The 56746-nt window shown below is 42.7% G+C and carries 67 protein-coding genes and 1 riboswitch (1 of these 68 cut by a window edge); of the genes, 58 read left to right on the top strand and 9 right to left on the bottom strand.

Annotated features, from left to right (window positions below; genetic code table 11):
- Positions 1-291: 291 nt before the first annotated feature.
- The 34 genes from rpsJ to ACQRBN_RS10025 all read left to right on the top strand — a co-directional run bounded on the left by rpsJ (position 292) and on the right by ACQRBN_RS10025 (position 20986).
- Positions 292-609, top strand: a complete 318-nt coding sequence (gene rpsJ, locus ACQRBN_RS09860) for a 30S ribosomal protein S10 (protein WP_117603130.1) — start codon at positions 292-294, stop codon at positions 607-609.
- A 74-nt stretch (positions 610-683) separates the two neighbouring features.
- The gene (rplC, locus tag ACQRBN_RS09865; protein ID WP_427738798.1) at positions 684-1364 is read left to right on the top strand and encodes a 50S ribosomal protein L3; all 681 of its coding nucleotides are present in this window, start codon (positions 684-686) and stop codon (positions 1362-1364) included.
- A 31-nt stretch (positions 1365-1395) separates the two neighbouring features.
- Positions 1396-2016 carry a 50S ribosomal protein L4 gene (gene rplD, locus ACQRBN_RS09870; protein ID WP_427738799.1) on the top strand — a complete coding sequence of 207 codons (621 nt, stop codon included), beginning with the start codon at positions 1396-1398 and terminating at the stop codon, positions 2014-2016.
- Positions 2016-2321 (top strand): 50S ribosomal protein L23, encoded by a 306-nt coding sequence (rplW, locus tag ACQRBN_RS09875; RefSeq protein ID WP_427738800.1) that lies wholly within the window; start codon positions 2016-2018, stop codon positions 2319-2321. The genes rplD and rplW overlap by 1 nt, the downstream gene beginning before the upstream one ends.
- 197 nt (positions 2322-2518) lie before the next feature.
- The gene (gene rplB, locus ACQRBN_RS09880) at positions 2519-3361 is read left to right on the top strand and encodes a 50S ribosomal protein L2 (RefSeq protein ID WP_427738801.1); all 843 of its coding nucleotides are present in this window, start codon (positions 2519-2521) and stop codon (positions 3359-3361) included.
- 23 nt (positions 3362-3384) lie between these two features.
- Positions 3385-3666 (top strand): 30S ribosomal protein S19, encoded by a 282-nt coding sequence (rpsS, locus tag ACQRBN_RS09885; protein ID WP_427738802.1) that lies wholly within the window; start codon positions 3385-3387, stop codon positions 3664-3666.
- A gap of 26 nt (positions 3667-3692) precedes the next feature.
- A complete protein-coding gene (gene rplV, locus ACQRBN_RS09890) occupies positions 3693-4079 on the top strand; it encodes a 50S ribosomal protein L22 (protein ID WP_172497403.1) in 387 nt (128 codons plus the stop codon).
- A gap of 11 nt (positions 4080-4090) precedes the next feature.
- A complete protein-coding gene (gene rpsC, locus ACQRBN_RS09895; RefSeq protein ID WP_427738803.1) occupies positions 4091-4744 on the top strand; it encodes a 30S ribosomal protein S3 in 654 nt (217 codons plus the stop codon).
- A gap of 2 nt (positions 4745-4746) precedes the next feature.
- Positions 4747-5184, top strand: coding sequence for a 50S ribosomal protein L16 (rplP, locus tag ACQRBN_RS09900; RefSeq protein WP_427738804.1), 438 nt, complete (start codon positions 4747-4749; stop codon positions 5182-5184).
- Positions 5174-5377 carry a 50S ribosomal protein L29 gene (gene rpmC, locus ACQRBN_RS09905; protein WP_235395393.1) on the top strand — a complete coding sequence of 68 codons (204 nt, stop codon included), beginning with the start codon at positions 5174-5176 and terminating at the stop codon, positions 5375-5377. Before rplP ends, rpmC begins: the two co-directional genes overlap by 11 nt.
- Positions 5378-5489: 112 nt before the next feature.
- Positions 5490-5744 (top strand): 30S ribosomal protein S17, encoded by a 255-nt coding sequence (gene rpsQ, locus ACQRBN_RS09910; RefSeq protein WP_328282620.1) that lies wholly within the window; start codon positions 5490-5492, stop codon positions 5742-5744.
- A gap of 19 nt (positions 5745-5763) precedes the next feature.
- Entirely contained in the window at positions 5764-6132 is a 369-nt protein-coding gene (gene rplN, locus ACQRBN_RS09915; RefSeq protein WP_235233701.1) for a 50S ribosomal protein L14, read from the top strand.
- A 15-nt stretch (positions 6133-6147) separates the two neighbouring features.
- Positions 6148-6459 carry a 50S ribosomal protein L24 gene (gene rplX, locus ACQRBN_RS09920; protein WP_427738806.1) on the top strand — a complete coding sequence of 104 codons (312 nt, stop codon included), beginning with the start codon at positions 6148-6150 and terminating at the stop codon, positions 6457-6459.
- A 24-nt stretch (positions 6460-6483) separates the two neighbouring features.
- A complete protein-coding gene (rplE, locus tag ACQRBN_RS09925; RefSeq protein ID WP_427738807.1) occupies positions 6484-7023 on the top strand; it encodes a 50S ribosomal protein L5 in 540 nt (179 codons plus the stop codon).
- An 11-nt stretch (positions 7024-7034) separates the two neighbouring features.
- Positions 7035-7220, top strand: coding sequence for a type Z 30S ribosomal protein S14 (locus tag ACQRBN_RS09930; protein ID WP_006427396.1), 186 nt, complete (start codon positions 7035-7037; stop codon positions 7218-7220).
- Positions 7221-7235: 15 nt separating this feature from the next.
- Positions 7236-7637 (top strand): 30S ribosomal protein S8, encoded by a 402-nt coding sequence (gene rpsH, locus ACQRBN_RS09935; RefSeq protein WP_427738809.1) that lies wholly within the window; start codon positions 7236-7238, stop codon positions 7635-7637.
- A gap of 178 nt (positions 7638-7815) precedes the next feature.
- Positions 7816-8358, top strand: coding sequence for a 50S ribosomal protein L6 (rplF, locus tag ACQRBN_RS09940; protein ID WP_427738810.1), 543 nt, complete (start codon positions 7816-7818; stop codon positions 8356-8358).
- Between the two features lie 17 nt (positions 8359-8375).
- Positions 8376-8744: a 50S ribosomal protein L18 gene (gene rplR / locus ACQRBN_RS09945; RefSeq protein ID WP_427738811.1), complete on the top strand. Its 369-nt coding sequence runs from the start codon at positions 8376-8378 to the stop codon at positions 8742-8744.
- Positions 8745-8758: 14 nt separating this feature from the next.
- Positions 8759-9268, top strand: coding sequence for a 30S ribosomal protein S5 (gene rpsE, locus ACQRBN_RS09950; RefSeq protein ID WP_427738812.1), 510 nt, complete (start codon positions 8759-8761; stop codon positions 9266-9268).
- A gap of 14 nt (positions 9269-9282) precedes the next feature.
- On the top strand, positions 9283-9462 hold the full coding sequence (gene rpmD / locus ACQRBN_RS09955; RefSeq protein ID WP_427738813.1) for a 50S ribosomal protein L30: 180 nt from the start codon (positions 9283-9285) through the stop codon (positions 9460-9462).
- A gap of 29 nt (positions 9463-9491) precedes the next feature.
- The gene (gene rplO / locus ACQRBN_RS09960) at positions 9492-9932 is read left to right on the top strand and encodes a 50S ribosomal protein L15 (RefSeq protein WP_427738814.1); all 441 of its coding nucleotides are present in this window, start codon (positions 9492-9494) and stop codon (positions 9930-9932) included.
- A complete protein-coding gene (gene secY, locus ACQRBN_RS09965; RefSeq protein WP_427738815.1) occupies positions 9932-11248 on the top strand; it encodes a preprotein translocase subunit SecY in 1317 nt (438 codons plus the stop codon). Before rplO ends, secY begins: the two co-directional genes overlap by 1 nt.
- Before the next feature lie 62 nt (positions 11249-11310).
- Positions 11311-11955, top strand: a complete 645-nt coding sequence (locus ACQRBN_RS09970) for an adenylate kinase (protein WP_427738817.1) — start codon at positions 11311-11313, stop codon at positions 11953-11955.
- Positions 11956-11959: 4 nt separating this feature from the next.
- Positions 11960-12730 (top strand): type I methionyl aminopeptidase, encoded by a 771-nt coding sequence (gene map, locus ACQRBN_RS09975; RefSeq protein WP_427738818.1) that lies wholly within the window; start codon positions 11960-11962, stop codon positions 12728-12730.
- Between the two features lie 13 nt (positions 12731-12743).
- Positions 12744-13004 carry a KOW domain-containing RNA-binding protein gene (locus ACQRBN_RS09980; protein ID WP_427738819.1) on the top strand — a complete coding sequence of 87 codons (261 nt, stop codon included), beginning with the start codon at positions 12744-12746 and terminating at the stop codon, positions 13002-13004.
- A gap of 4 nt (positions 13005-13008) precedes the next feature.
- Complete coding sequence (gene infA, locus ACQRBN_RS09985) at positions 13009-13227, top strand: translation initiation factor IF-1 (protein ID WP_004607275.1); 219 nt, start codon at positions 13009-13011, stop codon at positions 13225-13227.
- 146 nt (positions 13228-13373) lie between these two features.
- On the top strand, positions 13374-13487 hold the full coding sequence (gene rpmJ / locus ACQRBN_RS09990; RefSeq protein ID WP_003022746.1) for a 50S ribosomal protein L36: 114 nt from the start codon (positions 13374-13376) through the stop codon (positions 13485-13487).
- A gap of 399 nt (positions 13488-13886) precedes the next feature.
- Complete coding sequence (rpsM, locus tag ACQRBN_RS09995) at positions 13887-14255, top strand: 30S ribosomal protein S13 (protein ID WP_427738820.1); 369 nt, start codon at positions 13887-13889, stop codon at positions 14253-14255.
- Positions 14256-14286: 31 nt separating this feature from the next.
- The gene (gene rpsK / locus ACQRBN_RS10000; protein WP_024731877.1) at positions 14287-14682 is read left to right on the top strand and encodes a 30S ribosomal protein S11; all 396 of its coding nucleotides are present in this window, start codon (positions 14287-14289) and stop codon (positions 14680-14682) included.
- Between the two features lie 69 nt (positions 14683-14751).
- Positions 14752-15345, top strand: coding sequence for a 30S ribosomal protein S4 (gene rpsD, locus ACQRBN_RS10005; protein WP_427738821.1), 594 nt, complete (start codon positions 14752-14754; stop codon positions 15343-15345).
- Between the two features lie 30 nt (positions 15346-15375).
- Positions 15376-16335: a DNA-directed RNA polymerase subunit alpha gene (locus ACQRBN_RS10010; protein ID WP_427738822.1), complete on the top strand. Its 960-nt coding sequence runs from the start codon at positions 15376-15378 to the stop codon at positions 16333-16335.
- 166 nt (positions 16336-16501) lie between these two features.
- Positions 16502-17038, top strand: a complete 537-nt coding sequence (locus ACQRBN_RS10015) for a bL17 family ribosomal protein (RefSeq protein WP_427738823.1) — start codon at positions 16502-16504, stop codon at positions 17036-17038.
- A 317-nt stretch (positions 17039-17355) separates the two neighbouring features.
- Positions 17356-19971 carry a bifunctional acetaldehyde-CoA/alcohol dehydrogenase gene (gene adhE / locus ACQRBN_RS10020; RefSeq protein ID WP_427738824.1) on the top strand — a complete coding sequence of 872 codons (2616 nt, stop codon included), beginning with the start codon at positions 17356-17358 and terminating at the stop codon, positions 19969-19971.
- 259 nt (positions 19972-20230) lie between these two features.
- The gene (locus ACQRBN_RS10025) at positions 20231-20986 is read left to right on the top strand and encodes a phosphotransferase (protein WP_427738825.1); all 756 of its coding nucleotides are present in this window, start codon (positions 20231-20233) and stop codon (positions 20984-20986) included.
- A gap of 169 nt (positions 20987-21155) precedes the next feature.
- Here ACQRBN_RS10025 and ACQRBN_RS10030 read toward each other — a convergent pair whose 3' ends face one another.
- Complete coding sequence (locus tag ACQRBN_RS10030) at positions 21156-22259, bottom strand: coiled-coil domain-containing protein (RefSeq protein WP_427738826.1); 1104 nt, start codon at positions 22257-22259, stop codon at positions 21156-21158.
- 110 nt (positions 22260-22369) lie between these two features.
- On the opposite strand from ACQRBN_RS10030, the gene ACQRBN_RS10035 reads away from it, so the two are divergent.
- Genes ACQRBN_RS10035 through ACQRBN_RS10060 form a run of 6 tightly spaced genes read left to right on the top strand, consistent with a single transcriptional unit; the run spans position 22370 to position 27207 of the window.
- Complete coding sequence (locus ACQRBN_RS10035; protein WP_427738827.1) at positions 22370-22954, top strand: hypothetical protein; 585 nt, start codon at positions 22370-22372, stop codon at positions 22952-22954.
- Positions 22944-23774, top strand: coding sequence for a Cof-type HAD-IIB family hydrolase (locus tag ACQRBN_RS10040; RefSeq protein ID WP_427738828.1), 831 nt, complete (start codon positions 22944-22946; stop codon positions 23772-23774). Before ACQRBN_RS10035 ends, ACQRBN_RS10040 begins: the two co-directional genes overlap by 11 nt.
- 15 nt (positions 23775-23789) lie before the next feature.
- Positions 23790-24617 carry an undecaprenyl-diphosphate phosphatase gene (locus ACQRBN_RS10045; RefSeq protein ID WP_427738829.1) on the top strand — a complete coding sequence of 276 codons (828 nt, stop codon included), beginning with the start codon at positions 23790-23792 and terminating at the stop codon, positions 24615-24617.
- A 36-nt stretch (positions 24618-24653) separates the two neighbouring features.
- On the top strand, positions 24654-25652 hold the full coding sequence (locus tag ACQRBN_RS10050) for a transporter substrate-binding domain-containing protein (protein ID WP_427738830.1): 999 nt from the start codon (positions 24654-24656) through the stop codon (positions 25650-25652).
- A 33-nt stretch (positions 25653-25685) separates the two neighbouring features.
- Positions 25686-26396 (top strand): amino acid ABC transporter permease, encoded by a 711-nt coding sequence (locus ACQRBN_RS10055; protein WP_427738831.1) that lies wholly within the window; start codon positions 25686-25688, stop codon positions 26394-26396.
- Complete coding sequence (locus ACQRBN_RS10060; RefSeq protein WP_427738832.1) at positions 26380-27207, top strand: amino acid ABC transporter ATP-binding protein; 828 nt, start codon at positions 26380-26382, stop codon at positions 27205-27207. The genes ACQRBN_RS10055 and ACQRBN_RS10060 overlap by 17 nt, the downstream gene beginning before the upstream one ends.
- Before the next feature lie 109 nt (positions 27208-27316).
- On the opposite strand, the gene ACQRBN_RS10065 is transcribed toward ACQRBN_RS10060, so the two are convergent.
- Positions 27317-28018 carry a hypothetical protein gene (locus tag ACQRBN_RS10065; RefSeq protein WP_427738833.1) on the bottom strand — a complete coding sequence of 234 codons (702 nt, stop codon included), beginning with the start codon at positions 28016-28018 and terminating at the stop codon, positions 27317-27319.
- Between the two features lie 576 nt (positions 28019-28594).
- Positions 28595-28770, top strand: a riboswitch (cobalamin riboswitch).
- Here ACQRBN_RS10065 and ACQRBN_RS10070 point away from each other — a divergent pair.
- The 12 genes from ACQRBN_RS10070 to ACQRBN_RS10125 all read left to right on the top strand — a co-directional run bounded on the left by ACQRBN_RS10070 (position 28729) and on the right by ACQRBN_RS10125 (position 40774).
- Entirely contained in the window at positions 28729-29823 is a 1095-nt protein-coding gene (locus tag ACQRBN_RS10070; protein ID WP_427738834.1) for a CobW family GTP-binding protein, read from the top strand. (Overlaps the previous riboswitch by 42 nt.)
- A 34-nt stretch (positions 29824-29857) precedes the next feature.
- The gene (locus tag ACQRBN_RS10075) at positions 29858-30508 is read left to right on the top strand and encodes a corrinoid protein (RefSeq protein WP_427738835.1); all 651 of its coding nucleotides are present in this window, start codon (positions 29858-29860) and stop codon (positions 30506-30508) included.
- Positions 30509-30521: 13 nt separating this feature from the next.
- Entirely contained in the window at positions 30522-31547 is a 1026-nt protein-coding gene (locus ACQRBN_RS10080; protein WP_427738837.1) for a uroporphyrinogen decarboxylase family protein, read from the top strand.
- Positions 31548-31557: 10 nt separating this feature from the next.
- The gene (locus tag ACQRBN_RS10085; protein ID WP_427738838.1) at positions 31558-32427 is read left to right on the top strand and encodes a uroporphyrinogen decarboxylase family protein; all 870 of its coding nucleotides are present in this window, start codon (positions 31558-31560) and stop codon (positions 32425-32427) included.
- A 56-nt stretch (positions 32428-32483) separates the two neighbouring features.
- Positions 32484-33614: a uroporphyrinogen decarboxylase family protein gene (locus ACQRBN_RS10090; protein WP_427738839.1), complete on the top strand. Its 1131-nt coding sequence runs from the start codon at positions 32484-32486 to the stop codon at positions 33612-33614.
- A gap of 53 nt (positions 33615-33667) precedes the next feature.
- Positions 33668-34318, top strand: a complete 651-nt coding sequence (locus ACQRBN_RS10095) for a corrinoid protein (RefSeq protein ID WP_427738840.1) — start codon at positions 33668-33670, stop codon at positions 34316-34318.
- Between the two features lie 9 nt (positions 34319-34327).
- Entirely contained in the window at positions 34328-35344 is a 1017-nt protein-coding gene (locus ACQRBN_RS10100) for a uroporphyrinogen decarboxylase family protein (RefSeq protein WP_427738841.1), read from the top strand.
- Positions 35345-36940 (top strand): ASKHA domain-containing protein, encoded by a 1596-nt coding sequence (locus ACQRBN_RS10105; protein ID WP_427738842.1) that lies wholly within the window; start codon positions 35345-35347, stop codon positions 36938-36940. It abuts the gene before it with no gap.
- A 146-nt stretch (positions 36941-37086) separates the two neighbouring features.
- A complete protein-coding gene (locus tag ACQRBN_RS10110; protein ID WP_427738844.1) occupies positions 37087-37902 on the top strand; it encodes a MetQ/NlpA family ABC transporter substrate-binding protein in 816 nt (271 codons plus the stop codon).
- Positions 37903-37985: 83 nt separating this feature from the next.
- A complete protein-coding gene (locus ACQRBN_RS10115) occupies positions 37986-38969 on the top strand; it encodes a methionine ABC transporter ATP-binding protein (protein ID WP_427738845.1) in 984 nt (327 codons plus the stop codon).
- A complete protein-coding gene (locus ACQRBN_RS10120) occupies positions 38969-39640 on the top strand; it encodes a methionine ABC transporter permease (RefSeq protein WP_427738846.1) in 672 nt (223 codons plus the stop codon). Before ACQRBN_RS10115 ends, ACQRBN_RS10120 begins: the two co-directional genes overlap by 1 nt.
- Positions 39641-39652: 12 nt before the next feature.
- Complete coding sequence (locus ACQRBN_RS10125; RefSeq protein WP_427738847.1) at positions 39653-40774, top strand: uroporphyrinogen decarboxylase family protein; 1122 nt, start codon at positions 39653-39655, stop codon at positions 40772-40774.
- 98 nt (positions 40775-40872) lie between these two features.
- Here the strand turns inward: ACQRBN_RS10125 and ACQRBN_RS10130 are convergent, their stop codons facing one another.
- Positions 40873-41934 (bottom strand): uroporphyrinogen decarboxylase family protein, encoded by a 1062-nt coding sequence (locus ACQRBN_RS10130; protein ID WP_427738848.1) that lies wholly within the window; start codon positions 41932-41934, stop codon positions 40873-40875.
- A 231-nt stretch (positions 41935-42165) separates the two neighbouring features.
- Here ACQRBN_RS10130 and ACQRBN_RS10135 point away from each other — a divergent pair, with 231 nt between their 5' ends.
- Positions 42166-44013, top strand: coding sequence for an AAA family ATPase (locus tag ACQRBN_RS10135; protein WP_427738849.1), 1848 nt, complete (start codon positions 42166-42168; stop codon positions 44011-44013).
- Between the two features lie 2 nt (positions 44014-44015).
- Here ACQRBN_RS10135 and ACQRBN_RS10140 read toward each other — a convergent pair whose 3' ends face one another.
- Entirely contained in the window at positions 44016-44195 is a 180-nt protein-coding gene (locus tag ACQRBN_RS10140) for a hypothetical protein (RefSeq protein WP_427738850.1), read from the bottom strand.
- A gap of 206 nt (positions 44196-44401) precedes the next feature.
- On the opposite strand from ACQRBN_RS10140, the gene ACQRBN_RS10145 reads away from it, so the two are divergent.
- The 4 genes from ACQRBN_RS10145 (at position 44402) to ACQRBN_RS10160 (ending at position 51276) form a co-directional block, all read left to right on the top strand.
- On the top strand, positions 44402-46486 hold the full coding sequence (locus tag ACQRBN_RS10145; protein WP_427738851.1) for a molybdopterin-containing oxidoreductase family protein: 2085 nt from the start codon (positions 44402-44404) through the stop codon (positions 46484-46486).
- Positions 46483-46902 (top strand): 4Fe-4S dicluster domain-containing protein, encoded by a 420-nt coding sequence (locus ACQRBN_RS10150; protein WP_427738852.1) that lies wholly within the window; start codon positions 46483-46485, stop codon positions 46900-46902. Before ACQRBN_RS10145 ends, ACQRBN_RS10150 begins: the two co-directional genes overlap by 4 nt.
- Before the next feature lie 129 nt (positions 46903-47031).
- Entirely contained in the window at positions 47032-48768 is a 1737-nt protein-coding gene (gene mutY, locus ACQRBN_RS10155) for an A/G-specific adenine glycosylase (RefSeq protein WP_427738853.1), read from the top strand.
- A 1356-nt stretch (positions 48769-50124) separates the two neighbouring features.
- Complete coding sequence (locus tag ACQRBN_RS10160; protein ID WP_427738855.1) at positions 50125-51276, top strand: double-cubane-cluster-containing anaerobic reductase; 1152 nt, start codon at positions 50125-50127, stop codon at positions 51274-51276.
- Between the two features lie 171 nt (positions 51277-51447).
- On the opposite strand, the gene ACQRBN_RS10165 is transcribed toward ACQRBN_RS10160, so the two are convergent.
- The 5 genes from ACQRBN_RS10165 to ACQRBN_RS10185 all read right to left on the bottom strand — a co-directional run bounded on the left by ACQRBN_RS10165 (position 51448) and on the right by ACQRBN_RS10185 (position 55298).
- Positions 51448-51870: a bacteriohemerythrin gene (locus ACQRBN_RS10165; protein ID WP_427738856.1), complete on the bottom strand. Its 423-nt coding sequence runs from the start codon at positions 51868-51870 to the stop codon at positions 51448-51450.
- 51 nt (positions 51871-51921) lie between these two features.
- The gene (locus tag ACQRBN_RS10170; RefSeq protein ID WP_427738857.1) at positions 51922-52590 is read right to left on the bottom strand and encodes a phosphatase PAP2 family protein; all 669 of its coding nucleotides are present in this window, start codon (positions 52588-52590) and stop codon (positions 51922-51924) included.
- Between the two features lie 101 nt (positions 52591-52691).
- A complete protein-coding gene (locus ACQRBN_RS10175; RefSeq protein ID WP_427738858.1) occupies positions 52692-53510 on the bottom strand; it encodes a glycerophosphodiester phosphodiesterase in 819 nt (272 codons plus the stop codon).
- A gap of 50 nt (positions 53511-53560) precedes the next feature.
- Entirely contained in the window at positions 53561-54484 is a 924-nt protein-coding gene (locus ACQRBN_RS10180; RefSeq protein WP_427738859.1) for a diacylglycerol/lipid kinase family protein, read from the bottom strand.
- A gap of 211 nt (positions 54485-54695) precedes the next feature.
- Positions 54696-55298, bottom strand: a complete 603-nt coding sequence (locus ACQRBN_RS10185) for a TetR/AcrR family transcriptional regulator (RefSeq protein ID WP_427738860.1) — start codon at positions 55296-55298, stop codon at positions 54696-54698.
- 236 nt (positions 55299-55534) lie between these two features.
- Between ACQRBN_RS10185 and ACQRBN_RS10190 the strand changes: the two genes are divergently transcribed.
- Positions 55535-56746: the 5' portion of a Tex family protein gene (locus ACQRBN_RS10190; protein WP_427738862.1), read on the top strand. Its footprint extends 945 nt past the window's final position; only the first 1212 of its 2157 coding nucleotides appear in the window; the start codon lies at positions 55535-55537; the stop codon falls past the right edge of the window.

Raw genomic sequence — 56746 nt, forward strand, 5'->3', positions numbered from 1 at the left:
AAAAAAATACAATATTTCTAAAAAAGGGCTTGCAAAAAGCCCTTTCTTCATTTATACTAAAAAAGCTGTGACATGATAGCTGTGAAGCGTGAGGTTGCTGCCTAATATATGGTAGGTTTTCCGTGGAGCGAATGTCAAGTTAGGAAACTGGCGACAAGTCACTGTACGAAACTATAACAGCCACTGAGATGTGGTAACAACGTGTGAGGTTCTCACGACACACACGGGAGAGTGTACAGTCACCGCTTGTCGTACTGAAGTTAAAAGTACGAAAAGGAGGCGACTTTTTTTATGGCAAGTCAAGTAATGAGAATCACTTTGAAAGCGTATGATCATCAGTTGGTAGATGCATCCGCTAAGAAAATCATCGAAACTGTTAAGAAGAATGGATCACAGGTGAGCGGACCGGTACCGCTTCCAACGAAGAAGGAAGTAGTAACAATCTTAAGAGCTGTTCACAAGTACAAAGATTCCAGAGAGCAGTTCGAGCAGAGAACTCATAAGAGACTGATCGATATCATTGCACCAACACAGAAGACTGTTGACGCATTATCTAGATTAGAGATGCCGGCTGGTGTATATATTGATATCAAGATGAAAAACAAATAAGAACACAGTAATTCCTAAAATTTAGGATGAACGTCCATGTGGCGTTCCGCTGTAAATCACAGGAGGTAATTATAATGAAGAAAGCTATCTTAGCTACAAAAGTCGGAATGACTCAGATCTTTGGCGAAGACGGAACATTAACACCTGTAACTGTTCTTCAGGCTGGACCTTGTGTAGTAACACAGATCAAGACTGTAGAGAATGATGGTTACGAGGCAGTTCAGGTTGGATTCGTTGATAAGAAAGACAGAATTGTCAACAAAGACAAGAGCGGTAAGAAAGAGATCGTTCATCGTCATGGTGTAACAAAAGCAGAGCAGGGACATTTTGCAAAGGCTGGTGTTTCTGGTAAGAAATTTGTAAGAGAGTTTAAGTTTGACAACGCTGGCGAATATGAATTAGGACAGGAAATCAAAGTTGATGTCTTCGCTGCCGGGGATAAGATTGATGCAACTGCAATCTCCAAAGGAAAAGGATTCCAGGGCGCGATCAAGAGACACAATCAGCATAGAGGACCTATGACACACGGTTCTAAGTTCCATCGTCATGCAGGTTCTAACGGAGCTGCTTCTGATCCGAGCAAAGTATTCAAGGGCAAGAAGATGCCAGGTCACATGGGAAGCAAGAAGATCACAATCCAGAATCTGGAAGTTGTGCGCGTAGATGCTGAGAACAATTTACTGTTAGTAAAAGGTTCTGTACCGGGACCGAAGAAGTCTTTAGTAACTATCAAAGAAGCAGTAAAGTCTATCTAAGGCTTTGACGAAGGAAGGAGGACACTTTAAGATGGCAAACGTATCCGTTTATAATATCGAAGGTAAAGAAGTTGGTACGATTGAATTAAGCGATGCGGTATTCGGTGTTGAAGTGAATGAACATCTTGTACACATGGCAGTCGTTAACCAACTTGCAAATAAACGTCAGGGAACACAGAAGGCTAAGACACGTTCTGAAGTTTCCGGCGGTGGAAGAAAACCATGGAGACAAAAGGGAACAGGTCATGCTAGACAGGGTTCTACAAGAGCTCCACAGTGGACAGGCGGCGGAGTTGTATTCGCACCAGTTCCGAGAGATTATTCGTTCAAGATGAATAGAAAAGAGAAGAGAGCAGCTCTTAAATCTGCGCTCACAGCGAAGGTAGAAGAGAACAAGTTCATTGTTGTTGATGAGATCAAGTTAGATGAGATCAAGACAAAGAACTTCGCTAATATCCTTAAGAACTTAGAAGTATCCAAAGCATTAGTAGTATTAGAGGATGGCAATACAAACGCAGAGATCTCTGCTAAGAACATCGCTGATGTTAAGACAGCAAGAGCTAATACGATCAATGTGTACGATGTCTTAAAATACAACACAGTAATCGCTACGAAGGCTGCTGTTGCTAATATCGAGGAGGTGTACGCATAATGGCTAACGTTCAATATTATGATGTAATCCTTAAACCAATCGTAACAGAGAAGAGTATGGAACTGATGGGCGAGAAGAAATACACATTCTTGGTTCACCCGGAAGCAACCAAATCTCAGGTAAAAGAAGCCGTTGAGAAAATGTTCAATGGAACAAAAGTAAAAAGTGTTAACACAATGAACTATGAAGGTAAGAAGAGAAGAGTTCGTGGAACATACCAGTTTGGTAAGACTGCTAAGACTAAGAAAGCAGTTGTTCAGTTAACAGAGGACAGCGCAGATATCGAGATCTTTGAGGGGTTATAAGACTTGACGAAATCGAGCAAAGCGAGAATTGAGTCTTAGTCGGACCCCGTTCGGTGAACTTGGCGAGGTCTTTTCGAGCCTAGTGAAGCGAACACACACCGCGCGAAGCGCGCAAAAGTAAATCCGTTGAGACTGAATTCAGTAGATCATACGGAAAGAAACCGTGACAATAAACAGTATTGAAAGGAGAAGCAATCATGGGAATTAAAACATATCGCCCATATACGCCTTCCAGAAGACAGATGACTGGTTCTGATTTCTCAGAGATCACAAAGAAGACACCAGAGAAGTCTTTGTTAGCTCTAAAGAGCAGACAGGCAGGACGTAACAACCAAGGTAAAATCACAGTTAGACATCGCGGAGGCGGTGCTAAGAGAAAATACAGAGTTATCGACTTCAAGAGAAGAAAAGACGGTATCCACGCAACCGTAATCGGTATCGAATACGATCCGAACAGAACAGCTAATATCGCTCTGATCTGTTATGAAGATGGTGAGAAAGCATATATCCTTGCACCAGAAGGATTAAAAGATGGAATGAAGATCATGAATGGACCAGAAGCCGAAGTTAAGATCGGTAACTGCCTCCCACTTTCTGAGATCCCTGTAGGTACTCAGATTCACAATATCGAACTTCATCCTGGAAAAGGCGGACAGTTGGTTCGTTCCGCAGGTAACAGCGCTCAGTTGATGGCAAAAGAAGGAAAGTATGCTACATTGAGACTTCCATCAGGAGAGATGCGAATGGTTCCAATCGAATGCCGCGCATCCGTTGGAGTTGTAGGAAATGGCGATCACAACCTGATCAACATTGGTAAAGCAGGACGTAAGCGTCACATGGGTATCAGACCAACAGTTCGTGGTTCTGTTATGAACCCGAATGACCATCCGCACGGTGGTGGTGAAGGTAAGACGGGAATCGGTCGTCCGGGTCCGTGTACACCTTGGGGCAAGCCAGCACTTGGTCTTAAGACAAGAAAGAAAAACAAAGCTTCTAACAAGTTGATTGTAAGAAGAAGAGATGGTAGAGCTATTAAATAATTTTCACGAGGAGGTTAAAACCTATGGCACGTTCAATTAAAAAAGGACCATTCGCAGACGCAAGCCTGCTCAAGAAGATTGATGCTATGAACGCGGCAGGAGACAAGTCTGTGATCAAGACATGGTCTCGCCGTTCTACAATCTTCCCAAGCATGGTTGGACATACAATTGCCGTTCATGACGGAAGAAAACATGTACCTGTATATGTAACAGAAGATATGGTAGGTCACAAACTTGGTGAGTTCGTTGCTACCAGAACATATAGAGGACACGGAAAAGACGAAAAGAAATCAAGAGTTAGATAATTACATTGTGAAAGGAGGGTTCATCCATGGCAAAAGGACATAGATCCCAAATCAAGAGAGAGAGAAATGCTAACAAAGACACGAGACCTTCTGCTAAGTTATCTTATGCAAGAGTTTCTGTTCAGAAAGCATGCTACGTATTAGATGCCATCAGAGGTAAGGATGTAACAACAGCACTTGGTATTTTAACTTACAATCCAAGATATGCTTCTAGTTTAATAAAGAAATTATTAGAGTCAGCGATTGCAAATGCTGAGAACAATAACGGTATGAATGCTGAGAATCTTTATATTGCAGAGGCTTATGCAAACAAAGGACCAACAATGAAGAGAATCAGACCTAGAGCACAGGGCAGAGCTTATAGAATCGAGAAGAGAATGAGCCACATTACACTTGTGCTTGATGAAAGATAAGGAGGGCAATCATGGGACAGAAAGTTAATCCTCATGGCTTAAGAGTCGGTGTTATCAAAGACTGGGACTCCAAGTGGTATGCAGAGAAGGATTTTGCAGATTACTTAGTAGAAGACCATGAAATCAGAACGTATCTTAAGAAGAGATTATACAGTGCCGGTGTTTCTAAGATTGAGATCGAAAGAGCATCCGACCGTGTTAAGATCATTATCTATACAGCAAAACCTGGTGTCGTAATCGGTAAGGGTGGAGCAGAGATCGAAAAAGTAAAAGGTGAATTAGCACAGTTTACAGATAAGAAGTTAGTTGTTGATATCAAAGAAATCAAGAGACCGGATAAAGATGCTCAGTTAGTAGCAGAGAATATCGCTCTGCAGCTTGAGAACCGTATCTCTTTCAGACGTGCAATGAAGTCCTGCATGTCCAGAACTATGAAATCAGGAGCGCTTGGTGTTAAGACTTCTGTATCTGGACGTCTTGGCGGTGCTGATATGGCTCGTACAGAGTTCTACAGCGAGGGAACAATTCCGCTTCAGACACTGAGAGCAGACATCGACTACGGATTCGCTGAGGCTGACACAACTTATGGAAAAGTTGGTGTTAAAGTATGGATTTACAAAGGCGAAGTTCTTCCGGAAAAAGCATCAAAGGAAGGAGATAGATAATCATGTTAATGCCAAAAAGAGTAAAACGTCGTAAACAATTCCGTGGTTCCATGAAGGGTAAAGCACTTCGCGGAAACAAGATTACAAATGGTGAATATGGTATCGTTGCAATGGAACCATGCTGGATCCGTTCCAACCAGATCGAGGCTGCCCGTGTTGCCATGACTCGTTACATCAAGCGTGGTGGTAAAGTTTGGATCAAGATATTCCCGGATAAACCTGTAACTACGAAACCAGCTGAGACACGTATGGGTTCTGGTAAAGGAACCTTAGAGTACTGGGTAGCAGTTGTTAAGCCAGGACGCGTAATGTTCGAACTTGCAGGAGTACCTGAAGAGGTTGCAAGAGAGGCGCTGCGTCTTGCTATGCACAAGTTACCATGTAAATGTAAGATTGTATCTCGTGCAGACTTAGAAGGCGGTGATAACAGTGAAAATTAATGCATTTGTAGAAGATTTAAAGACAAAATCAGCTGCAGAGCTGAACGAAGAATTAGTAGCTGCTAAAAAGGAACTGTTTAACTTAAGATTCCAGAACGCAACGAATCAGTTAGATAATACAAGCAGAATCAAAGAAGTTAGAAGAAACATTGCCAGAATTCAGACAGTAATTACTGAAAAAGCTGGCCGGTAGTGATTGGCGAGGTTCTTTCGAGCTTAGCACGTAGGCCGTTCTTTGAGATTGGCGAGGTATTGTCGAGCCTAGCGAAAAGAACTTCATTATTTAGATGAAAGGAGTAAAGACTGTGGAAAGAAATCTTAGAAAAACCCGTGTGGGCAAGGTTATCAGTAATAAAATGGATAAGACCATAGTTGTTGCAGTTGAAGATCATGTAAAACATCCACTTTATAAGAAAATCGTAAAGAGAACTTATAAGTTGAAAGCACATGATGAGAACAATGAGTGCAACATTGGCGACAAAGTAAAAGTTATGGAAACAAGACCGCTCTCTAAGGACAAGAGATGGAGACTTGTTGAAGTTATGGAAAAAGTGAAATAGTATAAGGAGGGAAACCTGCATGATACAGCAAGAAAGCAGACTGAAAGTAGCAGACAACACAGGTGCGAAAGAATTACTGTGTATCCGTGTTATGGGCGGTTCAACCAGAAGATATGCAAGTATCGGTGATGTAATTATTGCGACTGTTAAAGATGCAACACCAGGCGGCGTTGTTAAAAAAGGTGATGTAGTTAAGGCTGTAGTTGTTCGTACTGTTAATAGTACTCGTCGTAAAGATGGTTCTTATATCCGTTTTGACGAAAATGCTGCTGTAATTATAAAAGATGATAAGACACCAAGAGGAACCCGTATCTTTGGGCCAGTAGCAAGAGAGCTTCGTGACAAACAATTCATGAGAATTGTTTCCTTGGCTCCGGAAGTACTTTAAGGAGGTGCGAGCAAGATGTCAATGTTAAAGATCAAAAAAGGCGACACTGTTAAGGTTATCGCTGGTAAGGATAAAGACAAAGAAGGCAAGGTAATTGCTGTTAATCAGAAAGAAGGCAAAGTTGTTGTTGAAGGCGTTAACATGCTGACAAAACACACAAAGCCAAGTGCTGCTAATCAGAATGGCGGTATCATTCATCAGGAAGGACCTATCGATGCATCCAACGTAATGTATGTTCACAAGGGAAAAGCAACAAGAGTAGGTATTAAGATGGATGGCGACAAGAAAGTTCGTTACGCAAAATCAACAGGCGAAGTGATTGATTAATCTGAGGAAGGAGGGCCATAAGCTTTGAGTAGACTGAAAGAACAATACCAGAACGAGATCGTTGACGCATTGATCAAGAAGTTCGGTTATAAGAATATTATGGAAGTGCCGAAGCTCGACAAGGTTGTTATCAACATGGGTGTCGGCGAGGCAAAAGATAATGCAAAACTGTTAGATTCAGCAGTAGCTGATCTGGAGAAGATTACAGGACAGAAAGCAGTTATCTGTAAGGCTAAGAAGTCCGTTGCTAACTTCAAGATAAGAGAAGGAATGTCAATCGGATGTAAAGTTACTTTAAGAGGAGAGAAGATGTATGAGTTCGTTGATCGCCTGATCAACCTTGCACTTCCTCGTGTACGTGACTTTAGAGGAGTTAACCCTAACGCATTTGACGGAAGAGGTAACTATGCTCTTGGTATCAAAGAACAGCTGATCTTCCCTGAGATCGAATATGATAAGATCGACAAGGTAAGAGGTATGGATATCATCTTTGTTACAACTGCTAAGACAGATGAAGAGGCGCGTGAACTGCTGAAACAGTTCAACATGCCATTTACAAAATAAGGAGGTAAATTATGGCTAAGACAGCAATGAAAGTAAAACAGCAGCGTAAGCAGAAGTTCTCTACCAGAGAATACAATCGTTGCAGAATCTGTGGACGTCCACATGCATATTTGAGAAAATATGGAATCTGCCGTGTTTGCTTCCGTGAACTGGCATATAAAGGACAGATCCCAGGCGTTAAGAAGGCAAGTTGGTAAGGAGGAAAAGAAATCATGACTATGAGTGATCCAATCGCAGATATGCTTACAAGAATCCGTAATGCTAATACTGCTAAACATGATACAGTAGATGTACCATCTTCTAAGATGAAACTTGCTATTGCAAACATTCTGTTAGATGAAGGATACATTGAGAAATATGATATCGTTGAAGATGGTGTGTTCAAAACACTTCACATCACATTAAAATACGGTGCAGACAAGAATGAAAAAGTTATTACAGGTCTTAAGAGAATCTCTAAGCCTGGACTCCGTGTATACGCAAGCAGCGCTAACGTACCGAAGGTATTCGGCGGACTTGGTACAGCAATCATCTCTACCAATGCAGGCGTAATCACAGACAAAGAAGCAAGAAAACTCGGCGTAGGCGGAGAAGTACTTTGCTATATTTGGTAAGCACTGAACACTTGGCGAAGCCAAGCGTCTAGCGCAGGCTGAGTCTAGTGAGAAGGCTGTTCTCTGAGCAAAGCGAAGAGAACTTCCACATTCGCCCATTGCATGAAAATGGGGCAACGCAACTGAAAACAGAATGAATAAGGTTCATTCCGAGAATTTAAGTTAAGGAGGAAAAGGTATGTCACGTATAGGAAGACATCCAATCGCAATCCCAGCAGGCGTTACTGTTGAAATTGCAGAGAATAATAAAGTGACTGTAAAAGGTCCAAAGGGAACTCTTGAAAGAGAACTTCCAACAGAGATGGAGATCAAAGTGGAAGGTGAAGAAGTTGTTGTAACAAGACCAAATGATTTAAAGAAGATGAAATCTTTACACGGTCTTACAAGAACATTGGTCAACAACATGGTTGTTGGTGTAACTAACGGATATGAGAAGGTTCTGGAAGTTAACGGTGTTGGTTACAGAGCAGCAAAATCCGGAAACAAATTAACATTAAGTCTTGGATACTCTCACCCAGTTGAAATGATCGATCCGGAAGGCGTTGAGACAGTAGTTGAAGGTCAGAACAAGATCGTTGTTAAGGGTATCGATAAAGAAAAAGTAGGCCAATACGCAGCTGAAATCAGAGATAAGAGAAGACCGGAGCCATATAAGGGCAAAGGTATCAAGTATGCTGATGAAGTTATTAGACGTAAAGTTGGTAAGACTGGTAAGAAATAAGAAAGGAGAGTGTAAAAATGGTTAGCAAAAAATCAAGAAGTGTTGTTCGTGTTAATAAACACAGAAAATTACGTAACCGTTTGAGCGGTACTGCTGAGTGCCCACGTTTGGCAGTATTTAGAAGTAACAATCATATGTATGCTCAGATCATCGACGATACAGCTCATCATACTCTGGTTTCCGCTTCCACTCTTCAGAAAGATGTGAAAGCAAACCTGGAGAAAACTAACAACGTTGATGCAGCAGCATATTTGGGAAAAGTAATTGCTGAAAAGGCAATTGAAAAAGGTATTAAGGATGTTGTCTTTGATAGAGGCGGCTTTATATACCAGGGTAAAATTCAGGCATTAGCAGACGCAGCTAGAGAAGCTGGGTTGAATTTCTAGAAGGAGGAGCACACATGAAACAAGAACGTATTGATGCTAGTCAGTTAGAATTAAATGAAAAAGTAGTATCAATTAAACGTGTAACCAAAGTTGTTAAGGGTGGCCGTAATATGAGATTCACAGCTTTAGTAGTTGTTGGCGATGGAAATGGCCATGTTGGTGCAGGTTTAGGAAAAGCTACTGAGATTCCGGAAGCAATCCGTAAAGGAAAAGAAGATGCAGCAAAGAATCTTATTTCTGTAGCATTAGATGATAATGAAAGTATTACACATGATTTTACCGGTAAATTCGGAGGCGCTTCCGTATTATTGAAGAAAGCCCCAGAAGGTACAGGAGTTATCGCCGGTGGTCCGGCGCGTGCCGTAATCGAGATGGCAGGAATCAAGAATATCCGTACAAAATCTCTTGGTTCTAACAATAAGCAGAACGTTGTTCTGGCTACTATCGATGGATTACGCCAGATTAAGACTCCGGAAGAGGTAGCTAAGCTTCGCGGTAAATCTGTTGAAGAGATCTTAGGCTAAGGAGGTAGATGAAGATGGCAGACTTAAAAGTTACATTAGTAAAATCTACAATTGGTGCTGTACCGAAGCATAAGAGAACTGTTGAAGCATTAGGATTAAAGAAGTTACACAAAACAGTTGTACTTCCGGATAATGCAGCAACAAGAGGTATGATCAAACAGGTAGAGTATCTGTTAAAAGTAGAAGAAGCGTAAGTATAATATTCAGATAAGGAGGTGTCACAATGGATTTATCAAACTTAAGACCTGCTGATGGAGCAAAACAGAGTGATAATTTCAGAAGAGGACGTGGACACGGTTCTGGAAATGGTAAGACGGCTGGTAAGGGACACAAAGGTCAGAAGGCTCGTTCCGGAGCAACAAGACCAGGTTTCGAAGGTGGTCAGATGCCATTATATAGAAGAATACCAAAGAGAGGTTTCACTAACAGAAACTCTAAGACAATCGTTGGTATTAATGTAAGTGCTCTTGAAGTATTTGATAATGACGCAGTTGTTTCTGTAGAGACATTGATCGAGCAGGGTATCGTAAAGAATCCAAGAGATGGTGTTAAGATTCTTGGAAACGGTGAACTGACAAAGAAATTAACTGTTCAGGCTAATGCGTTCAGCGCAGGTGCTGTAGAGAAGATTGAGGCTGTAGGTGGAAAAGCAGAGGTGATCTAATGTTAGAAACTTTCCGAAAAGCATTTCAAATCAAAGACATTCGCAAGAAAATCGGATATACGTTTTTGATGTTAATCGTTATAAGAATTGGATCACAGCTTCCAACCCCTGGAGTGAATTCCAATTACATTAAAGAGTTTTTTGCACAGAACACTGGTGAGGCGTTTAACTTGTTTAACGCTTTCACCGGTGGCTCATTTGAGCAGATGTCAGTATTTGCTCTGAGTATTACACCGTACATTACATCTTCTATTATCATGCAGCTTCTGACCATTGCAATTCCGAAACTTGAGGAGATGCAGAAAGAAGGAGCGGAAGGAAGAAAGAAGATTGTAGCGATTACACGTTATCTTACCGTAGGTCTTGCATTATTCGAGTCTACCGCTATGGCTGTTGGATTCGGACGCCAGGGACTTCTGGTAGAGTTCAATTTTGTAAATGCGGTGATCGTAGTTCTGACACTTACAGCAGGATCAGCATTCCTGATGTGGATTGGTGAGAGAATTACGGAAAAGGGTGTGGGGAATGGTATCTCCATCGTGCTGGTAATTAATATTATCTCACGTATACCTAGCGATATGACTTCATTGTTTGAGCAGTTTGTAAAAGGCAAGCCGATTGCATCTGCCAGCCTTGCAGTGGCTGTTATCCTTGCAATTATCCTGGTTCTCGTTGTGTTTGTTGTTATCCTTCAGGGCGGCGAGAGAAGAATTACAGTACAGTATTCACAGAAAGTCGTAGGAAGAAGAACCTATGGCGGACAGTCCAGTAACATTCCATTAAAAGTCAATACTGCCGGAGTAATTCCGATTATCTTCGCATCATCTTTGATGCAGTTTCCGATTGTGATTGCTTCTTTCTTAGGAAAAGGCAATGGCTCCGGAATTGGCAGCGAGATCTTAAGAGGAATGAACCAGGGCAACTGGTGTAATCCACAGCAGTTGAAATATAGTTGGGGATTACTGGTATACATTGTTCTGACTGTATTTTTCGCTTATTTCTATACGTCAATCACATTCAATCCGTTAGAAATCGCGAATAATATGAAGAAGAATGGTGGATTCATTCCTGGTATCCGTCCGGGAAGACCGACTGTGGAGTATTTGACCACGATATTGAATTATATTATCTTTATCGGGGCATGTGGGCTTATAGTAATACAGGTGATTCCGATTTTCTTCAACGGAACACTGGGAGCAAAAGTATCTTTCGGAGGTACTTCACTTATCATTATCGTCAGCGTTGTGCTGGAGACCATGAAACAGATCGAATCTCAGATGCTTGTACGTAACTATAAGGGATTTTTAAATAACTAATAATTTTGACTCGCGGGATTTTTTTCGCGGGTTAAAATGCTATAAAGAGGAGGAACATCTATATGAAAATAATTATGTTAGGCGCTCCGGGAGCGGGCAAAGGAACTCAGGCAAAGAAAATTGCAGCAAAGTACGGCATTCCTCACATCTCAACCGGTGATATTTTCAGAGCGAATATTAAAAATGGAACGGAACTGGGTAATAAAGCAAAGACATACATGGATCAGGGACTTCTGGTTCCGGACGAACTGGTAGTAGACCTGGTAGTAGATCGTGTAAAGCAGGATGACTGTGAGAAGGGCTATGTACTGGATGGATTCCCGAGAACGATTCCGCAGGCAGAGGCACTTGATAAAGCGCTCGCAGCACTTGGAGAGAAGATGGATTATGCAATCGACGTAGATGTTCCGGACGAAAATATTGTACATCGTATGTCAGGACGTCGTGCTTGTGTTGGATGCGGAGCTACATATCATCTTGAGTATGCGCCAACAAAGGTTGAGGGTATCTGTGATACTTGCGGAAAAGAACTGATCTTAAGAGATGATGATAAGCCGGAGACTGTGAAAAAGCGTCTTGGCGTATACCATGAGCAGACACAGCCGTTGATTGACTACTACACCAATGCAGGAATCTTGAAGACGGTTGACGGAACTGTTGATATTAATGACGTATTCCAGACAATTGTAGATATCTTAGGAGAGTAAGCACATGCCAATCACTATCAAATCGGCCAGAGAAATTGAATTAATGACAGAAGCCGGACGTATATTAGAGATTGTTCATGAAGAGTTAGAAAAGGCACTGCAACCAGGGATGAGTACTCTGGATATAGACAGACTGGGAGAAGAAGTAATCCGCAGTTATGATTGTATTCCTTCTTTTCTTAATTATAATGGATATCCTGCATCAATCTGTGTATCAGTGAATGATGAGGTAGTCCATGGCATCCCAAGTAAAGACAGAATCCTCCAGGAGGGCGATATTGTCAGTCTGGATGCAGGTGTTATCTATAAAGGTTATCACTCTGATGCCGCGCGGACGCACGGCATCGGAGAGGTCAGCAAAGAAGCGCAGCAATTGATGAAGATTACGAAAGAATGCTTCTTTGAAGGTATAAAGTATGCGAAAGAAGGCAATTATCTATTTGACATATCGGCAGCGATTGGCAGTTATGCCGAAGCACATGGGTATGGAGTGGTCCGCGATCTGTGTGGACATGGAATAGGCACTGCCCTGCATGAGGCACCTGAGATACCGAATTACAAGATGAATAGAAGAGGCGTGAAACTCAAAGCCGGAATGACGCTGGCGATTGAGCCGATGATCAATATCGGATCATGGGAAGTAAACTGGCTCGATGATGAATGGACGGTCGTCACCAGAGATCACAGCCTGTCTGCACATTATGAGAATACGGTGCTGATAACAGAGAGTGAACCGAGACTTTTAAGCTTTACCAGAGAACTTCCTTCTCTATAGAAAGGACGCGGTTATGGACAGATACAGGATAGGAATGCTTGCGAGATCGAAAGCGGGTCATGATACAGGTAAGGTTTATGTTATAATTGACATTGACGACACATATGTATATTTAGCGGATGGCAGTATTAGAACATTAGATAGACTGAAAAAGAAAAAAAAGAAACATGTTCAGATTATCTGCAAAGAGCATGATGTCACCGCGGCAGATGATGTAGCAATAAAACGAATACTTAAAGAATGGAATAGGGAAGAGAAGAAACAGGAGGAATGAAACCATGTCAAAAGCTGACGTAATTGAAATTGAAGGAACAGTAGTAGAAAAATTGCCAAACGCAATGTTTCAGGTAGAACTTGAGAATGGACATCAAGTGCTTGCACACATCAGCGGCAAATTGAGAATGAACTTTATCAAGATCCTGCCCGGAGATAAAGTAACACTGGAATTATCCCCATATGATCTTTCAAAAGGAAGAATTATTTGGAGAGATAAATAATATTAAATTATCTATTGACTTTGGTAGAATTATAGTGTTATACTATATAAGCACGTTTTTGGGTGCTTTTATATTAGTGCGTAATTTTATGCACTTGAAAATGTGTAAGAACTATAGGCAGAGCAATGGATGAAAGGAGGATCCCCGTGAAGGTTAGATCATCAGTAAAACCAATTTGCGAAAAATGCAAAGTTATTAAGAGAAAAGGAAGCATTCGCATTATCTGCGAGAATCCAAAGCATAAACAGCGTCAGGGTTAGGCACTGAACACTTTTATGCAGAACGAATTAGGCGGCTGATAGTCGACACGCCAGGAAGTGTGTAGACTATTTAATATACAAGGAGCACCTTTAGCCGGTGAGCATCCTCGTATATTGCTTCTAATGCCGGCCCGTCATTACCGAATGCCTCGGTGGCCGGAAAGGGCATGGATACCGAAACATGCCTGGACGAGAAGGAAGATTCCTGGTCGTCCCTATTAAAGACAATGTGTGAAAACAGAGAAGTGCGCAGATTATATAATCAGCACATGCAAGCATGCTTGCAATGGGATGTATTATATAAGAAGCATAGGGCGAAGCCCCGCATCGAGATGAAGCGAAGCGGAATCGAGATGGACTTCGGAGCAAAAAGAAAAAAAGAAAATGGAGGAAATTCACATGGCTCGTATTGCAGGTGTAGATTTACCAAGAGACAAACGTGTTGAAATCGGATTAACTTATATCTACGGTATTGGTAGACCGAGTGCAACCCGTATTTTAGCACAGGCAGGAGTTGATCCTGACATTCGCTGTAGAGATCTTACAGACGAAGATGTAAAGAAGATTAGTGCAGTAATCGATGAGACTCAGACAGTAGAAGGTGATCTTCGTAGAGAGATCGCCCTGAACATCAAGAGATTACAGGAAATCGGATGCTATAGAGGAATCCGTCACAGAAAAGGACTTCCGGTTCGTGGTCAGAAGACAAAGACCAATGCAAGAACAAGAAAAGGTCCTAAGAGAACAGTAGCAAACAAAAAGAAATAAAAATTTGAGGAAAGTGTAGGTTAGTTTTATTATGGCAAAGAAAGTTGCAAAGAAAGTAACAAAGAAGCGTGTCAAGAAAAACGTTGAACACGGACAAGCACACATCCAGTCATCTTTTAATAATACAATCGTAACATTAACAGATGCACAGGGTAACGCTCTTTCATGGGCAAGTGCAGGCGGTCTGGGATTTAGAGGTTCAAGGAAATCTACCCCTTATGCAGCTCAGATGGCAGCTGAGACAGCAGCTAAAGCAGCATTAGTACATGGTTTAAAATCAGTTGACGTAATGGTTAAAGGACCAGGTTCAGGTAGAGAAGCAGCAATCCGTGCCCTTCAGGCATGCGGAATCGATGTAACAAGCATTAAGGATGTTACTCCGGTACCACACAATGGTTGCCGTCCGCCGAAACGCAGAAGAGTCTAATTATCATTTTATATTATATTACGTTAACGGATTGATTTATCCGAATTTAAATAGGAGGAAAGCAAAAACATGGCAGTAAATAGAGTTCCGGTTCTTAAAAGATGCAGATCCCTTGGAATGGATCCTGTATATTTGGGAATTGACAAAAAGTCTAACAGACAGTTAAAGAGATCCAACAGAAAAATGAGCGAGTATGGTCTTCAGTTACGTGAGAAACAGAAAGCTAAATTTATCTATGGCGTATTAGAGAAACCTTTCAGAAACTATTTCGAGAAGGCTCAGCGCATGAGTGGTATGACAGGTGAGAACCTGATGAGACTGCTTGAGTCCAGATTAGATAACGTAGTATTCCGTCTTGGACTTGCCAGAACAAGACGTGAGGCTAGACAGATTGTTGACCACAAGCATGTACTTGTTAACGGAAAACAGATCAACATTCCTTCTTACTTGATCAAAGCAGGCGATGTGATCGAAATCAAAGAAAAACACAAAAGCTCTCCAAGATATAAAGAGATCGTAGAGGTTACAGGCGGACGTCTGGTTCCGGAATGGTTAGAGGCTGACCTTGAGAACCTGAAAGGAACTGTAAAAGAACTTCCAAGACGTGAAGTAATTGATGTTCCTGTAGATGAGATGTTAATCGTCGAGTTGTACTCTAAATAATAACCCGTAACACCACAGGAGGTGGACTTAGTGTTTGATTTTAATAAACCCAATATTGAAATAACTGAGATTTCAGAAGATAAGAAGTATGGAAGATTTGTTGTAGAACCGCTTGAAAGAGGTTATGGTACAACGTTAGGTAATTCTCTTAGAAGAATCATGCTTTCATCATTGCCGGGTGCTGCAATCAGCCAGGTGAAGATCGATGGTGTTCTTCATGAGTTCAGTTCTATTCCAGGTGTTAAGGAAGATGTTACTGAGATTATCATGAACTTGAAGTCACTGGCTATCAAGAACACATCTGAAACAGATGAACCAAAGACAGCTTATATTGAGTTCGAAGGAGAAGGCGTTGTTACAGCAGCGGATATCCAGGTGGATCAGGATATCGAGATCATGAATCCGCAGACAGTTATCGCAACACTGAACGGCGGGGCAGACAGCAAGTTATACATGGAACTTACCATCACAAAGGGTAGAGGATATGTGAGTGCTGACAAGAATAAAAACGAGGAATTGCCAATCGCAGTAATTCCAGTCGATTCTATTTACACCCCGGTGGAGCGTGTGAACCTTACAGTAGAAAACACGCGTGTTGGACAGATTACAGATTTTGATAAATTAACATTAGATGTATATACCAATGGTACATTGCTTCCGGATGAAGCTGTCAGCCTTGCTGCTAAGGTATTAAGCGAGCATCTGAAACTCTTCATCGACTTGTCTGAAGTGGCTCAGGCTGCAGAAGTTATGATCGAGAAAGAGGATGATGAGAAAGAGAAAGTTCTTGAGATGAGCATTGATGAATTAGAATTATCCGTTCGTTCATACAACTGCCTGAAGAGAGCGGGAATCAATACCGTAGAAGAACTGACGAACAGAACTCCGGAAGATATGATGAAAGTACGTAACCTGGGACGCAAGTCTCTGGAAGAAGTACTTGCAAAATTAGATGAATTGGGATTAGGTTTAAGCAGAGGGGAAGAGTAAGCACTTGGCGAGGTATTTCACGAACCTAGTACGAACTCTGTTCTTCGGTGTAAGCCGAAGAACTACCTTTTGTAATTTCATCAGTAAGCCCGATGCGCATGATGGAGCATTTGGCTAGTAAGCCCGAAGAAGCATAACCAAGTGTAATTAATGGAGGATTAGAAAAATGGCAAAGTATAGAAAACTTGGCAGAACATCAAGCCAGAGAAAAGCATTATTAAGAAACCAGGTAACAGCATTGATCAACAATGGCAAGATTGTTACCACAGAAGCAAAGGCAAAAGAGATCCGTAAGATCGCTGAAGGTCTTATCGCAATGGCAGTAAGAGAGAAAGACAACTACGAAGAGGTTACTGTAAAGGCTAAAGTTGCCCGCAAGGACAAAGATGGCAAGAGAGTAAAAGAAGTTGTAGATGGCAAGAAAGTTACTGTATATGATGAAGTAGATAAGATAATTAAGAAAGATATGCCAAGCAGACTTCACGCTCGCCGTGAGATGCTGAAAGTTCTTTACCCAGTAAAAGAAGTGCCAACAGCACAGGCTGGAAGAAAGAAAAATACAAAAGAAGTAGACCTTGTTGCAAAACTCTTTGACGAGATCGCACCAAAATACGAGAACCGTAACGGTGGTTACACAAGAATCGTAAAGATTGGTCAGCGTAAAGGTGATGCAGCAATGGAAGTTCTGATCGAACTTGTATAGTCTGATGTGAGATATGGACACACCCGGAGAGATTCGGGTGTGTTTTTTTGATTGCAGAAATCAATTGGGGACAGGGGGATTTAAAAAAGGGACAGGGCAAATCGAATCGGGGACGGGGAAATTGAAAAAACTCTCGTCCCCTTTCGTCAAAATCCCCAAAAAAACCTAATTAGTGAGTAGATATTTGTAATAAAGTTAAAATATTAACAAGCATGTTAAATAAATATCATTTTTATATTGACAAATTATTAACAAGCGACTATACTATGAACCAGATAAGGAAAACAACTCATTTATTTACAGGGAGGAAACAACCAATGGCAAAAAAGAAAGATGTAGTACCAGAGATTGTAGACAATGTAGAAGCTCTTGAAGCAAAGATGAAAGCGATGAGAGAAGCTCAGAAAATCTTCGCTACATACACACAGGAGCAGGTAGACAAGATCTTCTTCGAAGCTGCAATGGCAGCAAACAAAATGCGTATCCCGCTTGCAAAACAGGCAGTAGCGGAGACTGGACGTGGTATCGTAGAAGATAAGGTAATTAAGAACCATTATGCAGCAGAGTATATCTACAATGCATATAAGAATACAAAGACTTGCGGCGTGATTGAAGAGGATACCGCATATGGAATCAAGAAGGTTGCAGAGCCAATCGGTTTGGTAGCAGCAGTTATCCCTACCACGAACCCGACATCAACAGCAATCTTCAAGACACTGATCTGTCTGAAGACAAGAAATGCAATCATCATCAGCCCACATCCGGCAGCAAAGGCTTGTACAATTGCAGCAGCAAAGGTTGTCCTGGATGCAGCAGTTAAGGCTGGAGCACCGGAAGGAATCATCGGATGGATCGATGTTCCATCTCTGGAACTGACCAATACAGTAATGAAAGAGGCTGACATTATCCTGGCAACAGGTGGTCCTGGAATGGTTAAGGCAGCATACTCTTCCGGAAAGCCGGCACTCGGCGTTGGCGCTGGTAATACGCCAGTTATCATTGACGATACGGCAGATGTTAAGATGGCAGTTAACTCCATCATCCATTCTAAGACATTTGATAATGGTATGATCTGTGCATCTGAGCAGTCTGTAACCGTACTTGACAGCGTTTATGATGAAGTAAAGAAAGAGTTCGCATACCGCGGATGCTATTTCTTGAAGAAAGGCGAAGAACTTGATAAGGTTCGTAAAACCATCATTATCAATGGCGCCCTGAATAATAAGATCCCTGGAAAATCTGCTTATGAGATTGCAAAACTGGCAGGAGTAGAAGTGCCGGAAAGCACGAAGATCCTGATTGGTGAAGTTGAATCCGTAGATATCTCTGAGGAATTTGCTCATGAGAAATTATCTCCGGTACTTGGAATGTACAGAGCGAAGACATTCGACGAGGCACTTGCAAAAGCAGCACAGTTAGTAGCTGATGGCGGATATGGACATACAGCATCTCTGTACGTACATCCGGCAGAGAAGGAGAAGATTGCAAAACATGCAGCAGCAATGAAGACTTGCCGTATCCTGATCAACACACCTTCTTCTCACGGTGGTATCGGTGACTTGTACAACTTCAAACTGGCTCCATCTCTTACACTTGGATGCGGTTCTTGGGGCGGTAACTCTGTATCTGAGAACGTAGGTGTAAAACACTTAATCAACATTAAGACAGTTGCTGAGAGGAGAGAGAACATGCTGTGGTTTAGAGCGCCTGAGAAAGTATACTTTAAGAAAGGCTGTATGCCGGTAGCACTTGATGAACTTGGAACAGTTATGCATAAGAAGAAAGCATTTATCGTAACTGATACCTTCTTATATAAGAATGGTTATGTAAAACCAATCGAAGCAAAATTAGACGAGATGGGAATCCAGCATGCATGCTTCTATGAAGTTGCACCAGATCCGACATTACAGTGTGCGCGTAAAGGTACAGATCAGATGAGAGCATTCGAGCCAGATACGATTATCGCTCTTGGTGGCGGATCAGCAATGGATGCAGCTAAGATCATGTGGCTGATGTATGAGCATCCAGAAGCAAACTTCGAAGATATGGCTATGGACTTCATGGATATCCGTAAGAGAGTATTTACATTCCCTAAGATGGGCGAGAAAGCATACTTTGTAGCCATCCCAACATCTTCTGGTACAGGATCTGAGGTAACACCATTTGCTATCATTACAGATGCAGAGACAGGCGTAAAATGGCCAATCGCTGACTATGAGTTGCTGCCGGATATGGCTATCGTAGATGTTGACAATGCAATGACAGCTCCTAAGGGACTGACAAGCGCATCTGGTATCGATGTAATGACACATGCAATCGAGGCTTATGTATCCATCATGGCAACAGACTTTACAGATGGTCTTGCTATGAAGGCAGTAAAGATGGTATTCGATTATCTGCCGTCTGCATATGCTAACGGTGCAAATGATCCAATCGCAAGAGAGAAGATGGCTAACGCTTCCTGCATGGCTGGTATGGCATTTGCCAATGCATTCCTGGGACTGAACCACTCTATGGCTCACAAACTTGGTGCATTCCATCACCTGCCACACGGTGTAGCAAACGCTGTAATCTTAACAGAAGTTATGAGATACAATGCAGCAGAAGTTCCAACTAAGATGGGAACATTCTCTCAGTATCAGTATCCACATGCACTTGCAAGATATGCAGAATTAGGACGTTTTGCAGGATGCAAGGGTAATACTGATGAAGAAGTATTCGAAGACTTCCTTGCAAAATTGGAAGTATTAAAAGAGCAGATTGGTATTAAGAAGTCTATCAAAGAATATGGAATTGATGAGCAGTACTTCTTGGATACATTAGATGATATGGTAGAGCAGGCCTTCAACGATCAGTGTACAGGTGCAAACCCAAGATATCCACTGATGAAGGAAATGAAAGAGATTTACCTGAAATGCTATTATGGTAAATAAATAGTTGTTTGAAGCAAAAGATGCTGACTTTCTTATGGGAGTCGGCATCTTTTGTCACTTTAAAGATAAAGTAACAGTACTATTTTGGTCATTTTCTGGAGGAAATTTGCTCGATTAGTTAAATAATTAACGATAAAATTTAATGAAAAAATTTGGTTAAAAAAATATCAAAAAGTACTTTTCAAATGCTTCATATGGGTGTATAATGCAACTATCAAGTAAATGAACGGCATTATTATAATATGAGGAGGCATAGCTTATGAAACTGGAACAAGGCAATCTGATCTTAAAGCGTAGTTACAAAGAGGTCTATAAGTGTGAAGGAGGTATCGTGAAAGTATTCGAGAAGACACATCCGAAGTCAGCGATCTTCAATGAGGCGCTTAACACAGTACGAGTAGAAGAGACCGGAATGGATATTCCCAAATTAAAAGAGGTAACCCAGATTGATGGTAAATGGGCGCTGGTAATTGAATACAAGGATGGCAAGACCTTAGAGGAGATGATGAAAGTAGATCCTCAGAATATGGAAAAATACATGTCCGACTTTGTAGATCTTCAGTTAAAGATCCAGAGCAACAAAGCACCGATGCTTAATAAATTAAAGGATAAACTGGCAAGACAGATTGATGGTCTGAAAGAGTTAGACGCTACACAGCGTTATGAATTACGTACCAGACTGGAAAGCATGCCAAAACATACAAAAGTGTGCCACGGAGATTACAATCCAAGTAACGTTATCGTAGGCAAGAATGGTAAGATGACGGTTGTAGACTGGGCACATGTAACACAGGGCAATGCAAGCGCAGATGCAGCAATGACTTATCTGCTCTTCGCGTTAAAGGATCAGGCAGTGGCAGATATGTATCTCGATATGTTCTGCAAGAAGAGCGATACGGCAAAACAGTATGTACAGCAGTGGCTGCCAATCGTAGCAGCTTCACAACTTGAGAAGGATAACGAACTTGAGAAAGAATTCCTCATGAAGTGGATCGATGTAATGGACTATCAATAGTCGCGATAAACTAAGCGGATTACAGGATAAAAGAAGGAATCAGGGAAACATGCTCGCATATTTCCCTGATTCCTTCTTTTATCCTGTAAGGCGCGTGTAACGCGCCTCATGGATCTGATGCCTGTCAAGGTATCAGATCCATGAGAGTCCGCACATCCCCGCCCAAATATTAAAAGAATACATTGCCTCCAACATTCACCCCAGCCACTCCTGTACTGGCTGATCTGAAGGAATAGCAATTTGCTACGGCAGCATGTCTCGTACCTCCAAGTGCTGCCTGTGCAACAGAATAGGCGGTAGAAGAAGGACCTCTTGAGAGGACTCGTTCCAAAGCTCCATTCCATGTAGGGGCAAACTGACCAGATTGATAGATTACCCCTTTCAGTGAATTTGGATAACTTGGACTAGCCACTCTGTTCATTACAACTGTTGCAACCGCAAGCATACCATCATATCCGCCAGCTTCACACTGAAGCAGTGCGGCAAATAAAGCCACATCACTGGTACCAGCGGGCGTAGGATCGGTAGTAATTGTACCGGATGAGCCGTTGGTTTGTCCATTATTGCCGGATGGGGTAGTATTCGAGTTCGTACCCGGTGGGGTAATTGCACCGGATATTTCATTATTCTGTGCTGTCTTAAGTGCTTCTTCCGCAGCGCGGGCACGTTCTAACTGTTCCTTATAATCATCCAACTGCCCGGAGGCTGAAGAGATCTTAGAGGTAAGTGCCTTTTCCTTGGCAGTCAGATCGCTCTGCATAGATGTCAGTTCATCCTGCTTTGCCTTAAGATCTGTCTGTTTCTCTTCCACGCTGATGCGGACATTCTGTAATTCTTCCAGCATGGATCTGTCATATTCGCTGATGGTAGTTACATATTCTGCTTTGTTAAGAAAATCAGCCATGTTCTCTGAGGAAAACAGAATCTGAAGCAGAGAGACGCTTCCGCCCTCGTACATGAACTTGATTCTGTCTTTCATGGCATCATACTGCGCATCTTCATTGAGTTGTGCTGCAGCTAAGTCGAGTTTGGCTTTTTCAACTTCAGCGGACAATTCTTCAATCTGTGCGGAAGCACTGTCAAGTTCGGCACTTAAAGATGATAATTGGCTGTTCAAGTCATCCAGTTCATTCTGTAGATCAGAAGTTGTAATTTCTAATTCATCTGCCGAAGGTGCTGAATATACCGGAATACTTACAGAAGCAATCGTTACGGTAGATACGGCAACTGCCAGAATGGACCGTAATATACGTTTCTTTTCTTGATTTATCATATTCATATCCTTTCTCTAATTAGCAAGTGCTTAACTATTATACAACAAATTGCTTTATAAAGCAAATTTTGTTATTATATAAAGAGAATAAAAGATTGCGAGGATTGCATATGAAAAAATATGAAGAAGATCATTATCGATTCGAAAATATTAAAGATTATATATACCCTTGGGTAAAGGGGAGTGCGCTTGTAGATTCGCAGGCGCTGAATGGTAAACATATTTCGGAAAAAGACACGCCGGTTGTGTCATTTATAGAAGATCTGGCGATTATATTTGTTATAAAACGAAATGATGATGTATATGAAGTGTTGAAGGATAACATGCTTCCGCCAGGCTGCGATATTGAAGAACTGTTCTATTCCTCCTGTGAGAATCTGGTAAGAGATGTGGAGTTCACGATTGCGAATACCTGGTATGGCGGATTTGCGATGATGGCAGATGGATATCATGAAACAAGTTCTCTTTGTTTTAAACATATCTGGCAGGTATGCGTAGATAAGTTAAAGGATGATTTGGTGATTATGGCGCCTTGTAAGGATACGCTTCTGTTCGCCCCGGCAGGGCAGAAGAACGTTGTAGAGAAGATGATTGAGCATGGAGAACTGTCGTACGAACAGAGCCAGGATAAGATCAGCAAGACGCTGATGCTATTTTCAAAAGACAGAAAGGAATTGACAGTTTATGAAGATTAAGACGCGGATTATAGGGCTGGATCTGGATGGAACGCTTCTTACGACGCAGAAGGAACTTACCCCATATACGAGAGAAGTCTTGGGGCGGGCAATCGAACAGGGAATTATTGTGATGCCTGCAACGGGAAGACCGTTAAGCGGAATACCGGAGGAATTGCTGCATTTCCCTGGGATAAGGTATGCAGTGACCGCAAATGGCGGGCGAATTGTAGATATCCGGACAAAAGAAACATTGTATGAATGCCTGGTACCTGCTGAAATTGCAAGAAAAGTATTGGATATTTTTGAACACTATGATACACTGCGAGAGATATATTATGACGGAACTGGCTATGCGCAGGAAGATGCGCTGAAGGTGATTGATCGTTATTTGGATTCACCGCCTATGGCGAATTATATTGTGTCGACCCGTATTCCGGTTGCGGATGTCAGGGCAAAGTTCGAAGAAGAGAACCGGAGTGTGGATAAGATACAGGGTTTATTTGTGACGGTAGAAGATAGGAATGCGGCTTTAGAAGAACTGAGAGCAGTTCCTGACATCGAGGTGACAGGAGCGCTTACGAAGAATATAGAAGTTAATGCCAAAGGTGTGAACAAGGGAAAGGCGCTTGTAAGGCTGGGAGAACTTCTTGGAATCAGAAGGGAAGAGATCATGGCATTCGGAGATGGCTCCAATGATCTCTACATGATGCAAGAGGTTGGAACAGGCGTAGCAATGGAAAATGGAACGAAAGAGGTAAAAGAAGCAGCAGACTATATCACGGCATCCAACGATCAGGAAGGAGTCGCCAGATTTATCGAAGAGTATGTGCTTAAGTAGTGAAAGGAGAGAAAGATGTTAGATGCATTAAAGGTTATAATTCTTGGTATCGTAGAAGGAATTACGGAGTGGCTTCCGGTCAGCAGTACAGGACACCTGATTCTGGTGGGGGATCTGCTTAAGCCAAGCATGAGCGATGCGTTCATGGAGATGTTCAATGTAGTGATTCAGTTAGGAGCAATTATGGCGGTAGTCGTACTGTATTTCCATAAGTTGAATCCATTTTCGCCAAGGAAGACGCAGAAGCAGAAGATGCTTACCTGGCAGATGTGGATTAAGGTGCTGATTGCCACTGTGCCGGCAGCGGTGATAGGGCTTCTTTTTAATGATATTCTGGAGGAACTGTTCTACAAGCCATTGCCCGTTGCGGTCATGCTGATTGTCTATGGTGTGCTCTTTATTATCGTTGAGAACCGTAATGAAGGACGCAGACCGACAGTCAGAAGGATATCGGAACTGACGGTGCCGATGCTTCTGGGAATCGGAGTATTCCAGATGCTGGCGCTGATTCCGGGGACTTCCAGATCGGGTGCGACGATCGTAGGAGCTTTGATTATTGGAGTATCAAGAGAAGTGGCAGCGGAATTCACTTTCTTTCTTGCAATTCCTGTGATGTTCGGAGCAAGTCTTCTTAAGTTGGTGAAGTTCGGATTCCATTTTACGGCGGCAGAATTCGGATTCCTGATGTTGGGATGTCTGGTATCTTTTGGACTCTCTATTGTAGCGATCCGCTTCTTGATGGGCTACATAAAGAAGAATGATTTTAAAGTATTCGGCTATTATAGAATCGTGCTTGGCGGCCTGATTATCATAGTTACAATCGTCCAGGCAATTATTGCATAAAATTCATCTAAAGAATAGTGGCTTTTTCAGCAAAATATGTGGAAAAAGCCACTTGTTTTTTATAGAAAACATGATAAAATATTAAAAGTGCTTGTATTTTTATGCAGAATAGAAAATAATTTTTTTTTGGAGGAAATAAGTATGAAGATGAAGAAGTTAGTTAGCATGTTGCTTGCTGTTGCCTGTGTATTCTCCATGGCAGCATGCGGATCAAAAGATGAGTCTAAGGATAGTGGTGACGCAGGAAGTGATGCATCATCAGAGGCTGTAACAGCGAAGGTAATTGATGTTGACCTGACAAGCGAAGAGTATGCATTTGGTGTGGATAAGACGCAGCCGGAACTGTTGGATCAGGTGAATGCATTTGTTAATCAGATTAAAGAAGACGGAACGCTGGATGAGATCTGCGATAAGTACTTCGGAGATGGAGAGCCGGTTGCTGTTGAGTCCGCAGCATTGGATGAGTCTAAAGATCAGCTTGTAGTTGCTACGAATGCGGCATTTGAGCCATTCGAGTACACCAAGGGTGACAGTTACTACGGAATCGATATGGAGATCGCTGCTCTGCTTGCAGAGGAACTGGATAAAGAACTGGTAATCCAGAACATGGACTTTGATGCTGTATGTCTGTCCGTAAGCCAGCAGAAATGTGATATCGCTATGGCAGGTCTGACCATCAATGAAGAGAGAGAAGAGTATGTAACATTCACAGATTCTTACTATGAAGCATCACAGCGTCTGATTGTTCCGAACAGTGATACAACATTTGACGATTGCAAAGATGCAGATGCAGTAGCAGAACTTCTTGGCAAGTTGAGCGATTCAGATGCAATCGGTGTTCAGGCAGGTACAACAGGACAGTATTATGTAGAGGGTGATGCAGACTGGGGATTTGACGGACTGCCGGCAAAATGTACTACATATAAGAGTGGATCGCTTGCCGTACAGGATATGCTGAATGGCAATATCAAATATGTCATCATCGATGCAGCACCAGCAACTGCTATTACAGAAGCAATCAATGAGATGCAGTAGATCTCGGTGATCAGATAAAGAAAAAGGTACACAATGGGGAATTTTGATCAAAAAGTAAACAAATTTATAGAGATATTCCTGGAACAGAATGGTTATGTGAAGGTTGTGGAAGGCTTACAGAATACACTGTTGATCGCAGTCAGCGGTCTGATCATTGGTATTCTGATTGGAACGGTGATTGCGACGGTAAGGGTACTTCCTAAGTATAAGGTGCTGCCAAGAGTATTGAATGCAATCTGCAGTCTTTATGTTGCCATGTTCAGAGGAACGCCAATGGTTGTTCAGTTGCTTGTATTCTATTATGTACTGCTGCCGATCATCGGCTGGAAGATTACCGGAGTCCAGGTTGCCATGCTGGTATTCGGACTAAATAGTGGAGCATACATCTCTGAGATTATGCGAAGCGGTATTCAGTCAGTCGACCCTGGACAGATGGAGGCTGGACGTGCAGTGGGATTGAGTTTTGGCGCAAGTATGTGCAAGATCGTGATCCCGCAGGCAGTGAAGAACATTCTTCCTACGCTGGGTAATGAATTCATCTCTTTGATTAAAGAGACGTCAGTCGTAAGTTTTGTAGGGGCAGCAGACCTCTATGTTGCGTTTAATTATATAGGAAGCAACAGTTACGAATTCATGGTTCCTTATCTGGTAATGGCATTGATCTACATATTGCTTGTGCTTGTGATTTCTTTGCTTGTAAAATTGATGGAAAGGAGCTTGAAGAAGAGTGATAGACGTAATTAACCTCAGGAAAAGCTTTGGAGATACGGAAGTCCTTAAGGGGATTAACGTTACCATCAACAAAGGGGATATCGTGGCGGTTATTGGACCTTCAGGTTCCGGCAAGAGTACATTCTTACGGTGCCTGAACTGTATGGAGGACCCTACAGGCGGCAATATTATCTTCAAAGGAGTAGATATTGCAGACATGAGTGTCGATATTAATGTACATCGTCGGCACATGGGAATGGTATTCCAGCATTTTAACCTGTTCAATAATAAGACGGTGCTCCAGAACATTATGATGGCTCCGGTGTATCTAAGGTGCCAGGATCTGAAGAAGGCGAAACGGAAGAACCGTATCATCAGTATTCAGAACGTGTTCAGGGGAAGCGATAAAAAAGAACTGATTCCAATCACACAGACGAAGGAGCAGATTAGAAGCGAAGTAAGAGAACAGGCGATGGCTCTGCTGCAGCGAATCGGTCTGGAGGATAAGGCTGATGTCTATCCGTCTACTTTGTCAGGAGGACAGAAGCAGCGTATTGCAATTGTACGTTCACTGGCAATGGACCCGGATGTGATTCTGTTCGATGAGCCGACATCTGCGCTGGATCCGGAGATGGTTGGAGAAGTTCTGGAACTGATGAAACAGCTTGCCCGCGAGGGAATGACTATGGTTGTGGTTACTCACGAGATGGGATTCGCTAAGGAAGTGGCTTCCAGGGTAATCTTCATGGATGAAGGTCAGATCAAGGAGCAGGGGAGTCCGAAGGAATTCTTTGAGAATCCGAAGGATGCAAGGCTTCAGGAATTTTTATCGAAGATTTTATAGAATGGAACTTATAATAAAGGTGAGAGTGAATTTAAGTATTCGCTCTCACTTAAAAAATTATCGCTGAACCAAGATTAATAGTTAGATTCTAGGTTCAGCGATAACTATATTATTTGGAATTTAGATATTCTTCTTTGAGTTTTCGGACCGTTTCCAAGGGCAGAACAATACGCTCTGCAATCGTATTCTCATCAAGAATGTCAATAAGACTTCTTGCATTCTGTAATTTTTCCGCTTCAATGCCCTGAGAGATTCCCTGGGAGAATCCATCATTAAATAACATCTGACCAACCTTAGTCATACGCATCGCCTCCATAACTTCTTTTAATTCTTTTGAATCTAAAAATTTTTCTGTCATCGTATAAATCACCGCCTCACATCTCTGAAGATCTTCCTGATCAATAGAGGTAATATCTTTTGTCATTGAAAATGCGGATAGAATTCGGTCTTTTTGGGATGAATTGCCACTCATTAAAGGCATCAGGATTAACTGTATAAGATCCTGTCGGGTAATAGGCAATCCATGTTCGTTCTTATACTCTAGTTCTTTTAACAACTTATCTGCATTTTTATCCTGCATGATGATAGGTACAACTTGGTAAGTATTCACGCCTTCATGCAGTTCTGTAACAGGTTTTTTAATATTTCCAGAGAACAGAACATAAGTAGTCACTGGAACACCGTAATAATGGCTGGTTGTTGCCTCATAGTTGCGAAAGCGTCTTAACCCGGCAATTCCCTCATTGGTACTCTGAAATTCAAAATGTATCCAGGAGTCATCTTCCATTACAAAGTTAAAATCCTGGAACATTTTCTTTATCTCAATCTTCACCAGTTCTGTGGGTGCAATTGAGCGTACTTTTCCTGCAATTCCCTAATAAGGAATCAGTTCATCTGCGAAGAACTGTGCCATCATTTTCAAGGCTGCAGCTTCATGTTGTGCAGCAGCAGAATTAGTATCAATCTGTACTGCATCAGGGATTTGAGTTTCCATATAGTCTCCTTTCCGTAAAACTATATAGAGAACTATCTAACTTAACTATATCAAAAAAAGATATACAAGACAATGGTATTACAAACTGTAATGGGTTAATGGTATCATAAAAACTTGAAAAATGCCTTAGAATATAAGGATGATTCAATGATAAAAGAAAGATTCAGCATTATATATATAATTGAATCCAAGATGAATTATTAGATAAAAAATATCTGAAATTCAAAAATAAAATGGAAGACAGTTCTGCTATATAGAGAACCATTGCCTGTGTACAAAAGTGTAAAGGAAAGTGGTCAGAGTGTCAAGTTATAAATACTCATTCTAAATAGAATCTATCTATAACTATATTGAAAATAACGATTAGATTGCAAAACTTATTTGTGTTACGATATTGATAGTAAGATATATAGTGATGCAGCGGCATTGAAAAGGGAACCCGGTGAGAATCCGGGACAGCCCATTCTACTGTATGATGGACAATGATCCCAGAAGTCACCCGTATATGGGGAAGGCGGGATTAAAGGATGAAATTAAGTCAGGAGACCTGCTATATATGGATGAAACTTTTCGGTGGGGAAAAGTCAGCGGTTACGCTGGTTTTTCCTCGCCATTTTTTATCTAAATATAAAAATACAAAGGAAGATGATTATGACTTGCGAGCAACTTCAGGAAGAGGTGATTCTATGGATATACAGATTGTGTCAGGATTCCTGGGAGCAGGAAAGACAACATTCTTAAATAAATATCTGCCATTGTTAGACGGCAACACAGTGGTGATTGAGAATGAATTCGGAGAGGTCGGACTGGATGGTGACCTGATTCAGGGAGACATTCCGGTGAAGGAACTGTATGCAGGATGCATCTGCTGTAGTCTGGCGATTGATTTCAGAAGAGGAATCAAAGAGATCGTCGAGTGGTATCAGCCGGATCGGATTGTGATTGAACCTTCCGGAGTTGGAAGGCTCTCCGATATCGTAACGGCATGTGCCAGGGCAAAAGTAAAAGAAAAGATTGATCTTAGAATCACGAAACTGATAGCCATCGTAGATCTTCCATCCTATGAGGAATACAAAGACGGCTTTGGCGCATTCTATCAGGATCAGATTCAGCATGCAAGGCTACTGTTATTAAGCAATCTGGATCAGATATCACCGGAAGAGAAGAAGCGGCTAGTGAATGAGTTGAAGACAGATAATCCTAAAGCGATTATATACGAAGATGATTGGAGGTTCATGGATGGAGAAGCACTGCTCGAACTTGTGAATCTGGCGGAGGATTATGAGGATGCTCCGGAAGAAGTAAGCGTACCGGCGCTTCCTGCGGACAGAGTGTTTGCAAGCATAGCAATCAGTGATCCGGCAGAATTGACGGAACAGAGACTTGAGGAGATATTGGATCATCTGGGTGATCAGCAGTATGGTCAGATCTTGCGGGCGAAAGGCATCTTATCCGCGGGCGAAAGCGGTTTGATGCATTTTGATTACACGCCGGCCGCAAGGAAGATTCATACGATTGCCGAGAGTGGAAAACAGGAGAGAGAAGAGGGCGCGTGGGAGTGCAAGGTCATTATTATAGGGTGTGACTTGAATGATGTAGCACTTCGATCGCTTTTCCAATAGTAAGAAAAATAAGAAAAGTAGGAGGAAGTGTAGTATGCAGACGAAAGAAGAAATGCTGCGAAAGTTATCAGACTGCGTGTTTGATATGGAAGATGAGGAGGTTGTAGACGTAGTAAAAGAGTATATTGAATGCGGATACGACCCGCAGGAAGGTATGCTTCAGGGGCTGGTAGACGGAATGAAGAGAGCCAGCGAATTATACGAAGAGGGAGAGTATTTTGTGCCGGAACTGATTGTTTGTTCTGATGCAATGTATGCAGGAATCGAGGAATTCCAGAAGTATCTGCCGGAGACAGAGAACAACAGCATTGGCAAAGTTGCGATTGGTGTTGTGGAAGGTGATACGCACGATATCGGTAAGAATCTGGTAAGGATTATGATGGAGACTGGCGGATTCGATGTGCATGATCTGGGACGAGATGTGGCACTGGATACATTCGTTGACTATATGAGAGACAATGATGTGGATATTCTATGCATGTCATCCCTGATGACCACCACCATGCCAGGTATGGGGATTGTTATTGAGAAGTTAAAAGAAGCGGGGCTCCGTGACAAGGTGAAGATTATGGTAGGAGGCGCACCGGTATCTCCGGCATTTGCAGAGAAGATTGGAGCGGACGGGTATACGAGAAGTGCGATTGAGGCGGTAGAATTTGCGAAGAAATTAGTTGGCGCAGCATAGGAGGAAGAGAATTATGATGGGAAAAAGAGAAGCGGTTAAGGCGATTTTGGAAGGAAAAGGGGCTGACAGGATTCCGATCATTATGAATGCATTCTCTCTTCCTGTTATGCGGTATGGATATACGATGCCAGAGGCATTAATGAGTCCCGAAAAAATGACCAAATGTATGGTGGGAACGAGACGTGAATTAGGATATGACGGATTATGCGCCGGAGTCTATGGCGGAATTGCAATGATGATGGGAGGCCATCTTCCGAATAGTGAAGGTGCGATATCTGGAAATGGAGAAGATGTGATTCATTCTATGGACGATATCAAAAAATTACGTCCGTATAATGTGGATGAATGTATGGCGATGAAGACTCTTCTGAAGACGATTGAGTTAATGCGGGAAGAAGAACCGGATGAGCCTATCTACGTCATCCTTCATGTACCGGCTGCGGTAGCATTCACTTTGATGGGAGCGAAGCCAGCATTTAAAGCGATGATTAAGAATCAGGAATTGTTCAAGGCACTATGTGATCATGTGGAGGATGCAGTGGTGGAATCCTGCAAGGTGCTGGTAGATGCAGGAGTTGATTTCCTGTGGTTCCCGATGCCGAACTTCGGTGGCTTCTGTATTTCCAGAAAGTCTTATGAGAAATGTATCTCAGAGAGCAACATTCGTGCGAATAAACGGATCAAGGACTATGGCGCGAAGATTGTAATCCATACCTGCGGACTCTATGATGACAGATTCGACCTGGTACTCAAAGAATCAGGAGATGCGTGGCATATCTCAGATACGCAGACGAAGAAGGTGAAGGATGAGTATGGAGATAAGGTATCATTGATGGGTAATATCCCTTGCTGTTCTGTTCTTATGGAGGGAACGGAAGAAGAGGTGTATCAGTTTGCTTATCAGGAGTGTATGGATGGAGCGAGAGACGGACGCTTCATCTTAAGTGGTGACTGCGATGTGTCTCCGCTGACCCCGGATGAGAATGTGATTGCGGCTGTAAGAGCAGCAAAGGATGCGGAAAAAGTGCTGTTCGGGTAGGAGGAAGAAGATGGCGGATATAAAAGATTTTCAATGTACTTATGATAATTCGGCAGGGATTAATGGAGAAGTGACGAAAGGGCTGAACCTTGAATTCCCGGATGCATATATGCATTGGGATACGATGGCGAGTCTGTCCAAGGCGTTAAAAGAGCATGACAAAGCGGCGTTCTGTGAATTGCCGTTCTGCCATACGGTTGAGGCGGAAGCCATGGGCGGCATCGTGAACTATGGCAATGAGGTGACTGGTCCAAGGGCGAAGGAGTATATCTGCACGACTCCGGAAGAACTGTTGGAATTATCGGAGATCGATTTTACCAAGGGGCGAATCCATGAGGTGCTTCTTGCATGTAAGACACTGAGAGATCAGGGCGAGCATGTGGTGCTTCAGGTATCAGGACCATTTACGATACTGAATGTCTTGATTGATGCAAAATATGTATTCAAAGCGATGCGGAAGAAACCGGAACTTATGAAAGAGGTGTTTTGGAAACTGGGGACGGAGATCTTGAAGTTCATAGAAGAGGCTAAGAAGTATGATGTTGACCTGATTAGTTATGCAGATTCTTCTGGAGGGCTGAATATTCTGGGACCGAAGATGGCAGAGCAGGTAGTAGAGGATTTTACATACGAGTTCTTAAAGAAAGTAGAAGAACTGGCAGATGATAAGACGCTGATTCTGTTATGTCCGAAGACTACATTCGCATTATTGGGGACTGAGAAGGCACAGTTTAAGGATCGCCAATTGTCAGGACCGATGGCATATGGGGAAGGCTGCATTGAGATGATCGGAAAAGCGAAGTTTGCAGGGCAGATGTGTATTAAGAATGTAGGATATCGGCTGGAGAATGCGATATTGAAAGAAGTTGTTCTGAGATAATTGTTAACAAGGCATGCTTGGACGCTGAAAAAGCGGATAAGAGATGGGAGGTATATATGGAATACGAAGAACTGAAACGTCTGATGAGTGAGCAGAAGGACGAGATGACGGCTGCGGAGAGGATGAAGGCATATAACGCAGGAGAAGAAGTGGATTATATCCCTTATACATTGCAGGCACCAGATCCTGCTATGGCAGATATATTCGGATTTACAACTACGCAGTTTGCCAAAGATTTTGAAGTGAAGAGCGAAGTGATCCGAAGGAGAAAAGAAGAATTCGGACTGGATAGTTTTAACGTTGGATTGGGGCTTAAGACGATTGGCGGAGCGCTTGGCTCAAAATTAAGAGCGCCGGAGCATGGGATTGACTATGTGGAGGAGCATGTATTGAAGGATTATGCGGATTTTGATAAACTTGAGGTAACTGATCCATATAAGAATCCGGTATTGGCGCCGATTCTGGAAAGTGCCAAGCGGTTAAAAGACCGTTTCCCGGATGTCAGCATGACAACCAGTGTGGCAGGACCGATATCTACAGCGATTGCGGTTCGTCCGGTAGAGATGGTGTTGAAGGATACCAGGAAGAATCCTGAGATGCTTCACAAGCTTCTGGATCTGACGGTAGAATGCTCTTTGAGATGGTTCGAGGCATTTTATCATGAGTTCGGTCCTGTGGGGACGAATTTCTCAGATCCGGTGACTTGTATGGATGTTATCAGCAAGAAGCAGTTTGACGAATATTCGCTTCCATATATTAAGAAATTAATTGATGGTACGGAGAAGATTATGGGCTCCAGACCTGGCGCGCATATCTGTGGAAAGACAAGCCCAATCTGGGGAGATCTTGCAGATGCAGGATTATTCTCATTCAGTATTGATAATTGTGAGGATCTTGCGGTGGCGAAGGCGGCAGTCGGGGACAGGATGCGTATTGCGGGGAATGTGCCTCCGGTGGATGTGATGAAAGAGGGAACGATTGATGAGGTCATTGCCTCCTGTAAGGAGTGCTTGGAGAAATGTGCCGATAGTCCGGCAGGTTTCATCCTGAACACGGGATGCCAGTTGCCAATTGGAACGCCAAAAGCGAATGTGGAAGCATTCATCTATGCGGCGAGAAAATATGGACGCGGAGCAAGACTCGGACACATGCCGAAAGGAATATTAGAAGAAGGATTTGAGAATTAAGTTATTATAGCCTGAAAATAATATTATCAGAAGATAAGGAGGATACAGATAATATGAGTTCAAAAGAAGAATTACTGCAAAGGCTGTCAGACGGCGTGGTTGATATGGAAGAGGATGATGTGGCAGAGGCTGCCCAGGAGTATCTGGATGCCGGATATCCTGCATTTGATGGAATTATGGAGGGATTGGTGGATGGTATGAATCGCGCCAGCCAGCTCTATGAAGAAGAAGAGTATTTCGTAACGGATGTATTGCTCTGTTCAGATGCAATGTATGCCGGACTGGATATCTTGCGTCCTCATCTGCCGGAGGTATCGAATGATGATAAGATTACAGGAATTATCGGTGTTGTGGAGGGAGACACCCATGACATTGGAAAGAATCTGGTGAAGATCATGCTGGAGACTGCCGGATTCAATATGATTGATCTTGGAAGAGATGTGCCGCTTACCCAGTTTGTCGAGAGGGCAAAGGAACACAATGCAGATTTCGTGTGTATGTCTACGCTGATGACGACGACGATGGGCGGGATGGAGACGGTGATTCACCTGTTAGAAGAGGCCGGTCTTAGGGATAAGGTGAAGGTTATGATTGGAGGAGGTCCGATTTCCCAGAAGTATGCAGATAAGATTGGGGCAGACGGATATTCCCAGAATGCGGTAGAGGCTGTAAAACTTGCGAAGAGATTATTGAATATTGCATAGGAGTAGATAATGTTAACACCAAAAGAAAGACTAAGAATGATATTAGATGGACAGAATGCCGATCGGCCGGCGTGTATCTGTCCGGGCGGCATGATGAATATGGTAACATCAGAATTGATGGATAAGGTAAAGGTTCATATGCCGGAAGCCCATAATGATGCCAGACAGATGGCGGATCTTGCCAAAGCAGTATATGAGGAAGGGTGCTTTGAGAATTATGGAGTGCCATTCTGCATGACCGTAGAGGCGGAGGAGATGGGGGCGAAAGTGGATATGGGTTCCCATGTCTATGAGCCTCATGTTGTGGAATATGTCATTGATTCTGTGAGTGACTATAAGAGATTAACACCTGTGGATATAACCCGGGGACGTGCCAAAGTTGTATTGGATGCGATCCGTATTTTGAAGGAAGAGACGGAAGGAGTGCCGATTGTTGGTAATCTGACAGGACCGATCAGTACAGCAAGTTCCGTGATGGAGCCGGTTGTATTCTATAAGGAACTGCGTAAGAAGAATCAAGAGGCACATGAATACATGGAATTCATTACGGAGCAGCTGATTGCATTTGGAAGGGCACAGATAGAAGCGGGAGCAGATATCATTGCCATCTCTGACCCGAGTGGTACGGGAGAGATCTTGGGACCAAAGTATTTTAAAGAATTCGCAGTAACTTATATTAATAATTTGCTGGATTCGCTGCAGGATGAGAAGATGGGGTCGATCGTACATATCTGTGGGCAGATGAGTCCTGTATACAAGGAAGTGAATGAGGTACATAGCAGTGCGCTTAGTTTTGATTCAATCGTGCCAATGAAGGAGGCAAGAGAGCATCTGAAAGACAGGGTGCTGATGGGAAATGTTAGTACTTATGCGCTGGAATTCGGTGATCCGGACAGAGTGAAGATGCTTACAAGAGGCTGCGTGAAGAATGGTTCGGATATTATATCTCCAGCCTGTGGATTGGGAATGAAATCTCCGCTTGCAAATGTCCAATCAATTCTGGCGTGTCTTAAGGAGGATGCGTAGATGTCAGAGATAAGAGTTAGGCAGACTGGGAGAAAGATTGTATGCGAAGCAGGAGACAATCTTTTGAAGAGCCTTCTGGACGCAGGAGTATTTGTGGATAATCCATGTAACGGAAAAGGAATCTGCGGAAAATGTAAGATAAAGATTTTGTCCGGAGATGTTTCGTCTATGTCAGAGACAGAAGCGAAACTGTTGAAACCAGAAGAGACTCAGGCAGGAATCCGTCTGTCTTGTATGGTTGAAGTCCTGGGTGATGTAGAAGTTGAGACGCTTCAAAAGGAAAGAAAGCATGAAGTGTTGACGAAGGGGTATATGCCGCAGTTCGAGAAAGATGAATTCGAGGATGGATATGGAATCGTAATCGATATTGGAACTACGACGGTTGTAACAGCCCTGATTGATCTTAAGACAGGAAAGGAACTGGCGAATGCCTCTATGATTAATGCGCAGAAGCATTATGGCTTGGATGTTTTGACTAGAATTACTTATGAATATGAACATCCGGAATGTGGTATCAGGGAACTTCAAGAGGCGATTGTGAATTCCATGAATGCCATGATTGGTGAAGCGTGCCAGGAGGCATCTGTAAGTCCGGATGAAATTCGGGAGATCGATGTGGCGGCGAACTGTACGATGATGCATATGCTTTTGGGCGTGGATGCAAGATCCATAGGAAAGGCACCTTATAAGCCGGAATTCGTAGAAGCCAAAGAGTTATTGGCAAGTGAGATTGGGATTGAGGCGGCGAAAGATACGAAGTTGTATTGTCTTCCCCAGGTGTCTGCTTATATTGGAGCCGATATTGTAGCAGGAACTTATGTGTGTGAACTACAGAAAGAAAAGGGGAATGTTCTCTTTATCGATATCGGAACGAATGGCGAGATTGTGCTGGTAAGTAACGGTAGGCTTTTGTGCTGTTCTTGCGCTGCCGGTCCCGCATTAGAAGGAATGAATATCAGTTCCGGTATGAGGGCTGCAGAAGGGGCCGTTGAAGATGTAAAGATTACGGAAGATGGAATCAAACTTACAACTATCGGGAATCAGGAACCTGTGGGAATCTGCGGAAGTGGAATTCTGGCTGTGGTGAAAGAACTGCTGCGCACCGGAATCGTGAAGAAGACGGGGGTATTTATCAAGAAAGACCGTCTAAAAGAAGAGGACTATCGATATCCAATGATTCGTATGAATGGAACGAAGCGGGAGTTCATTCTCCATGAGAATCCTGAACTTCTGGTGACCCAGGGGGATGTGCGCCAGGTGCAGCTTGCGAAGGGGGCGATTCTGTCCGGATTCGTAGCACTTCTGAATAAAGCGGGCATTCGGATGGAAGATTTAGATAAGGTGATGATTGCGGGGCAGTTTGGAGCGCATCTTCCGGCTGAGTCCCTGGTTGGAACGGGGATACTGCCTCAAGAGGTGGGAGATAAACTGGTCTATGTGGGTAATTCTTCGAAGACGGGTGCGTATATGACGTTGATGTCCCGGAAAGTGAAGCGGGAAGTGGAAGAACTGGCAGAACAGATGGAGTATATGGAACTGGCTGAGACGGAGAATTATGAACGGATCTTTACGGAGAGTATGATATTTCCTAACTGAACTTGATTATCAATATCTATATATAAGCCGATATATAGATGCAGTCTATATATCGGAGGCGTTTATAAAAAAGGTGAATTTTACCGGTTGAGGAATGCATGCTATAATATTTAGAAAAATAATATTTACTCAATGGAGGTACGAAAGTGAAAAAGAGATTATTAAGTGCATGCCTGTGCGGGGTTATGGCAGCAACTATGATTGTAGGCTGCGGGGGAAAAGAGAAAGAAGAAACGTCATCAGGTGAAGAGAAGAAGGATAAGATTATTATTGGAACATCATCAGTTTCGGTAGATCTTGCGGAATCTGGTGTTGAGGCATTGGAAGATATGGGATATGAAGTAGAGTTAAAAGTATTTGATGATTATTTCCTTCCTAATGAAGCATTAGTAGAAGGATCTATTGATGCTAATTTCTATCAGCATAAACCGTTCCTTGATACTTATAATGAGGAGAAAGGTACGGATATTCAGATGCTGGAGCCGAAACTTTGGAATTTCTGGGCAGGAATCTATTCTGTTAAGGCAGATTCTATTGATGATCTTCCAGATGGTGGAATTGTCGGTGTTGCTGAAGATGCATCTAATATTGATCAGGATTTGCGTCGCCTGCAAGAGGCAGGAATTATCAAGTTGACAGATGAAGAAAAGGATCAGTATGATATTGCAGATATCGTGGAGAATCCACATAATTATGAATTTATTCAAGCGGATCATATTAAGTATACCAATATGGATGATTATACACTTGTAATTGGAACATCCAATACGATGGCATCATTTGATGTCGATCCGACCGAGAATTTACTGCAGTCATTTGTAGATGATTCACTTGCATTAGGTATGTGTGTAATGCCTGAAAATGCTGATACACAGTGGGCAAAAGATATTATGAAAGCATACACATCTGATAAAGCAAAAGAATATGTAAAACCTGCGACAGGTTTTGAAGCAGTATTTTAAAATTTCTTGTGTACTGTATATGGGGTGTTTGGGAGAAGCCTGACACCCCATTTTTATTATGTATACCATGCGAGGAGACTATCATGATTGAGATTAGAGGATTACAGAAGTCATTTGGTGATTTGAAGGTATTGAATAATATTGATTTGACTATTGAAGATGGAGAGATATATGGATTGGTAGGTAAAAGCGGAGCAGGAAAATCCACATTGCTTCGATGTATTAATGGACTGGAAAAATATTCCGCTGGAAGCCTTAAGATAGATGGTGTAGAGGTAAAGGAACTGGATAGAAAGGAATTGCGTAACTTTCGCAAAGGAGTATCTATGATTTTTCAGCATTTTCCTATGCTGACCAGAAAAACCGTATATGAGAATATTGCATTTCCAATGCGTTGTTGGGGATACGATAAACAGACGATTGATAAACGTGTAAAAGAACTTGCGGAATTAGTGGGAATCTCGGAAAAATTAAATCAAAGACCGAGGCAGTTATCCGGAGGGCAGCAACAGAGAGTAGCCATTGCAAGGGCATTGACTATGGAACCTAAAATCTTGTTGAGTGATGAGGCAACATCAGCATTAGATCCGGTAACGACCCGTGCGATATTACAACTCCTTCGAGATATTAATGAAAAATTGGGGATTACGATTATTGTAGTAACACATCAAATGTCTGTTATTAAGGATGTATGTGAAAAAGTTACGCTCCTGGAAGCTGGAGAGTTGGTTGTATCAGGACCGGTGGATGAACTTTTTATGAATCAGCCGGAAGAACTGAAGACATTTTTAGGAGAAGAGCAGTTTCATGTGGACAACAATGGAGTGAATATACAGATTATGTTATCTGATGAAAATGAATCTAAAAATATTGTGAGTAGAATGTCTAGGGAATTAGATATGGATTTTACTATTGTGAATAGTGAAATGGAGCGTTATCGGGATAAATATCTAGGGTATCTTATCCTGAATTATGCAGACGAACACAAAAGAAAAGTCGAAACATATCTAAAACAGAATAATATTATCTGGCGGTATTATCAGTCGCACAGTGAGGAGGAAGAGTAATGTCAAGATTTTTAACAGAATATCAGTTAAACTTTTGGGAACGAATTCTTGCACCGGCTTTTGTGGCAACAATAGAGATGGTCATTATTACTACAATATTAGGCACGATATTTGGCTTTCTGGTAGCAGTCGTTCTGTTAGTAACAGACAAGGATGGGATTCATCCCAATCGCTTTATCTATGGATTGGTTAGTTTTATTGTAAATGTAATAAGGTCATTTCCGTTTTTGATCCTTATGATTTTTTTGCTGCCGTTTACAAAATTGGTGGTAGGAACATCAATCGGGGTTCGGGCAGCAGTTGTTCCGCTTATCGTGTCAGCAACAGCATTTATTGCTAAACTGATTGTAAATGCAATGCAAGAAGTAGATAAAGGATTGATTGAGGCTATGAAGTCATTTGGCATTTCAGAGGCGCAAGTTGTTTTTAAGGTGATGTTTTCTGAGGCAATGCCTGCAATTATATCAGGCGTTATTCTTGCAATGGTTGCAATTCTTGGCTCGACTGCTATGGCAGGCGCAATGGGAGCGGGAGGAATTGGATCTGTGGCAATCACATATGGATACCAAAAATTTAATGAAGTGGTCATGGTTCTTACGGCTGGTATTCTGATTGTATTTGTTCAGTTGATTGAGATAGTAGGAAAGTGGGTTTATCGCAAGATGAAATAGTTGGTGAGTATTATGGACAGAGAAGAATTATATAGAGAGTTGGCAAAGCAGAAAGAATCCATGACACCAGGGGAACGGATAACCTCATATTTCAGGGGTGAGGAAGTGGATTGCCTTCCATATGGGCTGCTGGCTCCGGAGGATGCGTTAGCACATATATGGGGATATACGAAAGGACAGGTTCATCGTTCGTTTGATATACGCTGTGAGATGATACGGCGCAAGAAAGAAGAGTATGGGTTTAGCGGTCTTTCGATACCGTTAGGGCTTAGAGGGATTGGAGAAGCAGTAGGATCGGTGCTGCAATATCCGGAAGATGCGGTGGATTATATTAAGGAATACGCGGTTGCAGATTATAGTTTTCTGGAAGAGGCAGTAGAATTTGATGTAGATCAGAATGTACTGTTATGTAAAAAATTAGAGGAAGGGAAACGACTTATGGAATTATTTCCTGACATGGGAATCTCTACAGATGTAGCGGGTCCGTTTTCTACGGCGATCGCGATGCGTCCGATAGAATCAGTCTTGAGAGATATGCGTAAGAATCCGGATAAGGTACATCAACTTCTTTCGTATGGAGTGGATTGTTCTCTAAAATGGATTAAAAGATTCCATCAGGAGACAGGAAGTTGTTCTGTCGGGTTTGCTGATCCTGTAACAACAACAGATATTCTTGGTAAAAAGGATTTCCTAAAGTTTTCGAAACCGTATATGAAAAAACTGGTGGATGGAATTATCGCAATTACAGGAAATGCGCCATCGGTTCACATATGTGGTCATACGAAAGGTATATGGCAGGATTTGATGGAAATTGGAATTAACAATTTTAGTCTGGATAACTGTGAGAGCCTTGAAGAAGCAAAAAGTATCATGGGAGAAAGGGTATTTATCTCAGGGAATGTTGCGCCTGTAGATATTATGCGCCTAGGAACAATAGATATGGTGATTGATGCCGTTAAGACGGCAATCAGAGAGGGTGCCGACAGCCCTTCTGGATACATGTTGATGACAGGCTGCCAGATTCCGATAGGAACTCCGAAAGAGAATATAGATGCATATATCTATGCAGCGCGAAAATATGGACGTGGTGCGAGGATTGGGCAGATGCCAAAAGGAATATTGGAAGAAAGTTAAGTTATACTTGAAATGATTATATATAAACTATTAAGTAGAAGGTGTCTGGTCGTGATGAAACCAGACACTTTCTTTATTAGTATTTGTTTGAGTGGAAACTATTCCCAATTTGAAGGTTGAACCGGATATTTTGCACATCTTCTGGCTGCTTTCATATATGCATCGATATTTTCCAGGGATGCAGTAACCGGAATGTCACATCCTGGAGCAATCGTGAATCCGCAAGGGTTATCCCAGCACTTGGCAAAGCAGTTTTTGACAGCGGCTTCAATAGATGCAGGAGTACCTTCCAGAACTTCGATTGGAGATACGTTGCCCATGATAGAGAGTTTATCGCCGACAGTTTCTTTGGCATAGGCAATATCTACAGCACTGTCGATACTGATGCCGCGAATCCCCATTTCTGTGAAAGCCTCGAGAAGTCTGGTGGTATCGCCGCAGATATGGAAACCGGCACCACGGCTTCCCCATTCTTTCCATTTATCCATTACCTTTACATAATATGGTGTTACGAACTCGCGGAACTGCTTGGGGGATACTAATGAAGCGGTTGGTTCTGCAAGCCCTATACCGATCTGGTTTTCTACGAATTTGCGCCCGACTTCGATGGTGGCATCAGCCGCAAAATCAAGTAACTTGTGAAGTCCTTCCGGATCTTTTCGCATGGCTTTCAGTACAGTGGTAGTTCCGGCAAGGTTGGCAGCGGTCGTGAATGGTCCCATGAAGCCGACTCCGGTGAATATCTCATCTTTTAATTCATCCTGAATCCGTTCTACGGCTTCGAATGCAATCTGAGCATTTACATCATTTTCAAATCTAAGATTTTCTAAGTCTAACTGGTCTACATCTGATAGTTTCTCAAGAACAGCATTCTTCACGATTGGTATTCCGCTGGGGTCGTAGGTAGATTCGGCGCCGAAAGCCACAGGGATTCCGTCAATTCGGTAATTAACGCTTAATCCATCCTGTCCGAATCGTTTATAACTTTCGATAAGCCAGTAAGCGCGTGATTTGGCATCGTTGAATGCTTCTTCATACGTTGCTCCGAAGTTCATTCCGATATAGGGAGAGAAGAGTTTGATCGGCATACGGTCTACTGGTTTTTTGGCAAATAATGCGAATGCCCGTTCTTTTGGTGTCATTTGGTCGTCTCTATGCATAAGGCGGCACCTCCTTTTGTGTGATAATTTAACTATACTTTAGTGGGGAGGGGAGTTCAATGGATGAAAGAAAAAGAGGGTATAGAAAAATAAAATGAATGAGCCTAATTATAGATGTAAGAGATGCGTAGAAGGCTGTCAATAAGGTTGTTCCTTGTTGTGTATTAAGATAAGATGCGATAGCCTATTGTTATATATAAAGGCGAACAACTGGGAAAGGGGGGATGCTGCATGGATATCAGGATTGAGAAGTTTGGCGAACATCTTAGGAGGATTAGAAATGCCAGAGGTTATACTCAGGAAGTCCTGGCGGAAAAGTTAGGGATTACAAGATCTGTTTATGCAGGATATGAATTAGGAACATATGCTCCGGATCTTGTGATGCTGGTAAAGATGGCAGATGCATTGGAGGTATCGACGGATATACTGCTGCAAAGAGACCGTGGTATGATGGTAGGTGTGATAAGAGAGCCTAAGACTTTTTATGGAAACCATACAAAAAGGGCGAATGGCATATATCTGAATCCAGGCAGTAAAGGATTTGAAATCGCAAGGAATTCTAAGATTTATGTTGACAAGACAGGGCTGCTTAGATATACCAATCGTGTAATTGACACGGAACAAAGATTCATGTGCGTAAGCAGACCGAGACGTTTTGGAAAGTCGATGGCAGCGCAGATGTTATTGGCGTACTATGGGAAAAGATGTGATTCTAAAGAATTGTTTCATGGATTGGAAATAGAAAAAGATGATTCTTATATGCAGCATCTGAATCAGTATGATGTACTGTTTTTTGAAATGCAGCGTTTTTTGCAGCGGGCGGAAACACCTGAGAACCTGGTATCTTATCTGGAAAAAACGATTTTGAAAGAACTGTCAGAAATTTATGGAGATTATGTCAATTCAGAGACGAAGGATTTAGTGTCCGCATTTGAAGCGATTGAGAAAATGACAGGGAGTGGCTTTATCTTTGTTATTGATGAATGGGATTGTATTTTCCGGGAGACGAAGAATAATACAATAGCACAAAAAGTTTATCTTGATTTTTTGAAAGACTTATTCAAAGGACAGACCTACGTAAAACTGGTATACATGACAGGAATTCTTCCGATCAAGAAGTATGGGACACATTCGACATTGAATATGTTTTATGAGTATTCGATGATAGATCCTAAAGAAATGGCGGCATATACTGGCTTTACAGAGCAGGAGGTTGAAGGGCTATGTGAGCAGTATGGTATGGACTTTGAGGAGGCTAAGAAATGGTATGACGGATATTATATGAGGGGAGTCGGACATGTATATGGACCGAAGTCTATTGTGGATGCGATGTTGAATCAGACCTTTCAAAGTTATTGGGTTAATACAGAGACATATGAGGCATTAAAAATTTACATGGATATGAACTATGATGGATTGAAGGATGCAATTATCGGGATGCTTGGTGGTGGGAGGATTAAGATTAATTATAGAAGATTTCAGAATGATATGACTACTTTTAAGAGTAAAGATGATGTGTTGACATTACTGGTGCATCTAGGGTATCTTGCATATGATAGAGAGACGCGAGAGGTGTTTATTCCGAATCTGGAGATTGCAGAGGAATTCCAGAATGCTCTTGAAGGTGAAACATGGAGCGAGATTTCGCAGGTTCTTGAGGAATCGGAGCAATTACTAGATGCTACATTGTGTGGCGATGAAGAAGCGGTTGCCAGGGGAATAGATACTGTTCATATGGAGAATACATCACTTCTTGCATATAACGACGAGAACTCATTGAGTTGTGTAATTACACTTGCTTATTACAGTGCACGAAGAGATTATGTATTGCACCGAGAATTAGCATCAGGGCAAGGATATGCAGATGTTGTATTTCGACCAAGAAGACATTCGAATAAGCCTGCTATTATTGTAGAACTTAAGTGGGATAAATCAGCGGAAAGCGCGATTGAACAGATTAAAAAGAAAAAGTATAAAAAAGCATTGGAGGATTACAAAGGTGACTTATTATTAGTTGGAATTAATTATAATAAGTCTACGAAAGTACATGAATGCAGAATTGAGAAAATCAGAATATAGAATTATTTCTCTTTACATACGATATGCTTTTTGCATGATTCCTGGCGTGCAAGAACTACATCCAGCATCTCTCCGAGTGTCTTAAGGCTGGATGCGAGAACCTCTAGTTCATCTTCGGTGAGGCATTCGGATAATTTACAGGCAATTGTCGAAAGAAGATAGAGATCAGAGCAGTTTTTCATGGGTGTCACCTCAAAAGATTTTAATATATCATATGGCAAAATGATGATAATGTGATAATATATGATACGTAATTAATTGAAGGTGAACTGGCAGAGCCATTGACATTCAAGCGGTATCCGAAGTCGGATATGTATCTTATTACATTGCGTAACAGGGTGAATCGTGAGATTGCGAAATATGCAGCGAAAAAGAAAGGAAAATAAGTATGGGCGATACGAAGATTGTGAAGACGACATGTTCTACTTGTGGTTCGTGTTGTGAAGTGGATGCCTATGTGCGGGACGGAAAACTGATGTCGGTAGAAGGGGCACGTAACACTCCCCTGCAGTCAGGAGGGATGTGTGCGAAGGGAGTAGCAGCGACACAGTATGTATACAACAAAGAGCGTATTCAGTATCCGATGAAACGTGTTGGAAAGAAAGGAGAAGGTAGATTCGAGCGCATCTCATGGGATGAGGCATATGAGATGATTGCAGAGAATCTGCTTCGGATTCGTAAGGAATATGGTGCAAGATCCGCAGTGTTCTATGCCGGATATCCGAAATGGTATCGTCCGGCGCTTCTGCGTCTGGCAAATGCCTACGGTTCGCCGAATTTCTGTACGGAATCCAGTACTTGTTTCCAGGCAGCAGCCCTCGCATGGCGCTCGTTGTATGGCAATGGAATCTGCGGACCGGATATGAAGAATGCCAGGACACTCCTTATATGGAGTTCGAATCTGTATCATTCCAATACACCTATGAGTGGAATGTATCAGGGGCTGAAGAAGCGAGGCGTTAAGATTATTGATGTGGATCCAAGGCATACGGTGACTGCCCATGATGCGGATATCCATCTGCAATTGATTCCGGGAACGGATGGTGCGTTGGCATTGTCCATGGCACAGGTCATTATAGAGGAAGATCTGTATGATAAAGAGTTTGTTGGGCAATACGTCTATGGATTCGAGGAATATAAAGAATATGTGCAGAAGTTCGTGCCGGAGGAGGCAGAGAAGATAACAGGTGTTCCGGCAGAACAGATACGGCTGGCAGCGAGGACTTATGCGGGAAATGGTCCGGCAAGTGTAATGTTCTCGGCATCTCCGATTGTACATCACATCAATGGAGTGCAGAATTACCGGGCGGTATTCTCGCTGATCGCACTTACAGGAAACTATGATGTGGAAGGCGGCAACCGGACGCAGCCGGGACCATTTTCTCCGGCAAATGAATTCGGCAAAGTAAGGCGATATGATGGAGAAGAAGCTATTGGGCAAAAAGACTTCCCGGTATGGTTTGATCTGTCATGTGATGAGGCGCAGTGTACGAAGATTGCAGATTACATATTGGAAGAAGAACCATATCCGATCAAAGCGATGTTTGCAATGGGACTGAACCATCGTATGTGGCCGAAACCGGGACATCTCTTAGATGCTTTAGAGAAACTGGATTTTTACGTAAATGTGGAACTCTTTATGTCAGACTCTTCCAAGGCGGCAGACCTGGTATTGCCGGCATGCACATCCTACGAAAGGGAAGAGGTGCATGTAGGAAGGGGCGGCAGATTCTTCTTCTCTAATAAAGCCATAGAGCCGGTGGGAGAAGCGAAGAATGATATTGTGATTATCATGGAAGTCCTCAAGAGAATGAAACAGCGGGATGCGGCGATTAGCGATGAGGTCCTGGAGGGCGGATATGATGCGTACATGCAGCATATCCTGGAGCCATCGGGTCTTACTCTGGAAGTGTTGAAGAACCATTCGGAGGGAATGATGGGTAAGAATCTCTTCTCTCCTGTGGTAAAGACCTATGAGAAGCAGCCATTCAATACCCCATCTGGTAAAGTGGAGATTCGGTCTCTGGTGTTAGAGCGATATGGAGAGAGCCATGGCTATGAGGGGCTTCCGGTGTATCATGATTATCGTACTGAGACGGAGATTGACAGAACAGAATATCCATTCATCTTAAATACCGGCAGCAGAAAACCGCAGTTCTTCCATGCGAGAGTCTATCGAATGTCCTGGCTTGCGAATATAGAGAATGAGCCATTGGTGGATATTCATCCTGAGGATGCGAAGAGGTGTGGCATCGAAGATGGAGACTATGTAAAGGTTGTGTCCCCGGCAGGAGAGATTACTGGTATTGCAATGTATAATGTCATGGGTGAGCCGGGAATTGTGTATATCTATCATGGGAGTTCCAAGGGAGAGGCGAATGAACTGATCGGAAAAGACTACGTTGACCCAATCTCAGGCTTCCCTGGATATAAGGGATATTTCTGCCGTGTTGAGAAAGAGGAGAGAAGATGAAAGTAAGATTTGATAAGGAAAAATGTATAGGATGCTATGCATGTTATGTTGCATGCATTGCGGAACATCATCCACCCGAGGCAGAAAATGCTCCAAGTTACAGAGCCATCAAAGAAGTAAGGGAAGATGGATTCCAGAAGAATATCTGCGAGGGATGTATTCATTGTGGATTGTGTATGAAGAATTGCCCTGCTGGAGCAATCTATAAGGATGAGGAATTCGGACTGATTCTGGTGGATAAGGAGAAATGCATCGGATGCAGGAAGTGTGAGACGGTCTGTCCGAAGAATGTCATCCACTATGATGAAGACGGGAAGATGGAGAAATGCGATGGTTGCATGGAGCGGCTTCGCGAGGGAAGAGAACCGGCTTGCGTGCGGGTGTGCTGCGCAGGGGCGATTTCACAGGGGATTTAACGGAGATACTGGACTTTTGGGATTGTTTATTCAGGGATGTTAAAGTATAATGTATTAGTGAAGTAAGGTTTGAATGGTGGCGGCAGATTTGTCCGGCAAGAATCATGTATAGATTAGGGAGAAGAATAGGTGAGATATAACAACATCAGATCCGGGACGTTCTTAGAACGTCCCAATCGTTTTATTGCATATATAGAACTAGAGGGACAAAAGGAAACAGTACATGTGAAGAATACAGGGCGTTGTGCGGAACTATTGAAGCCGGGGGCGACCGTATATGTGCAGGAATCGGACAATCCTCAGAGAAAAACAAGATGGGATTTAATTGCGGTAGAAAAGGGCGAGCGCATGGTGAACATGGATTCTCAGATACCGAACAAGGTGGTAGAGGAATGGCTTAAGAAGGGCAATCTATTCCAGAATATCACTTGCATACAGCCGGAATACACGTATGGAAGTTCACGTTTTGACCTTTATGTGGAAGCAGAAGGCAGACGGATATTCATTGAGGTAAAGGGTGTTACTTTAGAGGAGAATCGAGTCGTACGTTTCCCAGATGCGCCAAGTGAACGGGCAGTGAAGCATGTGGAGGAACTGCAGGCGGCAGTGGAAGAGGGTTACGAGACTTATGTGTTTTTCGTGATCCAGATGAAGGACGTCCGGTATTTTACGCCGAATATGGATACCCATCCGGCATTTGGGGAGGCGTTAAGAAGTGCAGCCAAGGCTGGGGTACACATTGTGGCATATGATTGTGAAGTAGAAGCAGATCGAATTGAGATTGCAGATGAAGTCCCGGTAGTATTAGAGAATACGATTCTGTATGAAATGGCAGAACCGATTGTGAATTGGTATGGCGGACATAAGAGGGATCTTCCATGGCGCAGGAATCCGGATGCTTACCGTGTGTGGGTGTCAGAGATTATGCTGCAGCAGACGAGAGTGGAGGCAGTGAAGCCATATTATGAACGCTTCTTAAGAGAACTTCCAACCGTGAAGGAACTGGCAGAGGCAGAAGAGGATACGCTTCTGAAATTATGGGAAGGACTGGGGTACTATAATCGTGTGCGGAATATGCAGAAAGCAGCACAGCAAATTATGGTAGACTATCATGGAGAATTCCCTGGCACTTATGAGGAGATACGTTCTCTGAAAGGAATTGGCAATTACACCGCAGGCGCAATTAGCGCATTTGCCTACGGAATACCAAAGCCTGCGGTAGATGGTAACGTATTAAGGGTCATATCCAGGCTGACCGGAAGCCGGGAGGACATTATGAAGCAGAGTGTACGAAACAAGATGGAGGAGGCTCTGGAGCAGGTAATACCGGAAGGAAAAGCCAGTGATTTTAACCAGGGACTGATTGAATTGGGAGCAATTGTATGCGTACCTAATGGCGAACCACGATGTGAAGAATGTCCGGTGGCAGAACTATGCGAAGCGAGAAAACGGGGGACGATATCTGAGATTCCGGTCAAGAGTAAAGGAAAAGCAAGAAAAATAGAAAAAAGAACCATATTCATCTTCAAGGATGGAAAGAAACTTGCGATTCGAAAACGACCATCCAAGGGACTGCTTGCAGGTCTGTATGAATTTCCAAGTGAATTAGGCGAGATGACAATGGATGAAGTGACAGCATACAGCAAGTCTATCGGTCTTATGCCAGTCAGGGTAAAGCGACTTGAGAATGTGAAGCATATATTCAGCCATATCGAATGGCATATGACGGGGTACGAAGTGATAGTTGATGAACTGGAGAAGACGAATAAGAAGGATTTTTTATTCATTCATCCGGAAGAGATAGAGAGGGAGTATCCGATACCATCTGCGTTTGAGAAGTATATGAAATATTCAAGGGGAATTTAGTTCTTGAAGAGTATATGTGGAGTGTACGGCAGAGAGGGGCAGTATGGGCGTTCAGATTCGACTCCAGTCGTCTACAATCCGTAAGTTCAAAAGAGGTCTAAAATCAGGAATCGAATGTAATCGTCGGAGAAAATCTGAAAGATTTTTCCGACTCAGACATTCTTGAATTCTGTGCTTGTGGCACAGAATTCATCCTGATTTCAGACCTCTTTTTCACTAACGGCTTGTACGGCTCTTCTACGGATCTGAACGCCCACACTGCCCCTCTCTGCCTGACATTCTTATGTGTGATTCTTCATGAACGGGGAGGATTCCTGGCGGAAGTGCAATGGGGAACGGGATTGGCAAGAAATGACGGTTGAAATAAGATAAGGTAAGTAAATTAAGACAAGCAAACATGTTGATAGTTAGAACCGCTTGGAACTAGTTGGAATTAGTGGAAACCGGATTGCTGGTGAATGTGTATGAAGTATGTGTATGAGGGATTGCTATCAGCGGCAATCATCTTGGCAGTGTTAGCCCAGATGATTGATGGTTACATACTATGACTCAGGCTTTTTGGTATTAAGGTATGTAATATTGGCGAAAAAAGAGAATTGACATATATTAGATGTGATTACATCCCCTACACTTTCTGTACTCTTAACATACTCCCCGGCAATATCGTTCCATACACATTCTCGCAAGGCTTTCTCCCGTGGGGGATTCCGGTAGAGTGTGTGGAACGGTATCGGTGGGATAACATATTGGAAGTGTAGGGGAAGGAGGAAAACTTCTGTTTACTTCATGAAACACATATTGCTTTACCAATATAATTCCACATACCTCAGTTCAATCCATGGTTAACACCAGTCCACACACTCCCTATCTGTTATTCATCCAACACCGCTCCACGCGCATTCCTGCCGGGAATCCTCCTAGCGGAGAAAACCCTGAGATTCCGGAAATGTCAGGTGAAGCAGAAGAGGATGGCTGGCTCTGAGGCCGTTAAGTAAGTTTTACAAGGCGTTAGCGGGAGAATCCCCGTAGATTGGCATGAGCCTTTGACTTCACGTCAAAGGCGAAAGAGTACCCTGACTGCGAAATCATCAAGATTTCGGAGTCTGTGTACGCGGTTGCCAATCTACGGGGATTCTCCCGCTTACACCTTGTTAACGAAACGTCCCGGTTTCAGAGCCAGCCATCCTCTTCTGCTTCACCGTACACTTTCGAAAATCTACTTTTCTCCACTAAATTCCTAGTTGATAGAAAATATCTATAAAAAGCCCATATTATCAATATTTTCGATTTTTTGACTCTGTCCATAAGTGGTATGATAGTAATAGCATTTTAAGCGAAACGTTAGGAGGAAATGTAATGGAAATTATTAAAGATTTACCAGAGGTATTCGAAGAGTTTGCCGAACAGAGAAAGAACTCTTTCTTAGCTGTAAAACAGTTAAAAGACAAAGGAGTTCCGGTAGTCGGAGCATACTGTACGTATTTTCCACAGGAGATTGCAATGGCGATGGGCGCAGCAACAGTTGGTCTGTGTTCTACATCTGATGAGACTATTCCGGAAGCAGAGAAGGATCTGCCGAAGAACTTATGTCCATTGATTAAGTCCAGTTATGGATTTGCTAAGACGGACAAATGTCCATTCTTCTATTTCTCTGATGTGGTAGTTGGGGAGACTACTTGTGATGGAAAGAAGAAGATGTATGAATATATGTCTGAATTCAAAGATGTATTCATTATGGAGTTGCCGAATACTCAGGGCGAAGAAGCGTTAAAACTGTGGAAGAGTGAGATGATTCGTTTTAAGGAATATCTTGAGAAGAAGTTTAATGTTACGATTACGGAAGATGATATCCGGGAAGCAATCAAGGTGAATAACGCAGGAAGAAGATCTCTTAAGAGACTTTATGAAGTTATGAGAAATGACCCGGCTCCGATTAATGGGCAGGATCTGTTCAAAGTATTGTACGGAAGCGGATTCAAATTCGACAGAAAGATGATTCCGGTAGAAGTTGATGCATTGGTAGAAAAGATTGAGAAAGAATATGCAGAAGGCAAGATGCTGGATAAGAAACCACGTATCCTTATCACCGGATGCCCAATCGGCGGTGCAACTGAAAAGGTAATCAGAGCCGTAGAAGATAATGGTGGTGTTGTAGTTACATATGAGAGCTGCAGCGGTGCAAAATCCATTGACAAGTTAGTTGATGAGGATAACCCGGACGTATACGATGCTCTGGCAAGAAGGTATCTCAATATCGGATGCTCTGTCATGACTCCGAATCCGAATCGTCTGGAACTGTTAGGCAGATTGATTGATGAGTACAAAGTAGACGGTGTTGTAGAGATGACACTGCAAGCCTGTCATACATACAATGTAGAGACTCTGGCAATCCGCCGGTTTGTAAATGAGAAGAAAGGTATTCCATACATCAATGTAGAGACAGATTACTCCCAGGCAGATATTGGTCAGTTGAATACAAGAATTGCAGCATTTATTGAGATGTTATAGGAAAACCATTTTATCGAGATAAAAGATAAGAAGATTACATAGAATGTTCCTAAAAATCATAAGCCCGTGAGAGGAAAAGCATTTTGCTTTGATCTCACGGGCTTAGGGTTTCCATAGCATCTTACAGGAACTGCCAGTGGCAGATTCTGTAGGTTTCAATTCAGATACTAATTACAATCTTTCATTACTTTCGCGCATGAATTTGTATTCAGCCACAGATCTGTCGAATCCTTCGATATGTGTGTAGAACCATTTTACAACGTTCTCCTGAACCTTCTCTACGAAAGCATTGGAAGGTCCTTCCTCTTCTTCAAGCATCTGATCCAGTTCCTGGATTGTCTTTTTGAAAGCCTCATGCTGAGCCTTATGCTGCTCATATCCCGGATACTCAATCTCCTTCTGAAGTTCCTCTTCTGCTGTAAAATGGAAATCTGTATAGTCTGCCAGATAATCCAGTGTCTTAACTGCTACACTTTTTTCGTTGCTTCTTTCGCAACTATCCAGCAATTTATTCATTCTGTCGATCAACTCCTTGTGGTGGGAATCGATCATTTCATTTCCTGTTACAAGATTTTCACTAAACTCTGCGTACATAATTTAAATCCTCCTCATAAAATGTTAATAAATTGCGCTGATGCGCAAGAGTTATATTGGTTGATGGGAAAGTTTTGGTGCTTTCCTTTCCTGGGTAGCATACACGAATGGATATATGATGCATGCCAGTGCAAAAGCAGCGATAACATCCGTCACAGAGTGCTGTTTTAAGAAAACTGTGGATAAGATGATTAAAGCGGCAAGTACATAGGAAGTATATTGAATCTTGCGGTGTTTTTTTAATGCGTCGCTATGCGCGATAGCAATGCAGACGCCGATGGAATTGAACACATGGATACTCGGCAGTACGTTCGTCGGAGTATCGGTTGCATATACATACTTCACAATATCTACGAATATATTATCCCTTGCAAATGTAGTCGGACGCAAGTGCAGTCCATTCGGGAAAACCGTGCATATAATCAGGAAGAGTGTCATCCCGGCGATTAAAAAAGCCGTCAGCCGGTAGAATCCCCATTTGTCTGTAAAGAAAAAGTACAGGACTGTTATGGCAATAAATGCGAACCACAACAGATATGGCACGATAAAATATTCCACAAAAGGAATATAGTTGTCAATTGGTGAATGAATCAGGAAATGACGAACATTCGTCCGTCTCTCCAAATACATGAACCACGGCATATAGATGAATCCGTACAGGAATACCCATGCATGGCTGTATTTCATGGCGATCATTTTGATCCTTTCGATGGCTTTCATATGAATTACCCCTTTTATAAGCCCCATTATTACAGTATATTCTTGCTTCACCACGGATTATAACATGAAAAAAAAGAATCAACAACCGTGTTCACTATTTGTTAATAATTTTCACATGGTTTTTCGAATATCTGCATGTCAAAATGCTTCTTGCCTGTTGCCAGCATATCCGGGGTGCGAAGCGTCCATACGGCGACTGGTACCCGAAAGATATACTGAAGAATCCATACATTAGCAATCGGAAGGTCATTCAGGTTATAGGAAATAAAGTCAGGACGTCCTAAAAAATTGGTCATCAGGTGCTTCACCATGAAGCGGAAGATCCATGCTTCCGTCAGGTCTTCTCCTGTTAAGTTCGAAGAGAGCTGCCCTCTTAATATATGAGGCGCATGAAGCCGAAACCAGCGGATTCCCATGGTATTAAAGGACTGAATTAGATATGGACCCTGATATTCCTTCAGGGCGCGAAACGTTTCTTCGCATATCTGAGTAGAAGAGCCGGGAATCTTGAGTTCGATCAATAACGGGACACGGCCTCTGACAAGAGTCAGCACATCAGTGAACAGCGGTATCGTTTCGGTGGTATCAAGAAGATGGCAGGATTTAAGTTCTTCATAAGTCAGGTCTTCGATCGTATCCGGGCGTCCGCACATCCTCTCAAGCGTATCATCATGGAAGACTACCAATTGTCCGTCTTTGGTAAGGTGAAGATCGATCTCGATTCCGTATCCTCTTGCCAGGGCGGCACGAAAGGACTTAATGGAATTCTCAGGGATTCCCTTTTGGGCGCAGTGATAGCCACGATGGGCGAACATTGTGTGATGGTAGCGGAGCATGTCCCGCTTGCGGGAAAGCCGGGGAAAGATTGTAAATAAATATAATACTATAATTCCGATAACTAAGATAATGAATACAGTCATGATGTAATCCTCCATTGGTAACATCGGGGATAGGTTTTTAAGAATGATATCTACAGGGGAGTTCCGATTATCCGTAATTTTTCCGGTTCCAGGCAGACATTCATGTGTGTCTGGCTGAGGATGGGTTCTCCATCCGCATGGAGGGGAAGCGGCACTTCACTGATGATATCAATCTTTTTGCAAGTATATGTATTGACTCCTTTAAAGCGGGTATGCCAGCCTTTGAAGGCTGTTGGCAGTAAAGATAACGCTTTTAACTTTGGCATATTAGATATTACAATCATATCCAACAGGTCATCCCCGGAATCTGCTTTTGGACAGAACTTGAATCCGCCGCCCTCATATGCCAGGTTCATGGCAGTAGCAAAATAGACTCTGTCGAATACGATCTTGCGCTCATCGTCTAAAAGGAGAGTCATTGATCTTGGGGTCAGCGTAATGATTCTTTTCAAGGCAATTCCTACATAGGTCAGTTTACCGAGTCTGATCTTATTAAGCAATATTTTCAGCCGTGATACCATAACCTCATGGCAGACACCTGCATCAAACCCGATACCGGAACTTACTGCAAAACGTCTTTTGACGTCTTCGTATGAAAGAACGCCAATATTAATAGAAGTATAATTGACAGGAGTCAGAATATTATCCAAAGCCTTCAGCGGGTCTGTAGGCAGCCTCAGGCTTCGCGCAAAATCGTTGCCGGAGCCAGTCGGTATGTACCCCAGGGTTACTTTGGAGAGGCTGGTGATTCCGTTAATTACTTCGTTGATCGTCCCATCTCCGCCAAGTGCGATTATGGTATGCCTCTCAAGGTCGGAAGTGAGTTTCCGGGCAATGCCGGTAGCATGATGCTGGTATTTGGTAAAAAATACCTGATAGCGGACGTTTCTTGCTTTCAATACGGATTCAACGGAATTCCACAAGCGCAATCCCGTACCGGAACGTGAATTAGGGTTAACAATAAATGTATACATACAGATCTCCTTATAGATATTGTCAATAAATAGAAAACTTATATAAAAATAAGTGATTGGAATTATTCGCAAGGTAGTACTATAATACATTTAAAAGATATTATTGTTTAAATGGTTTCACTACCATATTCCCTTCTAGAAAATCCTTTGAGTCCGCTTGCTTGAAGGATTTTTTACTGTCCATTTTTAAGAAAAACCGGACGAAGACTGATTAGAACAGTCCGTCCAGGTAGACTTCCAGTGAGCGTCTCATGTTTCCTTCAAAATCCGCATCTCCGCTTTTCAGGCACCACTCGAATACATTGCCGATTACGATCATGCGGATATCTGTCGTGATCTCCTCCAGGCTAAGAGACGGCCGGATGATATGAGCATCGATTACTTTCTTCAGGTAATTCGATACGGTAATGATCGGGTAAGGTCTCTCTGTCCTGATGAGTGGATTCAAGGACTGGTTCTTTGGCGTATAATAATTGGACATGAATTCTACGCCCAGTTCCTGGCAGTAGTGTACATAGTTCAGATACACATAGATAATTGCCTGCTTGGCTTCGCTGGCATTCGCAGGCATGTCCAGAAGATCGGGATTAATGCTGGGCTGTTCTTCAATATAATAGGACAGAAGATCGTCCTTAGTCTTAAAATGATGATAGAAACTTCCGTTTGATACGCCTGCTTCCTCGCAGATATTCTTAATAGAGAGTTGCTCGTATCCTTTTTTCTGAAGGATGTGTTTGGCGGCACGGAAGATCTTGTCCTTTGTTTCTTTTGATTTCAACTGCTGCTTAGATAATTCTTGTGTTTCCTGATTCATAATTCGATACTCCCCGGGGAGAAGCCCCTTAACTTTTTTACAGAAATATTCATCGAATAATCTCTATGGCGATTATAGCATAAGGGTTCAGAATTTTCAAGAAAACAGAGTGAACTCGGTATTGCGTATAGCGTTGCGGTCTAATGGAAATTCGGCTATAATAGATACCATCGGCTGACAGAAGAGTAATTATGTTAGCAGATATGCAGCAGGCAATATGAGAAAGGGTATATGACATGGATATTAATCAAAAGATTACAGAAGAATTGGGTGTGAAGAGATGGCAGGTAGATGCTGCGGTCAAGTTGATCGATGAGGGTAATACCATACCATTTATTGCAAGATATAGAAAAGAAGCCACAGGAACGCTGGATGATGAACAGCTCCGAAGGCTTCACGAGAGGCTTACTTATCTGCGGAATCTGGAAGAGAAGAAAGAACAGGTATTATCCAGTATCCAGGAGCAGGGTAAACTTAGCGAAGAGTTGAAACGGCAGATCCTTGCGGCGGAGACATTGGTCGTGGTGGAAGACTTGTACCGCCCGTACCGCCCGAAGAGAAGAACGAGGGCGACGATCGCGAAAGAGAAAGGGCTTGAACCGCTGGCAGCAGTGATTACATTGCAGAAATCGAAACAGCCAATTGAAGAAGTGGCGAGGGAGTATATTAACCCGGAGAAGGATGTCAATACTGCAGAAGATGCAATCGCAGGAGCGAAGGACATTATCGCTGAGAGTATCTCTGATGAGGCAGATTATCGTATCTGGATACGAAAGATCACGACTCAGAAGGGAAGACTGATCTCCGCGGCGAAGGATGAGAAAGCGGAGTCCGTCTATGAGATGTATTATGATTTTGAAGAGCCGGTGAACAGGCTGGCGGGACATCGTGTACTTGCACTGAACCGTGGGGAGAAGGAGAAGTTTTTATCTGTTAAAATTGAGGCTCCGGAAGAGGATATTATCCGTTATCTGGAGAAGAAGACGATTCACAGCGATAATCCTTATACCACGCCAATTCTGAAAGAGGCAGTGGAGGACAGTTATAAGCGTTTGATCGCTCCGGCGATAGAACGTGAGATCCGTAATGATCTGACGGAGAAAGCAGAAGATGGGGCCATAGAAGTATTCAAGAAGAATCTGGAGCAGCTTCTGATGCAGCCACCGATCGTCGGACAGACTGTGCTTGGGTGGGACCCGGCGTTCCGTACCGGGTGCAAACTGGCAGTGGTAGACCCAACCGGAAAGGTAATTGGAACTACGGTAATCTATCCGACAGCGCCGACGACTCCACAGAAGATCAAGGCATCAAAAGACTTGTTGAAAAAGATTATTCCAAAATACAACGTTACGCTTATTTCTGTGGGAAATGGAACTGCTTCCCGTGAATCAGAGATGTTCATTGTGGAATTGTTAAAAGAGATTCCGCAGAAGGTACAATATGTGATT

The organism is Bariatricus sp. SGI.154 (assembly GCF_050313795.1).
In the GTDB taxonomy this organism is placed as follows: Bacteria; Bacillota; Clostridia; order Lachnospirales; family Lachnospiraceae; genus CAMBRQ01.

Bases quoted from the DNA above. Each gene is read 5' to 3' on its own strand.
- ACQRBN_RS10115 (WP_427738845.1), top strand. From the start codon at position 37,986: ATGATTGAGATTAGAGGATTACAGAAGTCATTTGGTGATTTGAAGGTA.
- rpsS (WP_427738802.1), top strand. From the start codon at position 3,385: ATGGCACGTTCAATTAAAAAAGGACCATTCGCAGACGCAAGCCTGCTC.
- ACQRBN_RS10150 (WP_427738852.1), top strand. From the start codon at position 46,483: ATGAAAGTAAGATTTGATAAGGAAAAATGTATAGGATGCTATGCATGT.
- ACQRBN_RS10135 (WP_427738849.1), top strand. From the start codon at position 42,166: ATGGATATCAGGATTGAGAAGTTTGGCGAACATCTTAGGAGGATTAGA.
- rplV (WP_172497403.1), top strand. From the start codon at position 3,693: ATGGCAAAAGGACATAGATCCCAAATCAAGAGAGAGAGAAATGCTAAC.
- ACQRBN_RS10160 (WP_427738855.1), top strand. From the start codon at position 50,125: ATGGAAATTATTAAAGATTTACCAGAGGTATTCGAAGAGTTTGCCGAA.
- ACQRBN_RS10165 (WP_427738856.1), bottom strand. From the start codon at position 51,870: ATGTACGCAGAGTTTAGTGAAAATCTTGTAACAGGAAATGAAATGATC.
- secY (WP_427738815.1), top strand. From the start codon at position 9,932: ATGTTAGAAACTTTCCGAAAAGCATTTCAAATCAAAGACATTCGCAAG.
- ACQRBN_RS10145 (WP_427738851.1), top strand. From the start codon at position 44,402: ATGGGCGATACGAAGATTGTGAAGACGACATGTTCTACTTGTGGTTCG.
- ACQRBN_RS09980 (WP_427738819.1), top strand. From the start codon at position 12,744: ATGGACAGATACAGGATAGGAATGCTTGCGAGATCGAAAGCGGGTCAT.
- rplF (WP_427738810.1), top strand. From the start codon at position 7,816: ATGTCACGTATAGGAAGACATCCAATCGCAATCCCAGCAGGCGTTACT.
- rplC (WP_427738798.1), top strand. From the start codon at position 684: ATGAAGAAAGCTATCTTAGCTACAAAAGTCGGAATGACTCAGATCTTT.
- ACQRBN_RS10090 (WP_427738839.1), top strand. From the start codon at position 32,484: ATGGAATACGAAGAACTGAAACGTCTGATGAGTGAGCAGAAGGACGAG.
- rplP (WP_427738804.1), top strand. From the start codon at position 4,747: ATGTTAATGCCAAAAAGAGTAAAACGTCGTAAACAATTCCGTGGTTCC.
- rpsE (WP_427738812.1), top strand. From the start codon at position 8,759: ATGAAACAAGAACGTATTGATGCTAGTCAGTTAGAATTAAATGAAAAA.
- ACQRBN_RS10025 (WP_427738825.1), top strand. From the start codon at position 20,231: ATGAAACTGGAACAAGGCAATCTGATCTTAAAGCGTAGTTACAAAGAG.
- ACQRBN_RS10040 (WP_427738828.1), top strand. From the start codon at position 22,944: ATGAAGATTAAGACGCGGATTATAGGGCTGGATCTGGATGGAACGCTT.
- ACQRBN_RS10105 (WP_427738842.1), top strand. From the start codon at position 35,345: ATGTCAGAGATAAGAGTTAGGCAGACTGGGAGAAAGATTGTATGCGAA.
- rplX (WP_427738806.1), top strand. From the start codon at position 6,148: ATGTCAATGTTAAAGATCAAAAAAGGCGACACTGTTAAGGTTATCGCT.
- ACQRBN_RS10015 (WP_427738823.1), top strand. From the start codon at position 16,502: ATGGCAAAGTATAGAAAACTTGGCAGAACATCAAGCCAGAGAAAAGCA.
- rpsH (WP_427738809.1), top strand. From the start codon at position 7,236: ATGACTATGAGTGATCCAATCGCAGATATGCTTACAAGAATCCGTAAT.
- ACQRBN_RS10050 (WP_427738830.1), top strand. From the start codon at position 24,654: ATGTGGAAAAAGCCACTTGTTTTTTATAGAAAACATGATAAAATATTA.
- ACQRBN_RS10100 (WP_427738841.1), top strand. From the start codon at position 34,328: ATGTTAACACCAAAAGAAAGACTAAGAATGATATTAGATGGACAGAAT.
- ACQRBN_RS10175 (WP_427738858.1), bottom strand. From the start codon at position 53,510: ATGACTGTATTCATTATCTTAGTTATCGGAATTATAGTATTATATTTA.
- ACQRBN_RS10065 (WP_427738833.1), bottom strand. From the start codon at position 28,018: ATGTTCCAGGATTTTAACTTTGTAATGGAAGATGACTCCTGGATACAT.
- ACQRBN_RS10120 (WP_427738846.1), top strand. From the start codon at position 38,969: ATGTCAAGATTTTTAACAGAATATCAGTTAAACTTTTGGGAACGAATT.
- rpsK (WP_024731877.1), top strand. From the start codon at position 14,287: ATGGCAAAGAAAGTTGCAAAGAAAGTAACAAAGAAGCGTGTCAAGAAA.
- adhE (WP_427738824.1), top strand. From the start codon at position 17,356: ATGGCAAAAAAGAAAGATGTAGTACCAGAGATTGTAGACAATGTAGAA.
- ACQRBN_RS10035 (WP_427738827.1), top strand. From the start codon at position 22,370: ATGAAAAAATATGAAGAAGATCATTATCGATTCGAAAATATTAAAGAT.
- rplR (WP_427738811.1), top strand. From the start codon at position 8,376: ATGGTTAGCAAAAAATCAAGAAGTGTTGTTCGTGTTAATAAACACAGA.
- rpsC (WP_427738803.1), top strand. From the start codon at position 4,091: ATGGGACAGAAAGTTAATCCTCATGGCTTAAGAGTCGGTGTTATCAAA.
- rplB (WP_427738801.1), top strand. From the start codon at position 2,519: ATGGGAATTAAAACATATCGCCCATATACGCCTTCCAGAAGACAGATG.
- ACQRBN_RS10170 (WP_427738857.1), bottom strand. From the start codon at position 52,590: ATGAAAGCCATCGAAAGGATCAAAATGATCGCCATGAAATACAGCCAT.
- ACQRBN_RS10180 (WP_427738859.1), bottom strand. From the start codon at position 54,484: ATGTATACATTTATTGTTAACCCTAATTCACGTTCCGGTACGGGATTG.
- ACQRBN_RS10185 (WP_427738860.1), bottom strand. From the start codon at position 55,298: ATGAATCAGGAAACACAAGAATTATCTAAGCAGCAGTTGAAATCAAAA.
- rpmD (WP_427738813.1), top strand. From the start codon at position 9,283: ATGGCAGACTTAAAAGTTACATTAGTAAAATCTACAATTGGTGCTGTA.
- ACQRBN_RS10080 (WP_427738837.1), top strand. From the start codon at position 30,522: ATGATGGGAAAAAGAGAAGCGGTTAAGGCGATTTTGGAAGGAAAAGGG.
- ACQRBN_RS10095 (WP_427738840.1), top strand. From the start codon at position 33,668: ATGAGTTCAAAAGAAGAATTACTGCAAAGGCTGTCAGACGGCGTGGTT.
- ACQRBN_RS10085 (WP_427738838.1), top strand. From the start codon at position 31,558: ATGGCGGATATAAAAGATTTTCAATGTACTTATGATAATTCGGCAGGG.
- ACQRBN_RS10075 (WP_427738835.1), top strand. From the start codon at position 29,858: ATGCAGACGAAAGAAGAAATGCTGCGAAAGTTATCAGACTGCGTGTTT.
- rpsJ (WP_117603130.1), top strand. From the start codon at position 292: ATGGCAAGTCAAGTAATGAGAATCACTTTGAAAGCGTATGATCATCAG.
- ACQRBN_RS10070 (WP_427738834.1), top strand. From the start codon at position 28,729: ATGAAATTAAGTCAGGAGACCTGCTATATATGGATGAAACTTTTCGGT.
- ACQRBN_RS09970 (WP_427738817.1), top strand. From the start codon at position 11,311: ATGAAAATAATTATGTTAGGCGCTCCGGGAGCGGGCAAAGGAACTCAG.
- rpsM (WP_427738820.1), top strand. From the start codon at position 13,887: ATGGCTCGTATTGCAGGTGTAGATTTACCAAGAGACAAACGTGTTGAA.
- rplW (WP_427738800.1), top strand. From the start codon at position 2,016: ATGGCTAACGTTCAATATTATGATGTAATCCTTAAACCAATCGTAACA.
- ACQRBN_RS10055 (WP_427738831.1), top strand. From the start codon at position 25,686: ATGGGGAATTTTGATCAAAAAGTAAACAAATTTATAGAGATATTCCTG.
- rplD (WP_427738799.1), top strand. From the start codon at position 1,396: ATGGCAAACGTATCCGTTTATAATATCGAAGGTAAAGAAGTTGGTACG.
- ACQRBN_RS10045 (WP_427738829.1), top strand. From the start codon at position 23,790: ATGTTAGATGCATTAAAGGTTATAATTCTTGGTATCGTAGAAGGAATT.
- infA (WP_004607275.1), top strand. From the start codon at position 13,009: ATGTCAAAAGCTGACGTAATTGAAATTGAAGGAACAGTAGTAGAAAAA.
- ACQRBN_RS10140 (WP_427738850.1), bottom strand. From the start codon at position 44,195: ATGAAAAACTGCTCTGATCTCTATCTTCTTTCGACAATTGCCTGTAAA.
- ACQRBN_RS09930 (WP_006427396.1), top strand. From the start codon at position 7,035: ATGGCTAAGACAGCAATGAAAGTAAAACAGCAGCGTAAGCAGAAGTTC.
- map (WP_427738818.1), top strand. From the start codon at position 11,960: ATGCCAATCACTATCAAATCGGCCAGAGAAATTGAATTAATGACAGAA.
- ACQRBN_RS10130 (WP_427738848.1), bottom strand. From the start codon at position 41,934: ATGCATAGAGACGACCAAATGACACCAAAAGAACGGGCATTCGCATTA.
- rplN (WP_235233701.1), top strand. From the start codon at position 5,764: ATGATACAGCAAGAAAGCAGACTGAAAGTAGCAGACAACACAGGTGCG.
- rpsD (WP_427738821.1), top strand. From the start codon at position 14,752: ATGGCAGTAAATAGAGTTCCGGTTCTTAAAAGATGCAGATCCCTTGGA.
- ACQRBN_RS10125 (WP_427738847.1), top strand. From the start codon at position 39,653: ATGGACAGAGAAGAATTATATAGAGAGTTGGCAAAGCAGAAAGAATCC.
- ACQRBN_RS10030 (WP_427738826.1), bottom strand. From the start codon at position 22,259: ATGATAAATCAAGAAAAGAAACGTATATTACGGTCCATTCTGGCAGTT.
- rplO (WP_427738814.1), top strand. From the start codon at position 9,492: ATGGATTTATCAAACTTAAGACCTGCTGATGGAGCAAAACAGAGTGAT.